The sequence below is a fragment of the Ruegeria sp. BJ6 genome (genome assembly GCF_056537885.1).
On record NZ_JBQFSG010000005.1, the window covers coordinates 56,859 to 114,529 of the forward strand.

49 protein-coding genes (2 of these 49 cut by a window edge) are annotated in these 57,671 nt (G+C 59.5%); 27 read left to right on the forward strand and 22 right to left on the reverse strand.

Annotated features, from left to right (window positions below; genetic code table 11):
• From nspC to ACR0D6_RS12385, 10 genes are all read right to left on the reverse strand, one after another.
• A protein-coding gene (gene nspC / locus ACR0D6_RS12340; protein WP_480765716.1) for a carboxynorspermidine decarboxylase crosses the window boundary here: on the reverse strand, window positions 1-865 show its 5' portion. The gene continues 305 nt to the left of window position 1, outside the view; the window shows 865 of its 1,170 coding nt (coding positions 1-865); the start codon lies at window positions 863-865; its stop codon lies beyond the left edge, outside the window.
• A gap of 81 nt (window positions 866-946) precedes the next feature.
• Window positions 947-2,170, reverse strand: coding sequence for a saccharopine dehydrogenase family protein (locus ACR0D6_RS12345; RefSeq protein ID WP_480765717.1), 1,224 nt, complete (start codon window positions 2,168-2,170; stop codon window positions 947-949).
• Between the two features lie 22 nt (window positions 2,171-2,192).
• Entirely contained in the window at window positions 2,193-4,082 is a 1,890-nt protein-coding gene (gene speA / locus ACR0D6_RS12350; RefSeq protein WP_480765718.1) for a biosynthetic arginine decarboxylase, read from the reverse strand.
• Window positions 4,083-4,185: 103 nt separating this feature from the next.
• A complete protein-coding gene (locus ACR0D6_RS12355; protein WP_480765719.1) occupies window positions 4,186-5,274 on the reverse strand; it encodes a DUF1513 domain-containing protein in 1,089 nt (362 codons plus the stop codon).
• A gap of 3 nt (window positions 5,275-5,277) precedes the next feature.
• Window positions 5,278-6,288 (reverse strand): imelysin family protein, encoded by a 1,011-nt coding sequence (locus ACR0D6_RS12360; RefSeq protein ID WP_480765720.1) that lies wholly within the window; start codon window positions 6,286-6,288, stop codon window positions 5,278-5,280.
• A gap of 3 nt (window positions 6,289-6,291) precedes the next feature.
• A complete protein-coding gene (locus ACR0D6_RS12365; RefSeq protein ID WP_480765721.1) occupies window positions 6,292-7,782 on the reverse strand; it encodes a di-heme oxidoreductase family protein in 1,491 nt (496 codons plus the stop codon).
• Between the two features lie 16 nt (window positions 7,783-7,798).
• Window positions 7,799-8,284, reverse strand: coding sequence for a bacterioferritin (gene bfr, locus ACR0D6_RS12370; protein WP_170651338.1), 486 nt, complete (start codon window positions 8,282-8,284; stop codon window positions 7,799-7,801).
• Window positions 8,232-8,525: a (2Fe-2S)-binding protein gene (locus ACR0D6_RS12375; protein ID WP_170651339.1), complete on the reverse strand. Its 294-nt coding sequence runs from the start codon at window positions 8,523-8,525 to the stop codon at window positions 8,232-8,234. Before ACR0D6_RS12375 ends, bfr begins: the two co-directional genes overlap by 53 nt.
• Before the next feature lie 197 nt (window positions 8,526-8,722).
• Window positions 8,723-9,493: a class I SAM-dependent methyltransferase gene (locus ACR0D6_RS12380; RefSeq protein ID WP_170651340.1), complete on the reverse strand. Its 771-nt coding sequence runs from the start codon at window positions 9,491-9,493 to the stop codon at window positions 8,723-8,725.
• A gap of 202 nt (window positions 9,494-9,695) precedes the next feature.
• The gene (locus tag ACR0D6_RS12385) at window positions 9,696-10,967 is read right to left on the reverse strand and encodes an imelysin family protein (protein ID WP_480765722.1); all 1,272 of its coding nucleotides are present in this window, start codon (window positions 10,965-10,967) and stop codon (window positions 9,696-9,698) included.
• Window positions 10,968-11,268: 301 nt separating this feature from the next.
• Here ACR0D6_RS12385 and tcuA point away from each other — a divergent pair, with 301 nt between their 5' ends.
• Entirely contained in the window at window positions 11,269-12,666 is a 1,398-nt protein-coding gene (gene tcuA, locus ACR0D6_RS12390; protein ID WP_480765843.1) for an FAD-dependent tricarballylate dehydrogenase TcuA, read from the forward strand.
• Window positions 12,656-13,714, forward strand: a complete 1,059-nt coding sequence (gene tcuB / locus ACR0D6_RS12395; RefSeq protein ID WP_480765723.1) for a tricarballylate utilization 4Fe-4S protein TcuB — start codon at window positions 12,656-12,658, stop codon at window positions 13,712-13,714. The genes tcuA and tcuB overlap by 11 nt, the downstream gene beginning before the upstream one ends.
• 5 nt (window positions 13,715-13,719) lie before the next feature.
• Here the strand turns inward: tcuB and ACR0D6_RS12400 are convergent, their stop codons facing one another.
• Entirely contained in the window at window positions 13,720-16,131 is a 2,412-nt protein-coding gene (locus ACR0D6_RS12400; RefSeq protein ID WP_480765724.1) for a GcvT family protein, read from the reverse strand.
• 10 nt (window positions 16,132-16,141) lie between these two features.
• Window positions 16,142-17,623 (reverse strand): trimethylamine methyltransferase family protein, encoded by a 1,482-nt coding sequence (locus ACR0D6_RS12405; RefSeq protein WP_480765725.1) that lies wholly within the window; start codon window positions 17,621-17,623, stop codon window positions 16,142-16,144.
• Window positions 17,624-17,772: 149 nt separating this feature from the next.
• On the opposite strand from ACR0D6_RS12405, the gene ACR0D6_RS12410 reads away from it, so the two are divergent.
• The 7 genes from ACR0D6_RS12410 to ACR0D6_RS12440 all read left to right on the forward strand — a co-directional run bounded on the left by ACR0D6_RS12410 (window position 17,773) and on the right by ACR0D6_RS12440 (window position 25,949).
• Window positions 17,773-18,216: an SRPBCC family protein gene (locus ACR0D6_RS12410; protein ID WP_480765726.1), complete on the forward strand. Its 444-nt coding sequence runs from the start codon at window positions 17,773-17,775 to the stop codon at window positions 18,214-18,216.
• Window positions 18,209-18,919 carry a maleate cis-trans isomerase family protein gene (locus ACR0D6_RS12415; RefSeq protein ID WP_480765727.1) on the forward strand — a complete coding sequence of 237 codons (711 nt, stop codon included), beginning with the start codon at window positions 18,209-18,211 and terminating at the stop codon, window positions 18,917-18,919. Before ACR0D6_RS12410 ends, ACR0D6_RS12415 begins: the two co-directional genes overlap by 8 nt.
• A 124-nt stretch (window positions 18,920-19,043) precedes the next feature.
• Complete coding sequence (locus ACR0D6_RS12420; protein WP_170652544.1) at window positions 19,044-19,925, forward strand: LysR family transcriptional regulator; 882 nt, start codon at window positions 19,044-19,046, stop codon at window positions 19,923-19,925.
• 86 nt (window positions 19,926-20,011) lie between these two features.
• Window positions 20,012-21,715: an NAD(P)H-dependent oxidoreductase subunit E gene (locus tag ACR0D6_RS12425; protein ID WP_480765728.1), complete on the forward strand. Its 1,704-nt coding sequence runs from the start codon at window positions 20,012-20,014 to the stop codon at window positions 21,713-21,715.
• Between the two features lie 11 nt (window positions 21,716-21,726).
• Window positions 21,727-24,510 carry a formate dehydrogenase subunit alpha gene (fdhF, locus tag ACR0D6_RS12430; protein ID WP_480765729.1) on the forward strand — a complete coding sequence of 928 codons (2,784 nt, stop codon included), beginning with the start codon at window positions 21,727-21,729 and terminating at the stop codon, window positions 24,508-24,510.
• 118 nt (window positions 24,511-24,628) lie between these two features.
• Complete coding sequence (locus tag ACR0D6_RS12435; protein WP_170651349.1) at window positions 24,629-25,405, forward strand: cyclase family protein; 777 nt, start codon at window positions 24,629-24,631, stop codon at window positions 25,403-25,405.
• Between the two features lie 16 nt (window positions 25,406-25,421).
• Window positions 25,422-25,949: a thioesterase family protein gene (locus ACR0D6_RS12440; protein WP_480765730.1), complete on the forward strand. Its 528-nt coding sequence runs from the start codon at window positions 25,422-25,424 to the stop codon at window positions 25,947-25,949.
• Here ACR0D6_RS12440 and ACR0D6_RS12445 read toward each other — a convergent pair whose 3' ends face one another.
• From ACR0D6_RS12445 to ACR0D6_RS12460, 4 genes are all read right to left on the reverse strand, one after another.
• On the reverse strand, window positions 25,950-27,734 hold the full coding sequence (locus tag ACR0D6_RS12445) for a gamma-glutamyltransferase family protein (RefSeq protein ID WP_480765731.1): 1,785 nt from the start codon (window positions 27,732-27,734) through the stop codon (window positions 25,950-25,952).
• A 74-nt stretch (window positions 27,735-27,808) separates the two neighbouring features.
• Window positions 27,809-31,897, reverse strand: coding sequence for a translocation/assembly module TamB domain-containing protein (locus ACR0D6_RS12450; RefSeq protein WP_480765732.1), 4,089 nt, complete (start codon window positions 31,895-31,897; stop codon window positions 27,809-27,811).
• A complete protein-coding gene (locus ACR0D6_RS12455; protein ID WP_480765733.1) occupies window positions 31,894-33,774 on the reverse strand; it encodes an autotransporter assembly complex protein TamA in 1,881 nt (626 codons plus the stop codon). Before ACR0D6_RS12455 ends, ACR0D6_RS12450 begins: the two co-directional genes overlap by 4 nt.
• Window positions 33,775-33,861: 87 nt before the next feature.
• Entirely contained in the window at window positions 33,862-35,085 is a 1,224-nt protein-coding gene (locus tag ACR0D6_RS12460; protein ID WP_480729033.1) for a urate hydroxylase PuuD, read from the reverse strand.
• A 96-nt stretch (window positions 35,086-35,181) separates the two neighbouring features.
• Between ACR0D6_RS12460 and ACR0D6_RS12465 the strand changes: the two genes are divergently transcribed.
• Entirely contained in the window at window positions 35,182-36,102 is a 921-nt protein-coding gene (locus tag ACR0D6_RS12465) for a LysR family transcriptional regulator (RefSeq protein WP_480451222.1), read from the forward strand.
• Between the two features lie 6 nt (window positions 36,103-36,108).
• Here the strand turns inward: ACR0D6_RS12465 and uraH are convergent, their stop codons facing one another.
• A complete protein-coding gene (uraH, locus tag ACR0D6_RS12470; protein ID WP_480451220.1) occupies window positions 36,109-36,465 on the reverse strand; it encodes a hydroxyisourate hydrolase in 357 nt (118 codons plus the stop codon).
• A 213-nt stretch (window positions 36,466-36,678) separates the two neighbouring features.
• On the opposite strand from uraH, the gene puuE reads away from it, so the two are divergent.
• The 3 genes from puuE to ACR0D6_RS12485 all read left to right on the forward strand — a co-directional run bounded on the left by puuE (window position 36,679) and on the right by ACR0D6_RS12485 (window position 40,064).
• Entirely contained in the window at window positions 36,679-38,097 is a 1,419-nt protein-coding gene (puuE, locus tag ACR0D6_RS12475; RefSeq protein WP_480765844.1) for an allantoinase PuuE, read from the forward strand.
• A complete protein-coding gene (locus ACR0D6_RS12480; protein WP_170651356.1) occupies window positions 38,094-38,579 on the forward strand; it encodes an ureidoglycolate lyase in 486 nt (161 codons plus the stop codon). Before puuE ends, ACR0D6_RS12480 begins: the two co-directional genes overlap by 4 nt.
• A gap of 63 nt (window positions 38,580-38,642) precedes the next feature.
• On the forward strand, window positions 38,643-40,064 hold the full coding sequence (locus ACR0D6_RS12485) for a nucleobase:cation symporter-2 family protein (RefSeq protein WP_170651357.1): 1,422 nt from the start codon (window positions 38,643-38,645) through the stop codon (window positions 40,062-40,064).
• Between the two features lie 58 nt (window positions 40,065-40,122).
• On the opposite strand, the gene ACR0D6_RS12490 is transcribed toward ACR0D6_RS12485, so the two are convergent.
• The 3 genes from ACR0D6_RS12490 to ACR0D6_RS12500 all read right to left on the reverse strand — a co-directional run bounded on the left by ACR0D6_RS12490 (window position 40,123) and on the right by ACR0D6_RS12500 (window position 42,428).
• Window positions 40,123-41,109, reverse strand: a complete 987-nt coding sequence (locus ACR0D6_RS12490; RefSeq protein ID WP_480765734.1) for a type I glyceraldehyde-3-phosphate dehydrogenase — start codon at window positions 41,107-41,109, stop codon at window positions 40,123-40,125.
• Window positions 41,110-41,162: 53 nt separating this feature from the next.
• A complete protein-coding gene (locus ACR0D6_RS12495; RefSeq protein ID WP_480451213.1) occupies window positions 41,163-41,486 on the reverse strand; it encodes a hypothetical protein in 324 nt (107 codons plus the stop codon).
• A gap of 108 nt (window positions 41,487-41,594) precedes the next feature.
• Complete coding sequence (locus tag ACR0D6_RS12500; protein WP_480765735.1) at window positions 41,595-42,428, reverse strand: bifunctional allantoicase/(S)-ureidoglycine aminohydrolase; 834 nt, start codon at window positions 42,426-42,428, stop codon at window positions 41,595-41,597.
• Between the two features lie 174 nt (window positions 42,429-42,602).
• Between ACR0D6_RS12500 and ACR0D6_RS12505 the strand changes: the two genes are divergently transcribed.
• On the forward strand, window positions 42,603-42,959 hold the full coding sequence (locus tag ACR0D6_RS12505) for a hypothetical protein (RefSeq protein ID WP_480729017.1): 357 nt from the start codon (window positions 42,603-42,605) through the stop codon (window positions 42,957-42,959).
• Between the two features lie 121 nt (window positions 42,960-43,080).
• A complete protein-coding gene (gcvH, locus tag ACR0D6_RS12510) occupies window positions 43,081-43,440 on the forward strand; it encodes a glycine cleavage system protein GcvH (protein WP_480765736.1) in 360 nt (119 codons plus the stop codon).
• A 38-nt stretch (window positions 43,441-43,478) separates the two neighbouring features.
• Here the strand turns inward: gcvH and ACR0D6_RS12515 are convergent, their stop codons facing one another.
• The gene (locus tag ACR0D6_RS12515; RefSeq protein ID WP_480765737.1) at window positions 43,479-44,414 is read right to left on the reverse strand and encodes a 2-hydroxyacid dehydrogenase; all 936 of its coding nucleotides are present in this window, start codon (window positions 44,412-44,414) and stop codon (window positions 43,479-43,481) included.
• A 127-nt stretch (window positions 44,415-44,541) separates the two neighbouring features.
• Between ACR0D6_RS12515 and ACR0D6_RS12520 the strand changes: the two genes are divergently transcribed.
• The 4 genes from ACR0D6_RS12520 (at window position 44,542) to ACR0D6_RS12535 (ending at window position 48,244) form a co-directional block, all read left to right on the forward strand.
• Window positions 44,542-45,777 carry an acyl-CoA dehydrogenase family protein gene (locus tag ACR0D6_RS12520; RefSeq protein ID WP_480451206.1) on the forward strand — a complete coding sequence of 412 codons (1,236 nt, stop codon included), beginning with the start codon at window positions 44,542-44,544 and terminating at the stop codon, window positions 45,775-45,777.
• Window positions 45,778-45,792: 15 nt separating this feature from the next.
• Window positions 45,793-46,596, forward strand: a complete 804-nt coding sequence (locus ACR0D6_RS12525) for a thioesterase family protein (protein WP_480765738.1) — start codon at window positions 45,793-45,795, stop codon at window positions 46,594-46,596.
• A gap of 119 nt (window positions 46,597-46,715) precedes the next feature.
• On the forward strand, window positions 46,716-47,318 hold the full coding sequence (locus ACR0D6_RS12530; RefSeq protein ID WP_480765739.1) for a DUF1007 family protein: 603 nt from the start codon (window positions 46,716-46,718) through the stop codon (window positions 47,316-47,318).
• A complete protein-coding gene (locus ACR0D6_RS12535; RefSeq protein ID WP_480765740.1) occupies window positions 47,303-48,244 on the forward strand; it encodes a nickel/cobalt transporter in 942 nt (313 codons plus the stop codon). Before ACR0D6_RS12530 ends, ACR0D6_RS12535 begins: the two co-directional genes overlap by 16 nt.
• An 18-nt stretch (window positions 48,245-48,262) precedes the next feature.
• Here the strand turns inward: ACR0D6_RS12535 and truA are convergent, their stop codons facing one another.
• Window positions 48,263-49,030 (reverse strand): tRNA pseudouridine(38-40) synthase TruA, encoded by a 768-nt coding sequence (truA, locus tag ACR0D6_RS12540; protein WP_480765741.1) that lies wholly within the window; start codon window positions 49,028-49,030, stop codon window positions 48,263-48,265.
• A gap of 115 nt (window positions 49,031-49,145) precedes the next feature.
• Between truA and ACR0D6_RS12545 the strand changes: the two genes are divergently transcribed.
• The 8 genes from ACR0D6_RS12545 to ileS all read left to right on the forward strand — a co-directional run.
• Window positions 49,146-50,561, forward strand: coding sequence for a YcjX family GTP-binding protein (locus ACR0D6_RS12545; RefSeq protein ID WP_480765845.1), 1,416 nt, complete (start codon window positions 49,146-49,148; stop codon window positions 50,559-50,561).
• Complete coding sequence (locus ACR0D6_RS12550) at window positions 50,558-51,013, forward strand: N-acetyltransferase family protein (protein ID WP_480765742.1); 456 nt, start codon at window positions 50,558-50,560, stop codon at window positions 51,011-51,013. Before ACR0D6_RS12545 ends, ACR0D6_RS12550 begins: the two co-directional genes overlap by 4 nt.
• Window positions 51,006-51,998 carry a YcjF family protein gene (locus ACR0D6_RS12555; protein WP_480765743.1) on the forward strand — a complete coding sequence of 331 codons (993 nt, stop codon included), beginning with the start codon at window positions 51,006-51,008 and terminating at the stop codon, window positions 51,996-51,998. Before ACR0D6_RS12550 ends, ACR0D6_RS12555 begins: the two co-directional genes overlap by 8 nt.
• Window positions 51,999-52,059: 61 nt before the next feature.
• Complete coding sequence (locus tag ACR0D6_RS12560; protein WP_170651370.1) at window positions 52,060-52,770, forward strand: VIT1/CCC1 transporter family protein; 711 nt, start codon at window positions 52,060-52,062, stop codon at window positions 52,768-52,770.
• Between the two features lie 81 nt (window positions 52,771-52,851).
• Complete coding sequence (locus ACR0D6_RS12565) at window positions 52,852-54,174, forward strand: SDR family oxidoreductase (RefSeq protein ID WP_480765744.1); 1,323 nt, start codon at window positions 52,852-52,854, stop codon at window positions 54,172-54,174.
• Complete coding sequence (locus ACR0D6_RS12570; RefSeq protein ID WP_480765846.1) at window positions 54,174-54,656, forward strand: DUF2269 family protein; 483 nt, start codon at window positions 54,174-54,176, stop codon at window positions 54,654-54,656. Before ACR0D6_RS12565 ends, ACR0D6_RS12570 begins: the two co-directional genes overlap by 1 nt.
• A gap of 108 nt (window positions 54,657-54,764) precedes the next feature.
• A complete protein-coding gene (locus ACR0D6_RS12575) occupies window positions 54,765-57,500 on the forward strand; it encodes a DUF2339 domain-containing protein (protein ID WP_480765745.1) in 2,736 nt (911 codons plus the stop codon).
• 164 nt (window positions 57,501-57,664) lie between these two features.
• A protein-coding gene (gene ileS / locus ACR0D6_RS12580; RefSeq protein ID WP_480765746.1) for an isoleucine--tRNA ligase crosses the window boundary here: on the forward strand, window positions 57,665-57,671 show its beginning. The gene runs 2,906 nt beyond the window's last position; only the first 7 of its 2,913 coding nucleotides appear in the window; its start codon is at window positions 57,665-57,667; the stop codon falls past the right edge of the window.

Here is a 57,671-nt window from a genome sequence, read left to right on the forward strand (position 1 = left end):
TGTGGCAGGTGGCCGAGATATCGGTGATGGCCAGGTTCATGCCATTCACCGGCAGGTCAAGGATTTCGCCGACCAGAATGCCCGCGTCCAGCGCCACCGCCTCGCCGGGTTCGAGATAGACGTCGATGCCGTATGTTTCTCGGATGTCTTCGATTAGTGCGACCAGCCCGTTGCGATCATAATCGTCGCGGGTGATGTGGTGGCCGCCACCGAAGTTCAGCCATTTGAGTTGGCTTATGAACGGTTTCAGTTTGGGTTCCACGGCGGCCCATGTACGCTGCAACGGTTCAAACCCCTGCTCGCAGAGGGTGTGCATGTGCAGGCCATCAACTCCGGTCAGGGTTTCGGCGGTCAACTGGCTGACCGGGGTACCCAGGCGCGAACAGGGTGCGCAGGGGTCGTATTTGGCCACCTCACCCTCGGAGTGTTCGGGGTTGATACGCAGGCCAACCTGTACGCCTGCTGACTGAGCCTTTGTCAGGAAGCGGTCCTTTTGCGCGGGGCTATTGAAAATTATGTGGTCCGACAGAGATAGAATTTCGTCCATGTCAGCGTCTTTGTACCCGGCGCAGAAGGTTGCGACCTCACCGCCATATTCCTCGCGTCCTAACCGGGCCTCGTAGATACCGCTGGCGCAGGTACCGCCGAGGTGCTGACGCACCAGCGGGGCGAGGGAGAACATAGAGAAAGCTTTGAGCGCGCTGAGCACATGTGCGCCCGAGCGTGCACCAATATCGGCGAGGACGCGCAGGTTACGCTCGACGGCTTTTTCGTCGACCACGAAACAGGGTGTGGGTACGCGGCTCAGGTCGAAATCGCGGAAGGCTCCGGCATCGCCCGCTTGGGTGGTCATCATGTCGGACATGTCCAGCGTCTCCGTGTGATGGAGAGGCCGGGGGCGCTGCCCCCGGACCCCCGGAGTATTTGGGAAAAGATGAAGTCCAGATCAGAACTCGACCGGGCCATCGAGTTCGTGAACCTGCCACGGGAGGCCGTGTTCGTTCAGCATGTCCATGAAGTTGTCGGGGTCGAGCTGCTCCATGTTCCAGACGCCCGGCTCGGACCAGTTGCCTTTGATCACCTGCGCGGCGCCGATCATGGCAGGGACGCCGGTGGTGTAGCTGACGGCCTGGCTGCCGACCTCGGCATAGCATTCCTCATGGTCGCAGATGTTGTAGATGTAATACGTCTTCTCACCCGAGCCGTCCTTGGCCTGACCCGTGGCGATGTCGCCGATGCAGGCCTTGCCCTTGGTTTCCGCACCCAGATCACCGGGATCGGGCAGCAGGGTTTTCAGGAACTGGATCGGGATGATTTCCTTGCCGTCATGCATCACCGGGTCGATCCGGGTCATGCCGACGTTTTCGAGCACTTTGGCATGGGTGATGTAGGCGTCACCGAAGGTCATCCAGAAGCGTGCGCGCTCGATCTCGGGGAAGTGGGTCGAGAGCGATTCCAGTTCCTCGTGATACATCAGGTACATATTCTTGGGGCCGATAGCGGGGAAGTCGAACTCCACCTTGTGGGTCATCGCCGGGCTGTGCTGCCACGCACCGTATTCCCAGTGGCGCACTTCGGCCAGCACTTCGCGCAGGTTGATCTCGGGGTTGAAGTTGGTGGCGAATTCCTGATCGTTCGAGCCGCCATTGGCGTCCAGCACGTCGATCTGGCGGATTGTGTCCAGCTTGTGCTTCTTGAGCCATTTGGCGAAGACCGAGGTCACGCCCGGATCGAAGCCCGAGCCGAGGATGGCAGTCAGACCAGCCTCTTTGAACTTGTCCTGATAAGCCCACTGCCAGTGGTATTCGAACTTGGCCTCGTCCTCGGGCTCATAGTTCGCAGTGTCGAGATAGTGGATACCGGCCTCAAGACACGCGTCCATCAGCACAAGGTCCTGATAGGGCAGGGCGAGGTTCACGAGCAGCTCGGCGCCGGTTTCCTTGATCAGCTTCACGGTGTCCGCGACTTTGTAGGCGTCCAGTTCTGCAGTCTTGATATCGACGCCTACACGTTCTTTCACGGCTGCGGCGATGGCGTCGCATTTCGACTTGGTGCGGCTGGCCAGCGTGATTTCGGTGAATATGTCCGAATTCATCGCCATCTTGTGCACGGCGGCGTGGGATACGCCGCCCGCACCGACAACCAGTGTTTTGCCACTCAAAGTTCCCATGGGGGTCATCTCCTCTCTGGGGTTATTCGTAATAGGTGTAGCCGTTGATCGAGTCGCGGTACGCGCTCATCAGGGTTTTGCGGTCCTTGGCCATCAGAGTACCGGTTGAGATCGCCTCGTCCACCATTTTGCGGAAGGCGGCGACGCAGTCGGCAGGGTCGAATTCCACATAGGACAGGACTTGGGAAATCGTGTCGCCTTCTTGTTCGTGCAGCAGGTCGAAGCCGCCGTCGGGGCGCAGGTCGATGGTGACGACATTGGTATCGCCGAACAAGTTGTGCAGATCGCCCAGCGTTTCCTGATAGGCGCCGACAAAGAAGACGCCCATGAAGTATTCGTCGTCTTCGGGCAGGGAATGCACCGGCAGACTGGGCGAAACGCCGTCGGCCAGTATGAACCGGTCGATCTTGCCGTCGCTGTCGCAGGTGATGTCGGACAACACCGCACGACGATCGGGCGCTTGGTTCAGGTTTTGCAAAGGCACGATCGGGTGCAACTGGTCGATGGCCCAGACATCGGGCAAGGATTGGAACAGTGAGAAGTTACAGTGGTAGATATCGGCCACCTTCTCCAACTGGTCGTCCACATCCGTTTCCAACTCGTCCGATGCCGCCAGCGCTTTGAGGCTGGCCATCAGCGACAAGTAGATGCGTTCGGCTCGGGCCATCTGTCGCAGATCGACATAGCCGCGTCTGAAAAGCGCACGCAGCTCGTTGCGGTAGAAGGTGGCGTCGTTCCAGCATTCCTGCAGGCGATCGCTGCTGAGATAACCGTGTACCGCAGCGAGGTCCGAGACCAGATGGTGATCGTCCGGATCCACTTCGGGGCCGTTGGGCGCGTCGTAGAGCGTGCTTTCCAGTACGTTGAAGACCAGCATCGAGGATGTCGCCACAACCGCACGGCCGCTTTCTGTGACCAGTGTGGGGTGGGCGACTTCGGCCTCATCCATCGCATAAGCAACGGTTTCGACGACATTGGCGCAGTATTCCTCGACCGTGTAGTTGATCGAGTTCTCTGCCGCTTTCTTCTCGCCGGTATAGTCCACGCCCATACCACCGCCAAGGTCGAGATGCGTCAGCGGTACGCCTTCGCGCGTGAGTTCGGTGTAGTATCGGCACGCCTCGCCCACAGCCCGGCGGACGTCGTTGACGTCCTGAACCTGAGAGCCCAGATGCGAGTGCTGCAGCTTCAGGCAATGCAGCAGCCCGGCGTCTTTCAGCTTGTCGACTGTGGCCACCAACTGATCGGTGTTCATGCCAAAGGCCGAACGGTCGCCCGAGCTTTCTTCCCACTTGCCGCTGATCTGGTTGGTAAGTTTTACCCGAACGCCGATCAGGGGCTCGATGCCCAGTTCGTTATAGACCTCGATCACCGTGTCGGCCTCTTTCGGGCTTTCCAGCACGATGACCGTGTTAAAGCCGATCTTGCGGCTGAGGATCGCCAGCTGGATGAATTCGGCATCCTTGACGCCGTTGCAGACAATCAACGCCTCGCGGGCCAGACGGTGGGCCAGAGCAATCACCAGCTCGGGCTTTGACCCGGCCTCGAGCCCGTAATTGTACTTTTGGCCAAATTCGACAATGCGGTCGATGACCTGCGCCTGCTGGTTCACCTTGATCGGGAACACACCGCGATAGCTGCCCTTGTAGCCCACCCGCGCGATGGCATCGCGGAAGCTTTCGTTGATGTGGGCGATTTCGCTTTCCAGATAGCTGCTGATGCGCAGGATCATCGGTGATTTGATGCCACGCTCGTCCAGGTCTTTCAGGATACCCGGCAGGCTGATTGCCGCGGCATCGGGCGCCATGGGGTTGCGCAATCCGATCTCGCCCTTCTCCGTCACCTCGATGAGGCCCTTGCCCCATTTCTCAACCCCGTAGATGGAATGCGGTGCGTCAGGCGTCTGTTTCAATCAAGTCAGTCCTTGCGGTTCGGGTGGCCGGGTTTAGCGCCCGCCAATAAGGCAGCCGTTTGATTCGTCCAAGTGTAATCTATGTGGCAGGGGTTTGCCGAGATTATGCGTGTCGATGTATTGGGATCAGATGGTTATCCCACTGGCATGGCGCCCGTGCAATGATCCGGGCGCGATCATTGGACAGACTGCCGATCTCACCTGTGCCGGTGGTGAAAATCAAACCTTCGGCTCCGGTGCTCAGACCGCCGACATCTTCCGCTGCAATGGTTTCGGCGAATGAGCCATCCCGGGTTCGGAAGTGATGCAGGGCATTGCCGCGCGGACAGGTAATGGCGACGGTTTCACCATCGGTCGAAAAGGCGACGCTGCCCGCGTATCCCTGCAACGTGCTTTGCTCAACTTCGGGCGCAGAGAGCAGACGGGGTGGTTCGCCTCTGCGATGCAGGCCCAGCAGGGGCGGGTGTTGTGTCTTGTCCCCTTGCCATTGCAGGGCAAAGGCCACCAGCCCGTCCGCCCGCATCGCAAGGTGGCGGATCGAGTTTTTGTGCATCGCGCGCGGCAGTTCCACCTGCTCCAGTATCCCGCCGGAAAGGTCGGTATAGGTCAGGTTTGGCTGCATGGTGGGCAGGTTCAGCTTGGTGCGGCCGGTGTCTGGATGGGTTTCGATGCCGCCATTGGCAATGGCAATGGATGTACCACCGGGCATCAGCAGCATCTCGTGCGGGCCAACGCCGCCGGACGGGAATTCGCCCAGTCGCGAGTACCCATTTTCTGCATCCCAAATGCCAATGATCCCCTCACCGGCGTCATAATCATTCTCAGTGGTGAAAAGCTGTGCGCCGTCCGTTGAAAAAACGCCATGGCCAAAGAAATGGCGGCCCTTTGGCGCATCAAGCTGTGCGATTTGCTCGCCTGTCGTGCAATCGACAACCAAAGCAAAGGTGCCGGGACGACGCGCAAAGGCCACGGCCTGTGCACGGTGCGGGTGGGCCGCGGCGGCGTGACCGCGTGCGGGCAGGGGCAGTGAGAAGGTGATCGCACCCCGGGCGTCCAGACCGGCCAGCCGGTACGAGCCGTCCGGGAACAGGGCTGCGGACAGAAAATCCGGTGCGCCGACGGCGGACCACCCTTTGACCGGGGCCAATGTGGCAGCGGCCAGACCGGCAAGGAAATGACGGCGGCTGGTCATGGTTCAGTCCCCGTCCAGCGAGTTGAAACCGGCGCTGATCCCAAGGGTCGGGCCAAGTTCGGTCGCGGCAATCGTACGGATATCGTTGATGGATTGCTGCAGCGCCTCGATCCGGAAACGCCCTTGCGGGTCTGCAACCCCGGCAAATGCAGGATCGTCCAGCGTTTGGGCGTTGTCGATGCTGCGGTCAAAGGCGGCGTTCAGATCGGCGGCGATGTCGGGGTGATCGGCTGACAACAGTGCCGCCAGTTCACGCAGGGCGATCAGCGACAGTTCCACGTGGCGCTGCGAGCGTTCGGAGCGGCGCGCCTCAGCCCGTTTTGGGCGCGGGCGGTCGAACGAGCCCATGGGTCGGCCAAGGCGGGTGTCGGCAGTGAACTCAAGTCCCGCCATCAGGGCCTTGTACAACTCCTGTATCGCCTCATCGCCTGAACGATAGGGGCTGCCATCGCCGGGCTGCGTCAGTTTAAGCGAATATCCCTGCCAGTCCTGTTGAATGGCGTCCGCGTTCCGGTCGATATCCGTCGCGATGGCGCGGATCAGGGCGCAGTGATACTCCGCGTCCTCCTGTTCCGCAAACACGGGGTCGTAAAGCAGCAGCTCCAGCGCATAAAATCCGCGCCCGGCAATCGATGTTTCGGCAAAGGTGGCGGGTTCTTGCACCACCGGGTCCTTGCTGGCGATCAGGCGAGACAGCGCCTTGGGTGTGAACCCCTTGGTATCCGGCCAAAAGGCCAGCGCAAAGGCACGGTCGTCTGTCTCGGTCGGACCAAACCGCAGATGGCTGGCGGAAATCCAGGCATCAAAGGCGTCACCATAGGCGCTGCGCAGGGCATTCGAATCCGGTGCACAGTCAGCCAAGGCGGTTGCGTTCAGCGCTTCTGCCGTTTCAGCGAGCCGTGCGAAGTGAGGCAGGATGTGGGTTTCGGTTGTTTCGGACAGGATTGGCCCTCGCTCATCGGCGAGGGCCATCAAGGGAAGCAGCAGCGCCGCGGCAATGGCAGGTATACGCATCGGTCAGAGGCTTTCGAGGAATTGTATCAGCGCATCCCGGTCGGCCTTGGGCATGGACACAACAGTGTCGCGGGCGGATTGTGCCTCGCCTCCATGCCACAGGATCGCTTCGAGCAACGAGCGGGCCCGCCCGTCATGCAGGAATTGCGTGTGTCCCGAGACACGCTCGGTCAGGCCGATGCCCCACAGCGGTGGTGTGCGCCATTCGCGGCCTGTCGCGCGGGCCTCGGGGCGGTTGTCGGCCAGCCCTTCGCCCATGTCGTGCAGCAACAGGTCGGAATAGGGCCAGATCAGCTGGAAACTGTGTTCCGGACGGTCGGGCATACGGTGAGTGACAAATGACGGGGTGTGGCACGAGGCGCATCCCGCGTCGTGAAATACCTGTTTGCCGCGCAGCACCTGCGGGTCGTCCACGTCGCGCCGGGCGGGTACGCCAAGATTGCGGCTGTAGAAGGCGACGAGGTCCATGCCTTCGGCGTCGATCTCGTACCCGCGCACATCGTCATCGCCATGCGGAGCGTCGACACAGTTCACCTGCGCGCTCGTGCAGTCGCCGTGGGGCGCAGGATAAAGCGGGCTTGAGATGCCAATATCTCCGGCAAAGGCAGCGGCCGATTGTTCCATGATAGTGGGCATGCCTGCCTTGTGGCCGAACCGCCCCATCATCGGTTTGTCGAACTCGGTCGACCAGACGATATTCGCGCGGCCTGAGATACCATCGCCATCCGCATCATCCGGGTCCGCGTTCGCCAGCAGGTCGTCAACCGGAATGGCCTCGAGCAACCCGAGGCCGATCATCTGCGGTGCAACGCGCGGGCTGAGCATGGCTTCAGGGTGCAGTGGACCATAACCCAGATCGGCGGCCTTGTAGGTCGGGCGGCGCAGCGAGGCGTTTTCGCCATCGGAAAGTTCGACCGGGACCTCCTCGTAGGTGATGTTCAGCCGGTATTCAGCGGGGTGTCCGGCCAGCGCGAAATCCTGCATCTGGCCGCCATATGTCGGTTCGGGCAGGGTGGCGATGTAATCTGCGATATCGCCATAGCCATCCTCGGGAGTGCCGGGGATCGAGACGCGCAGGAACATCGACACTGCGCTGTCCTCAGGACCAGCTGGAGGATGTCCACGGCCATCCTTTACATGGCAGCGCTGGCAGGAGCGGGCGTTATAAAGCGGGCCGAGTCCGTCCGAGGCAAGAGTGGAAGAGGGGGATGAAACCCAGATCTTCTTGAACAATCCGTTACCAACCCTGAAATCCAGCTCCTGTTCGAACTCAAGATTGCCAGACGGTTGCGAAAACGCGTCGGCATTCGTCCGTGCCCGCACGGTGGCGGCACCTGCGCTGAGTTCCTCGAACGGTTGCGGCGCGCTGAAATCGGTTGGCAAAGCTGTCGCTGCCGTAATTCGGGCCTGTTCGTCCGGCGTTCTGGGAAGGGTGTTGAGATGGTCGTCCTGCAGCGGAGCTGACAGGGATTGGGTGGCCGCGAACGCGGCCACCGGCAATAGAATGAGGCTATTCGCCTTCGTCCATTTTTGACGCGTTGAGTTGCGCATAGTTGGCTTCGCCGATCCTTTCAAAGAGGTCGAGCTGCGTTTCGAGGAAGTCGATATGGCTTTCTTCATCGGCCATCAATCGCTCGAACAGAGACATCGACACATAGTCGCCGGCTTCCCGGCAGTATTCGCGCGCTTCCTTGTACAGAGCTCTGGCGTCGATTTCGGCGGCCAGATCACATTCGAGTGTTTCCTTCGGAGTTTGGCCGATCCGAAGCGGATCGAGCTTTTGAAGATTCGGGTGGCCTTCGAGAAACAGGATTCGTTCGATCAGCTTGTCCGCATGTTCCATTTCTTCGATGGATTCCTCGCGGCTTTTCTTGGCCATGCTGCCAAGACCCCAGTCCTCCTGCATGCGGTAGTGCAGCCAATACTGGCTGACCGCCGTCAGTTCATGCCGCAGAGATTTGTTTAGATATTCTATGACCTTGGGGTCGCCCTTCATCTGCACTCTCCTGTGTTACTCCGGCGCGCAAGGCGCGGAGTTGCATTGGGACTTCCAGACTATCGCTTGAGCGCATCGTGTCTAGAAAAAGCGGCATGCAACCGCCACAATCTGCTGATTTTCCAAGGGCATGGTAGATTTTTCCCGGCGTTATCACCGTCTGGGGATCAGCGGTCCTCATCCAGTCAATCGCAGCGCGGATTTCGTGGTCGGAAATGTTTGTGCAATGACAGACGATCATGGCGACTCGCGGGAGTGAATATTTCTTACTTAATTAGTCAGAATATATTCTGAGGTCCAGAGAAAACTGCCCTCTGCCGAAAGGCCAATAAGAAATGGCTCCGGGTAGGCTTCAAATGAGATCGGCCTTTCCCACGAGGATGGAAAAGGCCGATCAGGGGCGAGTTTCTCAAGTAGTGGTCGCAGGGTATTGACGGGTCATTCCTGCCCGGGAGATTTCGTAATCTCGAACCATTTCCTTGCCGCTGTCTTTTCCCGGATGATTGATAGATTGCTGTATCTTGTTTTCTGCCCTGTCTTTCCTTTGCGCAGCACGGAATAACAGTCGATGAACCAATTCTCGTTTCCCCAGTCGACATTTTCCTGCAGGAGCAATTCAAGCGTTTCCGACTGGTCAATCTGTTGCTTTACCCATTCTCCGGAAACTTCAGGATCGCGTGCATGAGAGGTCACTTTCTGACCTGCCAGTTCCTCGGGCTTGCGTGCATTTGCAAGGTTGCTGTGATGAAAGAACGCAAATCCGTCAGGGCGCAAGACGCGTTCAAATTCGGAAAGATAGGACTCCAGCACGGTCTTGTCGCAATGGACAAGAGAATCGTAGGAAAATATGAAATCTACCGACTGATCAGGGACATCCGTCAGCGTCATGCCATCATTGACGAAGTATTCGATGTTGTCGCAGCCAAGATCGATCGTCTTCAGGTGCTCGATGCAATTCTCGTTCAGATCGACCGTGGTCAGGCGGTCAGCATAAGGGGCGATAAATCTGGTCCACCGGCCATAGCCCGGCGCCACTTCCAGAACCGAGCCGGATTTCGCCAGAATGGGTTGCAGCCGCGGCAGCAGGTGAAACTTCCAATGGACTTCACTTGTGCCCCAACCCTTTGACCACGATTCGCCGTGGCTGACCTTTTGGTCCCAATGATCCCGGTTGCCCCAGGTTTCTTTATTCCAGTCCAATGTGGGCATATTCGCCTCCGCCACAAAAAACGCCGTTGTTTCAAACTTTTGGGCGGCAGGTCGTTCAACCAGTATCCACCCGGTCCCTTAGATAAGCCCGGGCACTTTGCACTAAATCAGGGCCGTTGCCTACGGCCCTGATTGCTTGGCTGATTTCTAGTGCGAACAGCCTGACTAACCAGTGTGATGCTGGCTGAACTGAAAGAAGGAACTACTGGAAAACGGCGTTGGGGTTGTCCAGGCTGTCCGAACCTTCGAATTCGATCTGGTCGAGTTCGAGTGTGGTCACGATGCGTTCGATGGTTTTGGTCTGATCGACCAAACCGTCCACACCACCCATGATCAGGGCCTCGCCGCCTTCATTGCCCTGTTCGAGCATCTGGTCATAGGCAAAGCCCGCTTCGGCAGTGGTTTTGATCCGGCCAAGCGCCTGCATGGTATTGGACAGTTTGGTTTTCATCTCGGCGTCCAGTTCCGCATCGGTGGCCGCAACCAAGTCTGACAGCGAGGGGCCGGAAACCAATGTGCCGTCCGCGCGGGCGTATTCGCCCAGATATACGTTCTGGATACCCAGCCCGTCATAGTAGTGGCTGTTATGGGTGTTGTCCGAGAAGCAGTCATGTTCTTCTTCGGGGTCGTTCAACATCAGACCAAGGCGCATCCGCTCGCCCGCCTGCTCGCCATAAGACAACGATCCCATGCCGGTCAGGATGGCGCTGACGCCTGCGGTTTCGTTTTCAAACAGCGCTGCGCGGGCGGCGCCATCGGAATTCCATTGCGCCGCCATCCATTCAAGGTCGCTGACCAGAAGATCGGTCGCGGCTTTCAGGTATTGGCCGCGCCGGTCGCAATTGCCGCCGGTGCAGTCGGCGCCACGGGCATAATCGGTCCAGGGTCGGTTGCCCGCACCTGTGCCGTGGCCGTTCATGTCCTGACCCCACAGCAGGAATTCGATGGCGTGATAGCCGGTGGCGACGTTGGCCTCGATCCCATCTGCTTCGTGAAGCGTTTCGGCCAGCAGTTCCGGGGTGATTTTAACGGCATCGATGGTTTCGCCCGACAGTTCGAAACTGGGGTTGGCGATCACGTTTAGAACGGCGAATTCGTTCTCGTCGGTTGCACCGCCATATGCCGGGTCAACATAGTCGATCAGGCCTTCGTCCAACGGCCATGCGTTCACCTTGCCTTCCCAGTCGTCGACGATGGCGTTGCCGAAACGGTAAACTTCGGTCTGTTGATAGGGAACACGTGCCGCAATCCAGGCGCTGCGCGCTGCGTTGAGGTTTTCGGCGGACGGGTCGGTAATCAGCGCGTCAATTGCGGCTTGCAGGGTCTTCGCAGTGGCAATGCTGTCTTCATACTTGGCTTCCGCAATGTTGGCGTATGTATTCAGTACGTCGGTTTTGGCCGGTGCTGTCGAAGTTGCCGCGGCAGAGGTGGCCAGGATTGCCAGCGCGCCGGTTGTGTAAAGCAGTTTTGACATGGTTTCCCTTTGTTTAATGTTTGGCGCCAGCACGTTATCCGGAGCACAGGGCGTTTCCGGTGATGTAACTGAGAGAATTTGTCGGATATGTCAACCTGAGTATTTTAGTCACTTAATGTTTTTAATGGCGCATAAGTCTGAAACAGGTTCTGGCCGGAACGCCGTTTACTGTGCCAAAGTCGGCCGGCGTTTTACTGCCACGAGAGGGTGATCACGGGATTTGCGAAAAACACGCAATTCGAAATGAAAATTGAGAAATTCCCCAATGGTCAAACCGCCCCAGGCGACCTATTCAAAGCATATGTGTGCACTACGTCCGGGCCAGTACGATATCGCCGTGATCGGGGGAGGGAACGCCGCGCTTTGTGCGGCGATGACGGCTGCCCGAACCGGAGCTAAGGTTCTGATTCTGGAGGCGGCGCCCAAGGATTATCGTGGGGGCAACTCACGTCACACACGCAATTTCCGCTGTATGCACCACCAGCCAATGGGTCCGCTTGTGGACGCATATGACGAAGAGGAATATCTGGCCGATCTGCTGACCGTCACCGGGGGCAAGACCAACGAAGATCTGGCCCGGATGGTAATCCGCGAGTCCGAAGGCTGCCTTCCGTGGATGGAGGAACACGGCGTGCGCTTTCAGCCATCGTTGTCGGGCACATTGTCCTTGGCGCGGACAAATGCGTTTTTCATGGGGGGCGGAAAATCTCTGGTGAACGCCTATTACCGTAAGGCCGAAGCGCTGGGCGTGGACGTTCTATATGATGCGGCCGTGACGCATCTTGCGCTGGAAGGCGACCGGATTGCCCGCGTTGAGTATTCTTACGGGGGCGAGGCGTACAGTATTTCACCGAAATCCGTAGTTGTTGCCTCGGGCGGGTTTCAGGCCGATATCGACTGGCTGACCCGGGCGTGGGGGCCGCCGGCACGCAACTTTCTGATCCGGGGTACGCCCTATAATCGCGGTGTTGTTCTAGCCGACTTGCTGGAACAGGGCGCTGAAAGCGTCGGTGACGCGGATCAGTGCCATGCGGTTGCGATTGACGGGCGGGCTCCGAAATATGACGGCGGTATTGTCACGCGGCTGGACTGCGTGCCGTTTTCGGTTGTCGTGAACCGGAATGCCGAGCGGTTCTATGATGAGGGCGAAGACCTCTGGCCCAAACGTTATGCGATCTGGGGTCGATTGGTCGCGGCGCAGCCGGATCAGGTGGGGTATGCGATTATCGACTCGAAGGCGCTGGACTTGTTCATGCCTTCTGTCTTTCCGCCACTCAAGGCGGACACGCTGGAAGAGCTGGCTGTGATGATGGAATTGCCGCCGGATAGGCTGCGGCAGACGGTGGACGGGTTCAATGCGGCCTGCGGCGACACATCCGCGTTTCACCCGACGCAACTGGACAGCGTGGCCACAAGTGGACTGACACCACCCAAAACCAACTGGGCACGCCCAATCACAGAGCCGCCGTTTTATGGGTATTCCCTGCGGACCGGGGTGACGTTCACCTATCTGGGGCTGAAGGTTGACGAAAACGCGCAGTGTTCGACAGCTAACGGGCCGATCAGCAATCTCTGGGCGGCGGGGGAAACCATGGCAGGGTCGATTTTGGGGCAGGGGTATCTGGCAGGGTTTGGCATGGCCATCGGAACGGTGTTTGGCCGGATTGCAGGGCGTGAGGCAGCCAGACATGCAAACTGATTTGATCCACGAAGCGCGCCGACAGGCCGAAATCTGCAATGCCTGTCGGTATTGTGAGGGCTATTGCTCGGTCTTTCCGGCCCTGCACGCTAAACGCAGCTTTGCCGACAGCGATATCGTGCAACTGGCAAACCTGTGCCACAACTGTCGTGGATGTTACTACGCCTGCCAGTACACCGCGCCGCATGAGTTCGATCTGAATCTGCCCGGCGTACTGGCCGAAATTCGCCGTGAAAGCTGGGAAGATTACGTCTGGCCACAGCCCTTGGCGCGACGTTTTCATAGTCACGGCGGTGCGATTGCCTTGGCGCTGGTTGCCGGGATTGCCCTGCTGTTCTGGGCAATGCAGGCCCTTGGTCCTGCGGACGGTCAGAGTTTTTATGCCGTTCTCTCTCACGCGGCGATGGTCGGCATTTTTGCCCCGGCGTTCCTGTTGCCCTTGGGCAGCCTTGCGGTTGGGTTAAGGCGCTTCTGGCGGGACATCGGCGGCGAGCCAATTCACTTTCGGGACTTTGCCCGCGCTGTTGCTCGCGCGGCCACAATCAGGGATCTGGCTGCGGGTCATGGCGAGGGTTGCAACTTCGAAGACGAAGACAGGTTCTCGCAAGCGCGCCGATACGCGCATCAGGCGGTGATGTATGGGTTTCTGCTGTGCTTTGCGTCAACCAGCGCGGCCACCGTATTGCACTATGGGTTCGATATGTCCGCGCCCTACGGGTTGTTTTCGATCCCGAAACTTTTGGGTCTGCCCGGCGGTGTGCTGATGGTGCTGGGATGCGTTTGGATGATTGCGTTGAAACTGCGCTCGGATCCGGAACTTGGTGACCAAGGCGCGTGGTCTGGCGAGTACGGGTTCATCCTGTTGCTGGGGTTCGTGGGGCTCAGCGGGATCGCGTTATACGTTCTGGGGGCGACCGCCCTGATGCCCGCCTTGCTGGCGCTGCATCTTGGGTCGGTCCTGACGTTTTTCGTGCTGACCCCATACACCAAGATGGCGCATGGGTTCTTTCGACTAGCTGCTTTGCTCAGGGACGCGCAGCGGCGGTAGCCTCATCAACCGCCGTTTCGGGGCGCATACTGATGCGGGTCGTGGCGACGTGCCTCATACGCCTCGCCCAGAATGATGACCTGACACGTTTCGTCCATCCCCAGGGTGCCGCGCTGGATATATCCAAGAACAAGTGTCTTGCCGGTTCTGTAACCACTGCTTCCTGACGTCACATATCCAACCGGTTGGCCATCGATCAGGATCGGTTCAGACGCCAGAGGATCGGGTGAGTCTTGTGTAATTTCCAGCCCGACCCATTCCCATTCGGCGGCGGTCTGGGATTGGCTTACAACCGCTTCACGCCCCACAAACGCCGGCTTCTTAAGATTGGCGAAATTTTGCAGCCCGGCATCATACAAAGTGTATTCGGTTCCGAAATCCGCGCCCCATGCGTGGTACCCCTTTTCGATCCGCATCGCGTTGAGCGCGTAGGAACCGAACTGACAGATGCTGTGCGCCGCGCCCTCGGCCATGATGGCATCGTAGAGAGGGGTCAGGTTTTCGCTGGCGACGTGCAGTTCCCAGCCAAGCTCTCCGACATAGGACACTCGCAGCGCGGTGACGTCCACTCCGGCGACCTTGAATTGAGCAGCCGAAAGCCATGGCGCGGCTGTTGCGGAGACATCGGCATCTGTGAGCGCGGCCAGAATCTCGCGTGATTTCGGGCCCATCAGCATCAGCGCGCTGTCGTGCCGGAAGCCTCGGGTCAATGTAACGTCATAGTCATGCAGGTGGCTTTTCAGCCAGTCGTAATCGCGCAGGTCGGCAAGGGTTGGTTCGCATAGCAGGAACTGATCCTCGGCCAGTCTGGCGATTGTGGCCTCGGACCAGATGCGGCCCTTGGGGGTTAGCATGTAGGACAGTTTTGTGCGGCCCACTTTGGGCATCGTGCCGCAAAAGACGTGGTTCAGGAAGGCTTCGGCATCAGGGCCCTGAACCGTGTATTTCGTGAACCCGCCATGATCCATCAGCCCTGCCGCGTCCCGTACGGTTTCGCATTCGCGGCGAACCGCAGCGTGCCAGGGTTCGTCGTGATAGCTGAGATGCCCGGTGTCTTTGGCCACGTCGGTTTCGAACCAGAACGCGCGTTCCCATCCGGCGATCTGGCCCATCACGGCACCGCTGGCCCTGAGAGTGTCGTAAAGCGGGGTTTGCTGAACGGGGCGACCCGACTGCATGTTTCGGTGCGGAAACGGAATGGCGTATTGCAGGTCGTAGTGCTGTGACGCGCGGGCATGGGCGTAATCCGGTGTGGCCCAATCGCCGAAGCGGCGTGGGTCCCAGGCGGAAAGGTCCCATTCGGTTTCGCCTTCGGTTATCCATTCGGCCATGGCCTTGCCGATGGCCGCCGAATGAGTGATGCCGATCTGAACCCCCGTTGCCTGATAGAAATTCGGCGCGCCCGCCGCCGGGCCCACCAGCGGTAGCGCATCCGGGGCGTAGGCGATAGGGCCGTTCACGAACCGCTGCGCACCCGCTTTGCCCAGCAGTGGAACATGCGCCATCGTGTCTTCGAGCACGTCGAGGATGTCCTCGACGCTGTCAGGGAAAAGCTGGTGCGCAAAATCGTCGGGCGGGCCACTGTCGGCCCATGCCGGACGACCCGCATGGGCGTAAGATCCCAGCAGGAACGCATTGCGTTCGCGGCGCAGGTAGAAGCGGATATCCGGATCGCGAACCAGTGGGAACAAGTCTGGGTGCTGTTCCAGCTCGGTCAGGGGTTCGGTTACCAGATACTGGTGTTCCAAGGTGATGACAGGTGCGTAGATGCCTGCCATTTCCGAAATCTTGCGCCCATAAAAACCGCCTGCGTTAATCACGATCTCGGCGGTGATATCTCCTTTGGCGGTCGAGACGCGCCATTCCCCGTTGGGAAGGCGATCGATGGCCGTGACTGGCGAGAACCGCCGAATTTCGGCCCCAAGGTCGCGGGCGCCCTTGGCCAACGCCTGTGTCAGCTGACTGGGGTCGATGTCACCCTCGTAAGGGTCCATGATGCCGCCCAGAACCGTGTCATCGGGGGACCAGAACGGGTGCATGGCATCCATTTCAGCGGGGCTGAGACGATGCAGGTCGAATCCGGCGCTGCGCGCGATGCCTTCGAGGTGGCCGAAAAGCTCCATCCGTTCCGGCGTATGTGCTGGCCAGAACGCGCCGGTATGGCGATAGGTGATCGGGCTGTCCACCACATGTTCCAGATCCTTGTAGAGAGACCATGCATAATTTCCCGCGCGCATCCCAAGCCATGAATTTGCATAGGTCGGAATATTGCCCGCCGCGTGCCAGGTTGAGCCGCTTGTCAACTCGTCCCGCTCCAGCAAGACGGTGTCTGTGACGCCTGCGCAGGCAAGATGATAGAGGATCGAACAGCCGACGGCACCGCCGCCGATGACCACTACGCGTGCATGGGGTTTCATCGGATGCTCCTTAAAGCCTGATATCAAATGCGGCCCGAATGGCTGCTTCGCGGTCCGGGGGCAGGTGATCCGGGGGCTCAGCTGTCATTTGCCGAACAAGTTCACCAGCCTGTTCGAGGATGTCGGGGCTGCCGGCGTCAAGCCAGTCTTGTGTACTTTGACGATTGGCCAGCGTGGGATAGACGTATTCGCTTTTCATGCGGGCCAGCGTCTGCGCCTCGCCAAGATAGTGACCGGGCCCGGTGGCGACCGCCTCGATCAGGTCCAGGTCAACCGCATCCCCTGTCATTTCAACGCCGCGAACCGAACGCAGGATGGCGCCGCACATGTCGTTGTCGATGATAAGCGCCTGTGGCGAGGCCACCATAAGCGATGCCAGCATGCCGACGCTGAGGTTGATCATGTCCGCCCCCGCCTGCGCGGCCAATGCAACCGTATAGCCCTTTTCGTAGCCTGATTGGGCGTCCGGCATCTTGGCATCGGTCATGCCTGCGGACACGGTCGAAGGAAGGCCAAGATGCAGCAGCAACTGGGCCGCTGCCGCGTTGGCAACGGCGGCCTCGCCACTGCCACCCGTCATGGCCCCTGTCCGCAAATCGCTGATGAAGGGCATGAAGGCCAGAATGGTCGGGAAGCCGGGGCTAAGGGTATCGACGATCATCAGCCCGGCCAAAGCCTCGGCCAGACCCTGCGCCAAAGCGCCGGCGAGCGTCACCGGGCTGGTGGCCCCGGCCTGTGCCGCCGTGCAAATTTGCAGAGGCATTCCGGCGGCGATTGCGGCACGCATGATGTCCACCCCTTCGGGCGCATAGCGCAGCGGTGAGACGGCGTGCACGATGACGCCGAAACAGAACGGGTGATGGCGAAACCGGTCTTCGCCACCCAGCGACAGGTCGAACATTTGCGTGACCGGCCCGACATGGGCCGCCGTGTCGAAACTGACACCGATCGGCTTTGGGCAGGCCTTGAGGCAGGCAAAGGCGGTGTTCACATCCAATGCCAGCGGCGTATCAAGATCGCGGGCCACAAGCGGCCGAACGCCATAGTGTATATTCTCGCACCGACCGACGAGCGTCATCATCTGAGTGAGATCGCGCAATTGCGCCTCGCGGAAGCCGCCCGTTGGATCAGGGACTTCAACAGCGGCACCGCCCGTGCCGATGTGCACGTGACCGCCACCGATGGTCAGGCCGTGATCATTGGAAAATCCGGGCAGGTTCACAGATTTCGTGGCACGGCCAATCGCCTTTTCGATCATTCCACGCGGGAAGCAAAGGCGTCCGTCAGATCGCAGTCCTGCTCCGTTTTCGATGGCCGCGGCAGCAATATTCGGGGGGCAATCCCCCATACCGGTCCGGGCAAGAATGGCGAAGGCCGCATCAACGATTGCCGAAACTCTGGCTGGGCCGAGGGGCTGGAACCTGCCTCCCACAGGCGGGGCTACGGTCCGGTGCGCGGGCGATTCAGCCGGTTTTCGTGTTCGTCGCGCCATCAGTTTCCGCCATCCTTTTGCAACAGGGGACGCGCGTTCGGGATCGTTATCTACTTCAAATGCGACAGGAATTACGTCGCCTTTGAGACTGGACGTACTATGCCGGTTCGCTAGCATGGTGCTGGTCACCATCACGAACGAGGTCGCAAATGCACGTATTCCGCAGCATGGTTTTGGACGCCCCGATAGATCAGGTCTGGTCCCTTGTGCGGTCCTTTGACGGGGTGGCTGGATGGAACCCAGCTGTGTCGGCGGCACGGATGGAAAGCGGTTCCGCAATCACGCCTGGCAGTATCCGGCATCTGGATATCGTTGACGGATCCGTCTTTCGCGAAACTCTGCTGGCCCTGTCGGACCGTGATTACTACTACAGTTACGATATCATCGAGTGTCCGCTGCCGGTTCGGAACTATGTGTCGACCCATCGGTTTGTTCCAATCACGCATGGCAGCAGGACGCTGGGCATCTGGGAAAGCCACTTTGACTGCGAAGCAGATATCGCGGCGCAGATGAACGAAGTGGTGGGCGACCAGATTTATATCGGCGGCATGACCGGGCTGAACGCTACTCTTGCGGGGGTTGGCAATGACTGACACGCTTGCTCCTCGCGCCCTGATTGGGGTGATGACCCCGGCCATGAACACCGTCGTGCAGCCCGAACTGGAATTGCTGCGCCCCGCAGGAGTGACCAACCAGATGCAAAGGTTCCGGCTGGGCGGAGAAAATGTATCCGACGACCTGATTGAAGAGGCGCAAAAGCTGATGGATTGCAACCCAGTTGCGATTGCCATCGGGCTGACGACGGATGCCGCCCCGGGCGGTGTCGACAAGCTGGCACGACGTTGCGCCGAGGTGGAAGAGGCCGTCGGCGTTCCGGTCGTGAATGCATCGACTGCCAACCACGCGGCCTTGCGCCAGCTCGGTGCCAGCCGGGTCGCTGTCGTCACCCCCTTCGCGCCTGAGGTGGATCAGGTCGTGAAAGCCAATGTCGAGGCTGCGGGGTTCACGGTTGTTTCGATCAAGGGTACCTGTGCTCCGTCACTGCCGGAGATTTGCGAGACCCCGATTGATCAGATCAGGGCGGTTTTCAGGGAAGTAGCGGCAGCCGACTGCGACGCGATTTTGCAGGTTGGAACAGCCCTGCCTGTCGTCGGGATCATCAGCGAGATAGAGGCTGAAACGGGAAAGCCGGTTGTTGCCTGCAATGCTGCGGTTTATTGGCAGGTCCTGCGCAAGGCTGGCGTGTCGGAGGCCCTTACAGGTTTTGGAACGTTGCTGGCCGATCACTGCGCCTGACTTGGCCACCCCTGTCGGGGTAATGAGCGAAACCTGAGTGATCTGGGCCCGGGCGCCGGGCCTTTCACTTTGCGGGCGCTGCGTTAAGTTGGTGATCTGTCACTCAAAACCGGGGCTGACCGCCGTGATCGAACTTCGAGACCTGCAATTGCTGAACGCGCTGGCGCGGCATCGTCATTTTGCCAAGGCGGCCGAAGAATGCGGTATCTCTCAGCCGGCGTTCTCCATGCGGATCAAGAACCTCGAGGATCGGCTGGGTGTGTCCATCGTGCGCCGGGCCAACCGGTTTCAGGGGCTGACGGAAGAGGGCGAGATGATCGTGCGCCGGGCGCGGCGCATACTGGACGACACCAAGGCGTTGGAACAACAGGTTCTGGCCGCGCGTGGCGAGATTACCGGAACACTGATTCTGGGTGTTATTCCGACGGCCATCGCGTTTACGGGACGGTTGATCAAACGTTTGCAACAAGCGCATCCACGCATTCTGACCCGAATCGAAACGATGTCTGCCTCGTCGATCCAGCACCGGCTGGATGAGGGCAGCATCGATGCGGGCGTAACCTATGGCGACAGTATCGGCGCGGACCTGAGGCAGGTGCAGCCTTTGTATGAGGAAACCTATGTTCTGCTGGTCCCCGCACACATGACGGACGAAACAGGTCCGATCCCCTGGGCGCGGGTTGCGGAGTTTCCGATCAGCCTGCTTGAGCCGCAGATGCAAAACCGACGGATTTTGGACAGGATTTTTGCCGAGCAGGGGCTACATCCGCATGTAGTAGCAGAAACCAGCGGATTTACGGCTTCGATGGTGATGGCGCGCGAAGGGTTGGCGGCAACGGTGGTTCCGCGTGTGCTGGTGCGTGCACTGGGGGATCTGAAGGGGACAAGAGTGCTGCCTTTGATCGACCCCGTTGTCAGCAAACCGATTTGCCTCGCGACCCTAACTCGCGACCCGGAATTGCCGACCGTGGATGCGTTGCGGGCCGTCGTGACGTCTTTGCGGTGATAAGGTGTCGTTATCGTGCGATTGTATTTTGAGATTTGACGATATGATCTGCTGATGAGAGACGGGGGCCTCAATCGGAGGGCATCATGGCACCATTGGATACCAAGCCATCGGGCGCGCAAAAAGGCGTCTGGAAGTCAGGTAAAGGCAAGGGGCGGCACACGCCCAAGGGCCGGCAGTTCACGGATGAAGCACAGGCCGAAATTGCGCGCCTGCTGGGCGACCGCCCGCGCCGCCGCGATCTGCTGATCGAATTCCTGCATTTGATTCAGGACGAACACGGCCACATCAGCGCCGACCATATTGCCGCCCTGGCAGTTGAGATGCGGATCGGTCAGGCGGAGATTTATGAAACCGCGACGTTCTATGCCCATTTCGATGTGGTGAAAGAAGGCGAGACCCCTCCGCCCGCGCTGACGATCCGTGTCTGTGATTCCCTGTCCTGCGAAATGGCTGGTGCCCAACAATTGCAGAAGGCGCTGGAGGACGGTCTTGATGCTTCTGAGGTGCGTGTGGTGCGTGCGCCCTGCATGGGCCGCTGCGACACCGCGCCGGTGCTGGAGATCGGTCATAACCATATCGATCATGCCACTCCTGAAAAAGTGAACGCGGCCATCGCGGCTGGCGATACTCACGCCCATCTGCCCGACTATGAGACATTTTCGACCTATGTCGAGGACGGCGGCTACGCCAAACTGAAAGAGCTGCGCGAGGGTGGTAACTGGGAACAGGTGCAGGAAGACATTCTGTCCTCGGGTCTGCGCGGCCTGGGTGGTGCGGGCTTCCCGTCCGGCAAGAAGTGGGGCTTTGTTCGAATGAACGAGGGCACACGCTATCTGGCCGTGAACGGCGACGAAGGTGAGCCCGGCACGTTCAAGGACCGCTACTATCTTGAGCGCACGCCGCATGTCTTCCTTGAAGGCATGCTGATCGCCGCGTGGGCGGTTGAGGCCGAGACCTGCTTTATCTACATGCGCGACGAGTATCCGGCGGTTCTGGAAATTCTGGCAACCGAGATTGCCGCGCTGGAAGAGGCCGAGATTGTCGAAAAAGGCTATATCGACCTGCGTCGGGGTGCGGGTGCCTACATCTGCGGTGAAGAATCCGCGATGATCGAGTCGATCGAAGGCAAAAAGGGCCTGCCGCGCCACCGTCCTCCGTTTGTGGCGCAGGTTGGGGTCTTTAACCGCCCGACGCTCGTGCACAATGTCGAGACGCTGTATTGGGTCTCAAAAATCTGCCGCGAAGGGCCGCAGATTCTGAATTCAGTTGAAAAGAATGGTCGCAAGGGTCTGCGCAGCTATTCGGTCTCGGGCCGGGTTGCGAAGCCAGGTGTTTACCTGCTGCCTGCAGGCTCGACCATTCTTGACGTGATTGATGCCGCCGGGGGTATGGCCGATGGTCATGTCTTCAAGGCGTATCAACCGGGCGGGCCGTCGTCAGGTCTTCTCCCCTCTAGTATCGACGACGTCCCGCTCGACTTTGACACCCTGCAGCCGCTGGGCACATTCATCGGGTCCGCCGCCGTGGTGGTTCTGTCCGATCAGGATACCGCCCGCGATGCGGCCCTGAACATGCTGCGGTTCTTCGAGGATGAAAGCTGCGGTCAGTGTACGCCCTGCCGGGCGGGCTGTGAAAAGGCGGTGAAGCTGATGCAGGCCGACAAGTGGGATCAGGACCTGCTGGAAGACCTGTGTCAGGTCATGGGCGACGCCTCGATCTGCGGTCTGGGGCAAGCGGCCCCGAACCCGATCCGCCTGGTCATGAAACATTTCGCTGACGAAATCTGAGGGAGACAGACATGCTTGATGCAAGCCCAACCAAGACCGTCACCTTCAACCTGAACGGCGAAGATGTCTCCGTCCCCGAAGGTTGGACCATCTGGGAAGCCGCCAAGGGGCAGGGATTTACCATTCCGCACCTGTGCCACAAGCCGCAGCCGGGCTATCGCCCCGACGGCAACTGCCGCGCCTGTATGGTCGAGGTGGAAGGCGAGCGTACTCTGGTCGCCTCGTGCATCCGCCCTGCCGCTGACGGTATGGTGGTGAAAACGGACTCGGATCGTGCCGAGAAGTCGCGCGCCATGGTCATGGAACTTCTGGTGGCCGATCAGCCCGAGGAACCGCACGACGTCTCGAGTCATTTCTGGGACATGGCCAAGCTGAACGACGTCAGCGACAGCCGTTTCCCGGCGAAAGAGGCCGAGAAAATCCCACTGCTGGATGACAGCCACGTTGCGATGCGCGTCAATCTGGACGCCTGCATCAACTGCAACCTCTGCGTCCGCGCCTGCCGCGAAGTGCAGGTGAATGACGTGATCGGCATGGCCGGTCGCGGGCACACGGCGCAGGTTGTGTTTGACCAGAACGACCCGATGGGCACATCGACCTGTGTGGCCTGTGGTGAATGTGTTCAGGCCTGCCCGACGGGTGCCCTGATGCCTGCCACCGTGCTGGATGACAAACAGCAGGGCGACAGCAAGGATTATGATTCCGAGACCGAAAGCGTCTGCCCGTTCTGCGGCGTGGGCTGCAAAGTCTCGCTGAAGGTCAAGGACGGTAAGGTCAAGTATGTCGAGGGCATCAACGGCCCCGCGAACGAAGGCCGTCTGTGTGTCAAAGGCCGCTTTGGCTTTGACTATATCCACCACCCACACCGCCTGACCAAGCCGCTGATCCGGCGCGAAGATGCACCTGAGAAGGGGCTGAATGTCGATCCGGGCAACCTGTCGACCCATTTCCGCGAAGCGACATGGGAAGAGGCGATGGATCTGGCCGCGACCAAGCTGAAGGCGCTGCGCGACGAAGATCCGCGCAATGTCGCGGGCTTTGGTTCGGCCAAGTGCACCAACGAAGAAGCCTATCTGTTCCAGAAGTTCATCCGTCAGGGTTTCAAGCACAACAACGTCGACCACTGCACCCGCCTGTGCCATGCGTCGTCGGTTGCTGCGCTGATCGAGAACGTGGGCTCGGGCGCGGTGACCGCGACCTTCAACGAGATCGTAAACGCGGATGTGGCGATCATCATCGGCTCGAACCCGATCGAGAACCATCCGGTTGCGGCAACCTATTTCAAGCAGTTCGCCAAGCGCGGCGGCAAGCTGATCGTGATGGACCCGCGTGGCGTTGGCATGCGCAAGTTTGCCGATGAAATGCTGCAGTTCCGTCCGGGTGCCGACGTCTCGATGCTGAACGCGATCATGAACGTGATCGTCGAAGAAGAGCTGTACGACAGCCAGTACATCCACCGCTGGACCGAGAACTGGGAAGCCGAGAAAGAGCATCTGCGCCAGTTCACGCCCGAGGCGATGTCGCCGATCTGTGGCATTGAACCGGATCAGCTGCGCCGCGTAGCCCGCACCTTTGCGCAGGCCAAGGCCGGTTTGATCTTCTGGGGTATGGGCGTCAGCCAGCATATCCATGGCACCGACAACTCGCGCTGCCTGATCTCGCTGGCGTTGATGACCGGCAACGTTGGCAAACCGGGTGCGGGTCTGCACCCGCTGCGTGGTCAGAACAACGTACAGGGTGCCTCGGACGCGGGCCTGATCCCGATGTTCCTGCCGGATTACCAGTCGGTGACGGATGACGGTATTCGCGCCAAGTTCAACAACGTGTGGGAGTCCGAGGATTTCTCGAACGAGAAGGGCCTGACTGTTACCGAGATCATCGACCAGATTTATGCCGGCAATATCAAGGGTATGTACATTCAGGGTGAAAATCCGGCTATGTCCGACCCGGATGCCGGTCACGCCCGCGAGGCGCTGGCCAAGCTGGAGCTGATGATCGTACAGGATATCTTCCTGACGGAAACGGCGAACTATGCCGACATCATTCTGCCCGCCTCGGCGCTGTACGAAAAGAACGGCACCGTGTCGAACACCAACCGTCAGGTGCAGCGGGTACGCCCCGCCGTGTCACCTCCGGGTGAGGCGCGCGAGGATTGGGCGATCACCGTTGAACTGGCGCAGCGGATCGGGCTGAACTGGGACTACACGGACGTGTCTCAGGTCTTTGACGAGATGAAGTTGACGATGAACTCGCTCAACAACATCACGTGGGAGCGTCTGAAGACCGAAACCATCACCTATCCGTCGCTCAGCGAAACCGATCCCGGGCAGGCGATTGTGTTTGGCGATGGCTTCCCGCGTCCCGATGGCCGCGCGCGGTTCACGCCGGCCAGCGTGATCCCGCCGGATGAGGCGCCGGATGACGAATACCCGATGATTGCCACGACGGGTCGTCAGCTGGAGCACTGGCATACCGGTTCGATGACGCGCCGGTCGTTGGTTCTGGATGCGGTCGAACCGGAAGCGAACTGTTCTATGAACCCCCGGACGCTTAAGCTGATGGGGATCGAGCCGGGCGAAATGATCCGTCTGACCACGCGTCGCGGTTCCATCGAAATCATGGTTCGCGCCGACCGGGCGATTGCCGAGGACATGGTGTTCATTCCCTTCGCCTATGTTGAGGCGGCCGCGAACATCCTGACCAACCCTGCAATCGACCCCTATGGCAAAATCCCCGAGTTCAAGTTCTCGGCGATCCGGGTCGAAAAGATCGAAGACGCCATCGCAGCGGAATAATTCCACCACCACTCACGAACCTGAAACAGGCGGCCCCAAAAGGTCGCCTTTTTCGTTGCTTGACACCGGCTTGCGCGCGGCCAACCCTTTGGGGGTCTTGCAATCAATGGAGTTTTCCATGCCCCGCCGCTTTGTCGACCTGTCTGTGCCGCTGGAAACCGGCATCATATCGGACCCGCCGATTATGTTGCCTCAGATCGATTACATGACGCATGACCAGACCGCCGAGCAGGTCATGGCCTTTTTTCCGGGATTGAAGAAAGAGGATTTGCCGGGCGGAGAAGGCTGGGCCATCGAGCGGTTGCAGATTGCCACCCATAACGGCACACATCTGGACGCGCCGTATCACCACCATTCCACGATGAACAAAGGCGAACGTGCGATTACCATTGATGAGGTACCGCTGGAATGGTGCATGAATTCGGGTGTCAAACTGGACTTCCGACATTTCGAGGATGGGTATGTCGTCTCTGCGGAAGATGTCGAGGCAGAGTTGAAGCGTATCGGCCACGACCTGCAGCCGTTGGATATCGTGGTGGTGAATACATCGGCCGGGACACGGTATGGCCAGCCGGATTATCTGATGAAAGGCTGCGGGATGGGGCGCGAGGCGACTCTGTACCTGACCGAGCGGGGCGTGCGCGTGACCGGTACCGACGCCTGGAGCTGGGATGCGCCGTTTCCTCTGACCGCGCAGGAATACGCGAAATCGGGCGATCCCGGTATCATTTGGGAAGGGCACCGGGCATCGATGGAGGTCGGGTATTGCCACATCGAAAAGCTGACCAATCTTGAAGATCTGCCGCCTACAGGGTTCGAAATTTCGTGCTTTCCGTTCAAGATCAAAGGCGCGTCTGCCGGGTTTGTCAGGGCGGTGGCAATTTTCGAAGATTGAGATGAGGAGAAAACACGTGTCCACGGATAACACTGCGGCCGAAGGTCATGATGGCCCTTATCCCGCTCCGGTCGAGGTCCGGGGATTTGAAGTTCGCCCGGAATGGATCGATTATAATGGCCATATGAACGTGGGCTTCTATGGCGTTGCCTTTGATCTGGCGCTTGAAGAAGTGATGGTGCGCCAGCTTGGGCTGGGTGAAGTACAGGTGAAGGCGGCGGGGCAGGGGCCGTATATGTTGCAATCCCACCTGCATTTTCTGCGGGAGATACGTGAAGGCGAGCGTTTCTATTTTCAATTCGTCCTATTGGATTCGGATGAAAAACGAGGCCACTATTTTGCCCGGATGTTGTCGGAAGCCGATGACCAGGTCTGCGCGACGCAAGAGGGGCTGTTCATGAATGTCAGCCATGAGACAGGCCGCTCGGCCCCTTACCCGGATTGGGCCGTCGCACGGTTGGCGCGGATGGTAGCCGATCACGAGGGGCTGCAGGCAGATCCGCAGATTGGGCGGCCCATCGGTATTCGCCGTAAACAGGCTTGATCAGCGCCCGATAGCATAGGCCTGCATCAGCCTTGGCGTGGCCGCAGCACGCAGCAGCCCGTCTGGTGAACGGCTGGCTGCTGTCAGGCGCCCTACTGTCCAGTGCTCGGCCACCTCAACGTCGTGGCCACGTGCCCTCAGGCCGTCGATCACATCCCTGCCGAAACTCTGTTCGATCATCAGATGCCCGGGGCGCACCTCGCGCGGGTAAAAGGAGCTTTGGAAATGGGCCGTGTGAAACAGCGGCGCATCGATGGCTTCCTGCAGGTTCATGCCGCCGTGAATAAGGCGCAGCAGGTAGATGAGTTGCCACTGATCCTGCTGATCGCCGCCGGGTGTGCCAAAGGCCAGTTCGGTACCAATTGGGTCGCGCGCCATCGAAGGGGAAAGCGTTGTGCGTGGGCGACGCCCCGGGGCCAGCGAATTTGGCAGCCCTTCTTGCAGCCAAAACATCTGTGCCCGCGTGTTGAGGGGCATCCCCAGCCCCGGAACAACGGGTGATGATTGCAGCCATCCGCCCGACGGTGTGGCCGACACCATGTTACCCCACCGATCGATGACATCCAGATGCACGGTATCCCCACGCTTTTCCGACAGGTGTGCCATCGTGGGTTCCCCGGCGCCGATCTGCCCATCCGTCCTGAACGTTTCGGCGGCATGGGCGACAGAAGCGTCGGCCCAGCGTTCGAGGCCGGGCAGGTGCCCCGGGCGTTGTTCGGTGGAAGCGGCTTGACGGATCAGGTTGCGTCGTTCCTCGGCGTAAGATTGGGACAACAGTGTATCGACCGGGATTTCTGTATGGTCGGGATCACCGTAATATGCCTCGCGATCTGCGAAACTCAACTTCATCGCCTCGGTGACAAGATGCAGAAAATCCTCGTGGTTCTGCGGGGCAAGATCGAAACCAGCCAGAATGTTCAGCGACTGCAACAGAACCGGCCCTTGCGTCCAGGGTCCGCCTTTCCAAACAGTCCATCCCTTATAATCGGTGGAAAGCGCCGGTTCGTAGTGGGCTTGCCAACCTGCCATGTCCTTCGCGGTCAGAACGCCGCGATGGGGGGTGCCGGAGGCATCCATGACGCAGGCGTTGCGCAGGTAGCTGTCGATTTCCTCGGCCACGAAGCCCCGGTAGAAAGCACTCCGCGCGGCTTCGATCTGGTTTTCCCGCCCGGTCGCCGCCTCGGCCTCAAGCAGCAGCCGCTGCCAGGTGTTGGCCAGTTGCGGGTTTCTGAACAACTGTCCCGGTTGCGGGGCCGTACCGTTGGGCAGCCAGGTTTTATAGGACGTCGGCCACTCGTCACGAAAGAAATCGCCAAGCCCTGCGATGGTATGCGCCACACGGGGCAAGACAGGGTGGCCCTTATCGGCGTAGTGGATCGCCGGTTCCAGCACCGTCCGCAACGGCAATGAGCCATGGTCGCGCAACGTGATCATCCAAGAGTCGAATGCGCCGGGAATGACGGTTGCCAGCAAACCGGTCCCGGGAATACGGCTCAGCCCTTCGTCGCGATAGTGTTCTATTGTCGCTGCTGCCGGTGCAGTTCCCTGACCGCAGACCATGGTGGGCGTTTCTTCCCCGGCGCGTTTGATCAGCATGGGCATATCGCCCAATGGGCCGTTCAAATGCGGCTCGACAACGTTCAGCACGAACCCCATTGCAGCAGCTGCGTCAAAAGCATTGCCGCCCTGTTCGAGCATTTTCATGCCGACAGCCGAGGCGATCCAGTGCGTGCATGTGGCGACCCCGAAGGTCCCCGTGATTTCCGGACGGGTGGTAAAGGTCATGACGGCTCGTTTTGTTGTTCGTGCAGATGGTGCATGGGCCACCGCGTGGGTCAAGTCACCAGAGCGAGAGCCGTTTAATAGTCACGTTCAAAAAACACGCCGATGCCGGTTTCACCGCGGCCGTCCACGGTGCCCCTGACCGTGAAATTGTCAGTGACGTCCAGATTCAAATTCACCTCGGTATCGCCCTCGGTGTTGACGGTGAAATCGGTATACAGGTTATCGCTGAGATAGGCCCCGGCCCCCAACCGCCCCGCGCCGCTTTCGGATGTGCCGACATCGACATTGTCCAGACCCGTAGCATCGCGAATTCCCTTGGTCGCGTCGCCTCCGGCCCCGCTGAGTTGCGCAAGGGATGCCGCCATCTGGGCAATGACAAAGGGTGACAGTTCAGAAAAGCGATTGCCGAACAGCAGCATGGCCAGCGCCTCTTCGGCGGGGCGCTCCGGGTCCGAGTAGACATCGACCTCGGGCGAATCGAGCGGTCCGGATATTTCGATGGTTGCGGTGCCGTCAGAGGTGCTGGTTGAAGAAGCAAACTCGATATAAGGCGTCAGATCGCCCTGCAGGGTCACGAGCCCCTTGGTCAGCGCGAGCCTGCGGCCCAAAATGTCGATATTACCTCGGATCAGTTCGATCTGTCCGGACGGTACGACCGAAGTTGTGGTTCCGCCTATCTGGATGCTGCCGCCCAGCTCCGCATTGACGCCCCGCCCGCGTACGAACACCGCTTTGGGCGCAAGCAACCCCACATCCAGTGCGATCCGGGACTGATTGGCGGATTTGTCTTCTTTTGCGACCAGATTGGCGCGTTCACGGGTGACGAACCCAGCTTGGGACTCGTTGACATGGGTCATGGGCGGGATTGGAGCTGCGCCAACTGCCCCCGCTGCGGCTGCCAGATTGATGTTGGTCTCGCCGAAAACGATCTGACCGGCGATAGAACTGTTGCCCGCAAGCGCGCCCGACATGGCGATCTGCCCGTTCAGAACCGTTTCATAGAGCAGCTTGTCAGTCAGGACGAGTTCGTTCAGCGCGGTGGTGATCTGTGCATTGAATGGCGGTGTCAGGTCCAGCGGTCCGTTCACCGTAAAGTTGCCGCCCGCGCGCAGGCCTCCGCGCAGGTCGATGGTGGCCCGGCTTTGCGCCAACCTGACCGTTCCGCCGATGTCGGTGAGTGTCTGCCCGACAGACGGGATCGCCATCGAGGTGCCCGAGGTTGTCACGGTTCCGCTGAGTGCATCCAAACCGGGTTTGCCCTTCAGCGAGATATCGAACCTTGCGGCTCCGTCGATCTTGTTGGGCGTGATGAACCTGTTGGCGATACCGACGTTGACGTTGCCCTTTGCGTTCAGATCGGCGGTTGTGTCGGTTTCGTTAAAGGTTCCCGTCACTGTCGCGTCAATCTGGGCAGGTCCCTGCGCGCGGCCATCTACTGTCCAGATTCCGTCGCTGCGCTTTGCGTTTCCAGTGGCCGAAACTGTTCCGGGGAAATCGGGAACAAAACGTTCAAGCTGATTCAACTTGGCGTCGAAATCCAGATCGGCGGCGCCTGAGCTTTCGACTGTACCCACCAGATTGGCATAAGAGCTGTCAGGTCCGTTCAGCCTAACATTGCCCTGAAGCCCAGTGTCGGTCGGGGAAACGTCGCCACTGGCGGTAAGTGGGCCCGTCAGGGTTTTGGATACACGCGCCAGATCGTCGAGTTCGGCCGAGAAATTCAACCCACTCGTCTCGTCGTTCAGTACACCGCGGGCTTGCGCCGAGAGAGCCGTGCCGGACAGGCGGAAGTTGCGGATGTTCAGACCATCGGAATTGTTTGCAGCGTCGACTGTAAGGGTCGTTCTGCCCTGGATAAGATTATCAAGCTGATCGATTCCGGTCTGGATGTCGTCCGCGTCCAGATTGCCCTGAACATCGAATTCCAGTGTTTTCCGGTTGCCTTTACCCTTCGCCTTTGCCTGCACCGATCCGGCAAGATCGCGTTTGGCCAACCCTGAAAAGACCGAAAGATCAGGCGCATTAAGGCTGGCTTCGCCGTCGACGGCGAGTGCACCTGTCGGGTCGTCAATTGTGGCTACGACCTCGGCGGTCAGGGCTGATCCGTTTATGTTTGCCTTGCGGATCGTAACCTGATCACCCGTCCGCGCCGCGTCCAATTCGATCAGCGTCCGGCCGGTTATGATCGGGTCGATCTCGGTCAGGCCGGTCCGGAGGTTGCGTCCTGTCAGGTTGGCCGTTGCGTCGAACTCCAGTGTTTCGGGAGTGCCTTTGCCTTGGACGGACGCCTGAACAGAGCCACCCAGATCTTGTTGCACTAATCCCGAAAAGACCGACAAATCCGGTGCGTTGACGTCCGCTTTGCCGTCGATTGTAAGTAGCCCGTTGGGGGTGGTGACGACACCGCTGGCCTGCGCTGTCAAAGCGTCTCCGGTGATCGAAAAATCCCGGATCGTCAGGCCGTCACCGCCACGCGCGGCATTCACCGAAATCTGTGTGTCGCCGGAGATAAGGGAGTCTACTTCGTCACGACCGGCCGACAGGTTTTGCGCCGTCACATCCAGCTTGCCGTCAAAACTCCCCTCCAGTGGTGAGCCGCTGCCCTGAACCTGTGCTGACACGAAGCCGCCCAGATCCATCTTCGCCAGCCCAGAGAATCGCGACAGGTCCGAGGCCACAAGCGAGGCCGATCCGTCGACCTTCAGACCGCTGTCCAACCCGCTGATCACGGCATCCGCGCCAAAGGTATAGTCTGTTCCCAGCAGTTCGAGGTCCGAGATTTCCAATGCGTTGTCGTCACGCAGATTGAACAGGCCGTCCAGAGTGACGCGTTCGCCCAAGGCTGTGCTCAGCGCAGGGTCGGACATGCTCAGACCGTCCAGAGCCGCCTGAACATCACCGTCAAGCAGTAGGGTGTCACCCTGTTCGAACGTTCCCTGTGCGGTCAGTCTGGCGTGGTCCAGATTCAGTTGCGGTGTGGCGACGTCGTTTGCCGTCAGGCTTAGGTCCCACAGGTTGCCATTGGTCTGATCGAAAAGGCCCGAAAGTTGTGCGGCACCGATTGATGTATCGCCTCCGGCGACGGGCAGAACAACGGTTTCACCCTGTGGCGGAGTAATTCGGGCCTGCAAGGCGGCTTTTTCCAGTTGGCCGCCGGCAAGGTTCATCTCACCTTCCAGCTTCAGAGCCTCAGAGGTGATATCAAGATCAGACAGGGCGACCTGACCATCAGGGCCGGTATTACCGTCCAAATAAAGCCGCGTGTCGGTCCCAAAGAACGGATCAAGGTCATCGGTCAGGAACGGGGTCAGATCGCCGGACAGATCGGTCGTGAATGCGATGCCCGGTGCTGAGTCACCGTCATCGGTAGAGGCTTCGCGAAGGCGGACCTGCCCTGCAATTCGCTGTGTGCTATCGCTGCTGACGGAAATATCCGCAGTGAAATCGGTGATCGGCCCGTTGCCTTTTGCAGACAGGCTGAGCTGTGGCTCATTCGGGATTTTCAGAACCGTGGAAATCAGCCCGCCTGCATCTTCGTCAACCTGCAGATCAAGATTGATCTCGCTGCCTTCGTTCTGGAACTGCGCCGTCAGACTGATCGAGTCGCCGGGGCGATCCAGCCGGGTGACGCCCAGTGACGTGTCCAGCGCGCCATCGGCAAGGTTCAACTTGCCATTGACTGAAAGCTCGGCCGCAAGACCGATCAGCGGCTCGCCAAGCTCCAGTTTGTCGACACGCAACTGGCCGACCTCAATTGCCACGGGCAGCTCAGGCAGTTGGAACGGCTGCGTTTCCGCGCTTGGGGGCGGGGTCTGTGTCGCAGCAGGCTCTGGCGCACGGGCGACATCGATTTCCCCTGCTGTCAGGGCATTGACCGAGAACCGCCCCCGCAGAAGGGCGAGCCGGTTCCAGTCAAGCTCGGCATTCTTGATGGTCAGCCAGACACCTTCGTCATCCGATACGGTGATCTCATCGATCGTAGCGCGGGAACTCAATGCGCCGGTCAGTCCCCGGACCCTGATGTTCCGGCCATCGGTCGAAAGCGTGTTCTGAAGGAAATCGACCAGCATCCCGCCTTCATCTTCGGACTGGTCCTGCGCGAACACAGGGGACCCGATCGTCAGGCTGACGATCAATACAGGATATGAAGCGCGGCGGATCAAAATGCCTGTCCGATCCCGATGTAGAATTGCAAACCGTCCCCGGTGGGACCCGAGACGGGATAGGCAAGATCAAAGCGCAGCGGGCCGAACCCGCCCAGGTCGTACCGTATCCCCAATCCGGCACCTGCATGATAAACGGCGTTGCTGGTAATATATGACGCCGTATCCACTGTGCCGTAGTCGTAAAACCCGACTAGAGAGAGTTTTTCGGACACCTTGCCCCGAACCTCGCCGGAAAGACCAAGGAAGGATTTGCCCCCCGCGATTCCTGTACCAACCGGAATTCCGAGGCTTTCATAAGGTTGACCACGCACCGTTCCCGCGCCGCCGGAGAAGAACAGGAAGTCAGGCGTTACGCCATCCGCCGGCGGGCCGATGACCGATCCCAGTTGGACGCGCCCGGCCACGACGACCCGTCCTGAGCTGCCGAAATCCCAGTATCCGCGCCCGTCAAAAAACAGGCGCAGGCCGGATTTTGTGCCCGAGACGCCGACAAATGGCATGGCGTTGGAATCCAGATAGAATCCGCGCGTGGCGCTGACCTTGCTGTCGCGTTGATCCCATTCAGACCGGAACGGGATGATGAAATATCTGAACCTGCGGCCGCTTCCATAGGCATCATCGGCATTCGAGAACGAGAAACCCGCAGAAGCCTCGGCATAGAGGCGATCGGAGAAGGTCCGGCGCGCACCATAGGCCAGCGAAGCGACCGACACGTTGTAATTCTCGGTGTTTCTCCGTTCCAGCAATGCGCTCCAGAAGGTGTTGTCATCCGGGCCCAGCCTGTCCGGCTGATCTAGGCGCATCCCGATCCGGCCATCGATGTCTTCGGCCCCGCCGATATTTCGGATTGCGGCCTCGAACCGGAAGCGCTCGGCGCGGCGAAAGACATTGCGGTGGGTCCAAGTCGCCGTGACATCGACGCCGTCACGCGAAGCAACTTCGACCCCGAAGGTCAGCCGGCGTCTTGGCATGTCTTCGAAGGTCGCGTCAAAATCCAGTGTGCCGTCCGGATTGGGCTCGTCGCGTTCTTTGATTGAGACCACGTTGAAGGTGCCGGTGCGGCGCAACCGGGTGCCGACCCTTTGCACCTGCTGAGGCGAAAAAACCTCGCCAGTGGGAAAACCGGCGATCTTTTCGATCGAGCGATGACGAACACTCGTGTCGCCGTGAATGAACATCTTGCCGAAGGTCAGCCGCGGGCCGGGGGCCAGGTCAATCTCGGCATCCAGCTTGGACTGAGCGTGACGCGCGATAATCTTTTGATCCGCCACATCCGCCTTGGCGTGGCCCGCGTCTCTCCAGGATTGAACGCCAACGGTGGTGGCTTGTTGAATGATAGCGGTCGTCGCCAGTTTGCCCGGCGCGAACCCTTCTGGCATTTCCGTTTCTGGGGCCAACGGTTGGACAATAGCAGTGCCAAAGGTAAAGGTCGGCCCGGCCTCAACAGAAATCACGGCACGGTTGATCTGTTTCGGAACGCCCAGCGGGTCGATGCTTGCGGCTTCCTGGCCATCCAGTTTGATGCTGACGACCGGGCTGAAATACCCCTCATCATACAAAATTTGCACCACGGTCCGATAATCGGAAAGCGCAGCTGACAGAATTTCCAGAGGCGTGTCCAGGCCACGGGAATTGGCCGTCAGGACCGAGGAGGTCTCTTCGATCCTCTCCTGCAACTGTTCGGAGGTGCCGGGGGCGGACAGCGTTGTCTCAAGAGCCGCGGCCGCACTGGGAAGGGACAAAGAAATCAGTGTGAACAGCCAGCATTTTACCATGCCCGATGGCCTGTTCAGCTTCATTACCCGGCTCCAACTGCCCCAAGTCGAAATCATTATTGCCGCGAAATGCTCAACATCACGGCTGCTCTCGTTCATGTTAGAACATTTGGGCAGGTCGATGGAAAGGAAATTTAGGGTTTTCAGGTAATTTCCGGCAGCCTGAGCCTTGAATGTACGCCCGCGTTACGATCCGACGCTTTTGAACCAGCGGATGATGGCCTCACGGTCTTCGGGCTCCATGAAGGTCACGTTGGCAGGCGGCATGGCGTGACTGACACCTGCCTGCAGATAGATCTGCTGTGCGTTGCGCGCTATATCGGCCTCGGTTTCCAGCAGAACGCCCTTGGGTGCCCATAGGATGCCTTCCCACACGGGTTCGCGTGCGTGGCACATGGAACAACGTCCAAGCACCACGTCGTGCGCCTCTTCAAAACCGGGGGCCGCAGCGAAGCGTTGTTCGTAGGGGGTCAGCGGTTGGGCCTCGGCCTCTTCCAATGGCTTGTACATCGGGGCAGTCGACAGCCACATGATTGCGATGAACAGCAGGGCGGTAACCAGCCAGGTCCAGGTTGGATTGCCCGCACGGGCATGTCGTGTGTTGAAATAGTGCCGGATCGTTACGCCCATCAGGAAAACAAGGCTGGCGATGATCCAGTTGTATTCGGTGGCAAAGGCCAGCGGATAGTGGTTCGACAGCATCAGGAACACGACCGGCAACGTCAGATAGTTGTTGTGGGTCGAGCGCAGCTTGGCGATCTTGCCGTATTTGGGGTCGGGCGTGCGCCCGTTTTTCAGATCGTCCACCACGATGCGCTGGTTGGGCATGATGATGAAAAACACGTTTGCCGTCATGATCGTAGCGGTAAAGGCGCCCAGATGCAGCATCATCGCACGGCCGGTGAAGATCTGGTTATATCCCCAGCCCATCGCAACCAGCAGAACAAACAGCAGCACCATAAGCAGGGTGGGGCGCTCGCCCAGCCCCGATTTGCAAAGAAAGTCGTAGATCAGCCACCCAACGGTCAGTGAGGCTGCCGAGATCAGAATGCCCTGCCACAGCGCCAGATCGGCCTTTTGCGCGTCGATCAGATACAGCTCTCCGCCGACCCAGTAGACGATCATCAACAACGCCGCGCCGCTGAGCCATGTCGCGTAACTTTCCCATTTGAACCAGGTCAGGTGGTCGGGCATCCGTTCGGGTGCGACCAGATATTTCTGGATATGATAGAAGCCGCCGCCATGGACCTGCCATTCTTCGCCATCTGCGGGACCGGGGATATCCCGGTTCAGGCCAAGGTCCAGCGCAATGAAATAAAAGGATGATCCGATCCAGGCGATAGCCGTGATGACGTGCAGCCAGCGCACGGCAAATGCCATCCAGTCCCAGAACACGGCGAAGTCGTACATGCGTGAGGTCTCCGATTGCTTGCTGCCACACTAGGCAAGCGGGCTTTTCTTCGGTATTCCCGTATATTGTCAAACTGTATCAAAAAAAACGAGAAGATGTCCTATCTCGACAACATCCGAACCTTCGTCAGGGTCTATGATCTGGGCAGCATGTCAGCTGCGGGGCGCGACCTGCGTATATCTCCGGCGGTGACATCGGCGCGTATCTCTCAGCTTGAGGATCATCTGGGTGTGCGTCTGTTTCAGCGCACGACACGAAACCTGACCCCGACCGAACAGGGGCGGGCGTTTTATCCCGGTGCCGTGGCGGTTCTGGATGCTGTGGATGAGGCCGAAGCGCAGGTCATGCACCTGACCGAAGCCCCGCGCGGATCTCTGTTTGTGGCGGCTCCGTTGGGGGTGGGGCGCAGATTGCTTGCGCCACATGTCCCTGATTTTCTGTCACAATATCCGGAAATTGATGTGCGGCTGCGGCTGACGGACAGGTCGGTGGACCTGACGACCGAGGGGTTGGATCTGGCCTTTTTCATCGGTCAGCCCGAGGATAGCACGCTGCGGATTCGCAAGATCTCGGATTGCCAGCGCGTATTATGCGCCGCACCAGGCTATGTGAAACAAAGGGGCATGCCGCAATCCGGTGCAGATCTGATCTCGGGCGGGCATGAGTGTCTGAACCTGCGGTTCCCGGGGGCGACTGAATTCCAGTGGGTGCTGACAACGCCCGAAGGACCGAAAAAGTTCGCGGTATCAGGACGGTTCGAATGTGATGACGGGGACGTCCTGACCGACTGGGCGCTGTCAGGTCAGGGGATTGCGATGAAACCGGTGTTCGAGGTGGCGGAGCACCTGAAAGCAGGCCGTCTGGTTACGGTTGCCAACGAAACCCCGCCGGTCCCCGTTCAGATGGCCTGTCTTTATACGCATCGACGTCATCAGGATCCCAAGGCGCGTTTATTCATGGACTACATGGTCCCGCACATCAGCTCGGTGATCAAAAGTGCGGAAAGCCAGAGCTGATCGCAATCAGCTGCCGCGATAGGTCGAAAAGCCGTAAGGCGATAGCAGCAGCGGCACGTGATAATGGGCATCCGGATCGGACAAACCGAAGCGGATCGGGATCTGGTCGAGGAAAAGGGGTTCATCACCACTCATTCCGATTGCACGCAGATAGTCGCCGGCATGAAACATCAGCTCGTACTGACCGGTGGCAAACCTGTCCTGCGGTAATATCGGGCTGTCAGTGCGGCCATCCGAGTTGGTTTCGCATTCGGCCAACCGGGTGCGCGTGTCACCATCAATCTGGTAAAGCACGATCTTCATTCCCGCAGCGGGCAGGCCCCGCGCCGTATCCAGAACATGGGTTGTCAGGTAACCTGCCACAGTCGTCTCCTCTGTCTCATTCTGCCATGTCCGGAAGCGCCGTTTGGCACCTCAACCGGTGGACAAGATTCATCTGACACCGATTTGTAAGGGTTTTGAACCTGTGAGACGCATCAAAAGAAATGGAAACAGCGTTCGGTTTGATTTGATAATCAGATACATTTTTCTGAGATATAGAATTCTTGAGTGATGACTTTGACAACGGATGACGTAATGCAGCCACCCCGCTATTCCCGTGACATGATCGGTTACGGAGCCAATCCGCCCGATGCGAGCTGGCCGGATGGCGCCAAAATAGCAGTGCAGATTGTACTGAACTACGAGGAAGGCGGTGAGAACTGCGTGCTGCACGGGGATGCCGCGTCCGAGGCGTTCCTGTCCGAGATCGTGGGGGCCGCGCAATGGCCGGGGCAGCGGCACTGGAACATGGAATCGATCTATGAATACGGCGCGCGGGCCGGTTTCTGGCGGTTGCATCGTCTGCTCAAGGATTTTCCGATCACCGTGTATGGTGTGGCCTCGGCCCTTGCACGTTCGCCGGATCACGTGGCGGCGATGAAATCTGCGGGTTGGGAAATTGCCAGCCACGGGCTGAAGTGGATTGAACACAAGGACATGACCGAGGAGGACGAGCGCGCCCAGATGAATGAGGCCGTTCGCCTGCATACAGAGGTGGTGGGTGAGCGTCCCCGCGGCTGGTACACGGGCCGCTGTTCGGTCAACACGGTTCGGCTGGCGGCAGAAGAGGGCGGATTTGATTATGTGGCCGATACCTATGCCGACGATCTGCCTTACTGGATGAACGTGAGCGATCGGGATCAGCTGATTGTACCCTATACGCTGGACTGCAACGACATGCGCTTTGCGACGCCGCAGGGGTTCAATTCCGGCGACCAATTCCTGTCCTACCTCAAGGACAGTTTCGATGCGCTTTATGCCGAAGGTGAAGCGGGATCGCCCAAAATGCTGTCCATTGGGCTGCATTGCCGTCTGATCGGACGCCCCGGCCGGGTCATGGCTCTGCGGCGTTTTCTGGATTACGTCAGCAGCTTTCAGGATGTCTGGTTCGCGACCCGTCTGCAGGTTGCCGAACACTGGGCGGCAACGCATCCCCCCGTCGCGCGACCGCGCCCGTCACAGATGACGCGCGAGGAGTTTGTTGCGGCCTATGGCGGCGTCTTTGAACATTCCGCCTGGATCGCCGAGCGGGCGTTTGATCTGGAACTCGGCCCCGCGCACGACACCGCCGGAGGGGTGCACAACGCACTGGCGCGCATGTTCCGGTCTGCATCCGAGGCAGAGCGTCTGGGCGTTTTGACGGCCCACCCCGATCTGGCGGGCAAACTGGCGCAGGCGAAACGGTTGACGCAGGAAAGCACGTCCGAGCAGGCCTCGGCTGGGTTGGACGCACTGACCGATGAGGAACGGGTGACATTCACCGATCTGAACCAGCGGTATGTCGACACGTTCGGGTTTCCCTTCATCATCGCGGTGCGTGACCACGACAAGGCGTCCATTCTGGACGCTTTCAAACGCCGGATTGATCAGGACAGGGATACTGAATTCTCAGAAGCCTGCCGACAGGTGGAACGGATTGCCGAATTCCGGCTGCGGGACCTGCTGCCCTCATGAGCGCGCGGATAACAATCGAGCCGATCTCGGCAGAAGCGTTCGCGCCCTTCGGTGATCTGATTGATGTGGCGGGTGAGCCGGACAAGATCATCAATCAGGGTCAGTGCGGCAGGTATCACGACCGCGCGCAGCTGGATTTTGCAGACGGCCGTGCAGGGATCAGCCTGTTTGACGCAAACCCGCGCACCTTACCCTATCAATTGAATATGGTTGAGCGTCATCCGGAGGGAAGTCAGGCGTTCATTCCCATGACGCACCAACCGTTTCTGGTCATTGTTGCTGCGGACAAGGACGGAACGCCCGCCCGCCCGCGCGCTTTCGTGACGCAACCGGGCCAGGCCGTGAATTATCACAGGGGTACATGGCACGGTGTGCTGACGCCTCTGTCCGGGCCCGGTCTGTTTGCTGTCGTCGACCGGATCGGTGCGGGAAGCAATCTTCAAGAATACTGGTTCGACGCACCGTATCTGGTGGAGGAGTGACCAGCGAAGCCGCGGAATAAGCGGCAAGACCCCCATGAAAACTGACAGGGAGGACAGTAACTCATGGCCGAAACTTCGATAGGAACGCCGGAACAGCTCCGGGATCCGAACTATACACCGGCATTGCACAAGGCGATACCGCTGGGCATTCAACACGTTCTGGCGATGTTCGTATCCAACGTCACGCCCGCGATCATCGTCGCAGGGGCGGCCGGGTTCGGGTTTGGATCGAACTCACCCGATTTTCCGCAATTGCTGTACCTGATCCAGATGTCGATGCTGTTTGCAGGGGTCGCGACCTTGCTGCAGACCATCACGATTGGCCCCGTTGGTGCGGCCCTGCCCATCGTGCAGGGAACCAGTTTTGCCTTTCTGCCGATCATGATTCCGCTGGTTGCCGGGAAAGGCGTCGATGCCCTGGGGGCGCTGTTTGGCGGTGTCATCATCGGTGGTTTGTTCCACGCCTGTCTGGGCCTCGTTATCGGTAAGATTCGCTTTGCCCTGCCGCCGCTTGTCACCGGCCTTGTCGTGACCATGATCGGTCTGGCGCTGGTCAAAGTGGGCATTCAATACGCGGCGGGTGGTGTCCCGGCCATTGGCACGCCTGAATATGGCTCGCTTCTGAACTGGTCGGCGGCTTTGGTTGTGGTTGTTGTCACGCTGGCGCTGAAGTTTTTCACGCGGGGCATGCTGTCGATTTCTGCAGTGCTGATCGGGCTTGCGGTCGGGTACGTCTATGCGCTGATGGCCGGAATGGTCACATTCGAGGCAATCGGCAACAGCTGGAGCCGCGCGTCCACTTTCGCCTTGCCCGTGCCGTTCAAATACGGGTTTGAGTTCTCGGCCGCTGCGATCATCGGCTTTTGCCTGATGGGACTCGTCTCGGCGGTTGAAACCGTCGGCGACGTATCGGGCATCACCAAGGGTGGTGCAGGGCGCGAAGCGACTGACGACGAGATCGCCGGGGCCACTTACGCGGACGGTCTGGGCTCGGCCGTTGCCGGTATCTTTGGTGGTTTTCCCAACACGTCGTTCAGTCAGAATGTCGGCCTGATCGCAATGACCGGCGTCATGAGCCGCCATGTTGTGACTTGCGGCGCCTTGTTCCTGATCCTGTGCGGCCTTGTGCCCAAGGTGGGTGCGATCATCCGAACCGTTCCGATTGAAGTGCTGGGCGGCGGTGTGATTGTCATGTTCGGTATGGTCGTCGCGGCAGGTATCTCGATGCTGTCAGATGTAAACTGGAACCGGCGCAACATGGTGATCTTTGCGATTTCACTGTCCATAGGTCTTGGCCTGCAGCTAGAGCCCGGAGCAGTCCAGCATCTGCCGGATACGGCGCGTATTCTGATGACAAGCGGCCTGTTACCGGCAGCCCTGATTGCTATTCTGCTGAACCTTCTTCTGCCGGAAGAACTGGCGGACGAAGCAACCGAAGAAGTCTCGGGCGGTATGGCGGGCCATGGTTCCGGCAGCCTGCACTGACCTGTGATCCTGAACAGGCAGCGCGCGGGGTCGACCTGCGCGCTGCGAACGGGCCGGATCAGCCTTCGGCCATGATCCGGGCGACGTCCAGCATTCGGGCGGAAAATCCCCACTCGTTGTCGTACCAGCCAAAAACCCGCGCCTGATTTCCTCCGATCATTCGTGTTTCGGGGCCAGCGATGATCAGGGATTCGGACCGCGTGCGCAGATCGGAAGATACCAGCGGCAAGTCGGTCCAGCCCAGCACTGGCGAGGATGCAACGGCACCACGCAGGGCCTTTTCAAAATCCTCAGCCTCAAATCCACGCTCCAGTTGCACCACAAGGTCCACGGCAGACACGCTGGCAGTCGGTACGCGGACGGCTGCACCAGAGATGCGCCCCGCAAGGTTCGGCAGCACCACATCGATCAGATGCGTGGCGCTTGACGTTGTTGGAACCATTGAAAGCGCACCAGCGCGCGAGCGGGCCAGATCGCCGCGCGGGGCGTCGACCATTGGTTGGCTGTTGGTGTAGCAGTGGATGGTGGTCATATGGGCCGAGGCTATGCCGCCAATCTCGTCCAGAACTCTGGCCAGTGGGGCCAGTCCGTTGGTTGTGCAGGACGCGTTCGAGACGATCCTTGCATTGCCGAGCTGATCCTCGTTGGCGTCCAGAACCACAGTCACCTCTGCCGCAGGCGAAGGACCTGAGATCAGAACCTTGCCCGCGCCAGCCGTCAGGCCACGGCTGGCAACGTCCGAGGTGCGTGCGATGCCGGTGCAGTCCAGCAGGACATCGACACCCGACAGATCGACCCGCGCCAGATCGGCGCTGTGGGTCATCGGAACGCTGTGCCCATCCACGATCAGTGCTTCCTCTCCCTCAAGCACGGTACCGGGATAGGGGCCAAAGGTGCTGTCGTATTTGAATAGGTAGGCGCAGGTTTCCAGCGGCGCGATGTCATTGATCAGCACCAGCTCGATTCCCGATCCCTGCGGCAGGGCGAGGACCTGCCGCAGGATCGTGCGGCCAATGCGGCCGAATCCGTTGATCGCGAGTTTCATGCGCAAGCTATGTCAGGGCAAAGGGGCGACCTCAATGCCCGTTCTGATCATCGTCAGTTGCAGCTGACCTGCGAAAAGAACTGGCCCGAGATGTTCTGATACATGCTGGCCACGATCGGTTTGCACCCGGTTGCCTGCTGAATCGCGGCAATGGCCTGAATGGTGCGCAGGCGTGGCGGCGGCCCAAAGGGGTTAAGGTTGTTGTTGTCGCGTGTGGCCCGATAGATCACAGGCTCATCCGATACCTGTGTTATCGCCCAGGTCCGGCTCATAACGAAGACGGATTTGGTTTCTTCCTTTGCCGCAACCGGAGCCGTGTCGATCGCTGCAAAGGAAAGCAGGGCGGCCAGCGCCACCATCGTGTTGCGCAGTTTCATCGAACAATCTCCAAAGCTTATCAATACCCTTGTCCGATTTGAGCAAATTTCCCCGCCTCTGTGAAGCCCTGCCGGGAAAAAACCCTTGGGATGTGGGGCATTTACAAGTCAGCGACGCGACAGCGACAGCGGCATGTGACGGTTCACATCCTTGTAGAGCAGATAACGGAACCGCTCCGGGCCACCTGCATAACAGGCCTGCGGGCAAAAGGCGCGCAGCCACATGTAATCGCCTGCCTCGACCTCAACCCAATCCTGGTTAAGCCGGTAGACCGCCTTGCCTTCCAGCACGTAAAGGCCGTGTTCCATCACATGTGTTTCGGCAAACGGGATCACGCCGCCCGGTTCGAAGGTGACGATATTGACGTGCATGTCGTGACGCAGGTCCTGTGGGTCGGCAAAACGGGTTGTGGCCCAGCGCCCTTCGGTCCCCGGCATCGGGATGGGCGCAATGTCATTTTCGTTGGTGATGATCGGGTCGGGGGTGGGCAGGCCGGAAACAGCCTCATAGGCTTTACGGACCCAATGGAACCGGGCAACGGTCCCGGCACGGTTATGCAGCGTCCAATCTCTGCCCGGCGGGATATAGGCATAGCCGCCGGTTTCCAATTCATGAGTTTCGCCATCCAGCGTCAGCACCACAGTGCCCTCAACGACGAAAATCACCCCTTGTGCCTGCGGATCGGTTTCGGGTTTATCGCTGCCGCCTCCGGGCTGCACCTCCATTATGTATTGCGAGAACGTCTCGGCAAATCCGCTCAGGGGGCGAGACAGAACCCAAAGACGCGTGCCCTCCCAGAAGGGCAGAAAGCTGGTGACGATGTCGCGCATGGTGCCCTTGGGGATCACGGCATAGGCATCCGTGAACATGGCACGGTCGGTCAAAAGTTGTTCCTGTCCGGGATGTCCGCCCATGGACGCGTAATAGGTCGGTTTTGCCATCGTAAGCCCCTGTTCGTTTCGCCTGCAATATGGGCAGAACGCGGCGCCGGTCCTAGCTGCGCCATCGCGATAGGTTTGTTCGGAATTATTTGAAGATTCAAAGCCGGGTCTTGGCCCGACTCTGTCAGGCGTATATCCTTGAGGCCAAATGGAATTCATTTTCGTGAGGCAAACATGAAAGCCCGGATTACTACAGTTTTGGTCGCGCTGGCATTGTTGGCAGCGGCGCCAATGGCACAAGCCAAGTCAATCTCTCGCATCATCGCCGAGATGGGGCTGAGCCCTGCGGATTTCGAGGTGCTGAATGCCACCTCGAATGCGCTGCTAAAGAGCGGCACACCCAGTGTCGGCAAGGAAAGATCGTGGGTGAATGAGGATACGGGATCAAAAGGGACCGTCCGCGTTCGGGACGTGCGCGACAATTGCGTTCACCTGCAGAACTTCGTTCAGCCTGCTGGAGAGGATACAGCGCGCGAGATTCGCACCCGCAGATGCCGTGATGCGAACGGGAATTGGATTTTGACGCCCTGACCCTGTTTCAGAGCGGTTGTTGCCGGGTCGGCAGAGAATCTCTGGCCTGTCGTGGAAAATGTTGAATTCACACGGTGCGCGGGTATGAAATATCGAAAACGCACTTAAGGGAAACAGGGATATGAAGTTTACCGAAGAACATGAATGGCTGATGGCTGACGGGGATGTGGTGACGGTTGGCATTACCGCCCATGCCGCCGAACAGCTGGGTGAGATCGTTTTTGTCGAATTGCCCGAAACGGGCACCGAAGTCGGCAAGGATGACGAGATCGTCGTGATCGAGTCGGTCAAGGCCGCGTCGGACATTCTGGCACCGCTGGACGGTGAGGTCATCGAGGTGAACGAGGTGCTGGCCGACAATCCCGGGCTGGTCAACGAAGACCCGACCGGCGACGGGTGGTTCTTCAAGGTTAAGGCCACGGACCTGTCGCAGATGGACGACTATATGGATGAGGCCGGGTACAACGACTTTATCGGCTGACCTCCAAAGCATGTGGCGGGACCGGCCCGCCACTGCAATCAGTACCCGCGCTGCCTGTCGACTTCGTGCAGCAGGGATTCGCCCGCGCTCAGCCGCCGAAAGTTCTCGGCCACATCCCTGATCGCATCACCCAGATGCCAGCCTGACACGTGCGGCGTGATGGTTACGCCGGGATGCTGCCAGAGCGGGCTGTCCGCAGGTAGCGGTTCCTGATGGACTACATCCAGAACGGCATGTCCCGGTGTGCCCCGATCCAGCGCCGCCAATAGCGCCGTTTCGTCAACCAGATCACCACGCCCGGCATTCAACAACTGGCTGCCCGGTTTCATGGCCGCCAGAAGATCCGCATTGAACAGGCCGATTGTATCCGGAGTGGAAGGCAGGATCGCACAAACATGATCGCAATCGCCCAGCAGTTCCGGCAGCGCTTCAGCACCGTGGCGGCAATCGACGCCTGAAAATTCCTTGGGAGAGCGGCTCCAACCTTTGACCTGAAACCCGACATCGCGCATCATTCCTGCCGTGCGGCTGCCGATATGTCCAAGGCCCAGAACACCGACGACTGTGTCCGATGCGGATTTTGGGGCCAGAGGCGTCCATGCACTTTTGTCCTGTTCGGCATCATGAAAAACCATGTTGCGCTGGGTGCGCAGGATATAGGCCAGAAACCACTCGGCGATGCCCTGTGCAGGTGCGTCCGGTTTCAGCCGCGTGATACGGACATGTTCGGGCAAAGCCGGGTGGCCAACAATGGTTTCCACACCCGCGCCCAGCTTTTGCACCAGTTGCAGATTGGGCAGGCGTGCCGGGTGGTCGTCCTGCAGGCCCACGACGGCGATCATTGTGATCTCTGCCGAATTTCCAACCGTTTGCGGCGTGCGGATATCCGCCCCCGGTAGCAGATCAGCGATTTCCCCGGCGATTTGCGCATCGCTCATCCATCCGGACAGACCTGTTTCGACCAGTAGTGCCATCAGCGTGCTCTCTCCCCTGAATATCTTTGGTGTTACGTCCCGTCACGCAACTGGACTTTGCCACCGCAGCTAAGTCATCTTCGGGGCAAAGGTAAAGACCGGTCTGCCGGTCAGAGGAGTTGATTTGATGAATATGACTTTTGGAATGCGGGACGAAAACCGAGAGCTTCTGCAACGTGTCACGGATATGATACGGGACGAGGTCATGCCGCTGGAGGAAGAGTACCAGGCCGAGATCGGCAATGGCGACCGCTGGCAATACACCGAACGGCAGGCCGAGATACTGGAAGGGCTCAAGGCCAAGGCCAAAGCTGCCGGGCTGTGGAATTTCTGGCTGACCGACAGCGACAAGGGCTTTGGTCTGACAACCGTCGAATATGCCTATTTTGCCGAGGAAATGGGAAAGACCCCACTTGGGGCCGAAGTTTTTAATTGTTCGGCTCCGGACACCGGGAATATGGAAGTGTTCGAGCGCTACGGTTCGGACAAGATGAAGGCCGACTGGCTGAAGCCGCTGCTCGAAGGTGAAATTCGTTCGGCCTATCTGATGACCGAACCGGATGTCGCCTCTTCGGACGCGACGAATATTTCGATGTCCTGCGTCCGCGATGGCGACGACTATGTTCTGAACGGCGAGAAATGGTGGGCGTCAGGGGCAGGGGACCCGCGCTGCAAGGTCTATATCGTCATGGTTCGGACCGGTGGTGAGGAATTGCCGGTGCACAAGCGCCAGTCGATGATCGTGGTTCCCGCCGGCACGCCGGGTATCGAGATTCTGCGCCCGATGCAGGTCTATGGCCACGACGACGCGCCGCACGGCCATATGCACATCCGGTTTACGGATGTACGGGTTCCGGCGGAAAACATCCTGCTGGGCGAAGGACGCGGGTTCGAGATTGCCCAGGGCCGCCTAGGGCCGGGGCGCATCCATCATTGTATGCGTGCAATCGGTCAGGCTGAGATCGCGCTGGAGCGTATGTGCAAACGCTCGATGCAGCGTGAGGCATTTGGAAAGCGGCTTGCCCAGCTTGGCGCAAATTACGACATCATCGCTGAATGCCGGATGGAGATAGAGATGGCGCGCCTGCTGTGTCTCAAGGCGGCGTGGTACATGGATCAGGGTGACGCCCGGGCCGCAGCGCCGTGGATCAGCCAAATCAAAGTTGTCGCTCCGCGGGTGGCGCTGAAAGTGATCGACGAGGCGGTGCAGATGTATGGCGGGCAGGGGATCAGTCAGGATACGCCGCTGGCGACCGCGTGGACGCATGTGCGTACCCTGCGGCTGGCCGATGGTCCGGACGCGGTGCATCGCCGTCAGGTCGCACGCACCGAGTTGCGGAAATACACGCAGGAAAAGGTCTGAACCGGAGAGCGCGGCATGATGCAACCTGAGCCGGCCGTCCAATCCTATTTCCATATCGGCCCAGATGGGGCGTTCATAGGAAACGACCCGGTTCGGGGGCCGTGGTCGGGTGATCACTGCCATGCGGGCCCCGTCACGGGACTGATTGCGCGCGCGGCTGAAATTGAGGTCGGCGAAGGCAAGATGCTGACGCGCCTGACCGTCGATCTGTTGCGCCCGCTGCCTCTGGCGGGTTTAAGAGTGGCCGCTGAAACCGTGCGCCATACCAAGACGCTGGCGATGACGCGGGTCACCGTGCATGACCTTGACGACACACTGTGCGCGACGGCAACAACGATGCATCTGATCCGCAAGGAGCTGGGTCAGGTCCCTACGCCGGATACCCAAGGCCCCGATTTCGGCAATGCGGGCGTCGGGCCATTTCCAATTCGTCAGATGCGGCACGATCTGCCCGGCTTTGCGCATTTCGTGGATGTGGCCTATCCCGAAGGTGAAAATCAGGGCCCCGGGCCAAAGACAATCTGGATGCGTGCACCGCCGCTGCTTGATGGTGAGGATCAGTCGCCAATCCAGTCTCTTTGCCCGCTTGCCGATTGCGGGAATGGAATCTCGTGGAATGCACCGCCAACGGAAATGGGGTTCATGAACACGGATCTGACGGTTCATATCCACAGAGAACCCGTTTCGGACTGGCTTGCTTCGGAGTCGGTATCCCATTGGCATTCAACAGGGATCGGTATGTCGCAATCGGTTCTCTATGATACCGAAGGTCCGGTTGGCACGGCATTGCAAACGCTGGTTCTGTTTCCGCCGAAGTAGTCGCCTTTGGCCGGATTTCGCGCCTGCCTGCCAATCGGATTGCCCAGCGGGGTGACCTGCACTAACTTGCGCCTATGCGATGGCTGGCCACATGTCTGACGTGTTTGTTGCCTGTAACGGTGACTGCGCACCCCCATGTTTTCATCGACACCGGACTGGAGTTCGTTGTCGACGAGGCAGGGCAATTGACACATGTCCGCGTTACATGGGCCTATGATGCGTTTTATTCGCTGTTGGTGCTCGAAGATATGGGGCTGGACCCGGATGCCGACGGCGTTCTGACAGCCGAGGAAACGGACATGCTTGCCGGTTTCGATGCGCAATGGGTCGAAGGATATAACGGCGATCTAGTGATCATGAACGGTGACGCAACCGTTCCTTTGTCAGGCCCGAACGAGCCAACGGCGGTAATGGAAGATGGGCGCATCGTCACGTCCCATCTGCGGAGGATTGAGGGCAGCCCGGTTGCAGCCAACGCGCTGTCGATCAAAGCCTATGACGAGACCTATTACACCGCATACGAGATCACGCGCCCGGTCATCGTGACCGGACATGACACTTGTAAGATCGAGAAAAAAGATCCGGACATTGATGGGCAACTGGCGCAGATGCAGGCATTCCTGAAAACGCTCGACGCGAATTACGATCTTGAGGAAAATGATATCCCCCTAATTGGGGCCGAATTTGCAGCTGAAATTCGTCTGTCATGTCCCGCTACCTGATCGTTCCTGTTGCTGTCGCCTGCGGATTGTTGCTCTGGTTCTGGGGCAGCGGCGGGTTTGACCATCTGGCCGCCTGGGCTGCGGGTGAACAGCGCGCGTTTCAAAACCAGATCGCACTGGCCCTGAGAGCCACGCGCGCGCAACAACCCGAAGCGGTTGCAACCTTGCTGACCGTCTGTTTTGCCTACGGGTTCTTTCACGCTGTCGGACCCGGTCATGGCAAGGTGCTGATCGGCGGATACGGGCTGGGGCGGCAGGTCGCGTTCCTGCGTTTGTCGGCGATCAGCGTGCTGTCCAGCCTTGGTCAGGCAGTGACTGCCATCGTGCTGGTCTATGCCGGTGTTCTGGTGTTCCAGATGTCCCGTGAAAGCCTTGTCGGGACGACGGAACAGATCATGGCGCCGGTCAGTTATGCTGCGATTGCAGTCATCGGTTTATGGTTGGTTGTACGCGCCACCAGAACCTTTTTTCGGCGTCATCGCAGCCAGCGGCAAAATGAGCCGTCTCAGCACGTGCATCATCATCATCACGGTGAACACCATCATCACGGTGAAGGCACGTGCTCTGACTGCGGTCACAAGCATGGGCCAAGCCCGGAAGAAGTCGCACAGGTGGGTACCGTGCGTGAGGCGCTGGTTCTGATCGCCGGGATTGCCGCGCGCCCATGTACGGGCGCATTATTCCTGCTGATCCTTACCTGGCAAATGGGTATCGCAATGCTTGGAATTGCCGGGGCGTTTGCGATGGCGCTGGGGACCGCAACTGTCACGACATTGGTCGGCTGGGCTTCTTTCGGGTTGCGCGGGGGGCTGCTGACCTCGGCCGCGACGACACGTTTTGCGGCGGTGCTGGCCCCGACGATTGAACTTGTGGCCGGGTTGTTAATTGTTGTCGTCGCGACGGGTTTGCTGTTGCGCGCAATCTGAATTGCAGAACGCTGCAGGTCAGTCGAATACCGGTTCCGGATATCCTACGCGCGCCAGATACAGCCCCTGCGGTGGGCAGACCGGCCCGCAGGCGGCGCGGTCAGCAGCTTCAAGCGCGTCGCGGACATCTTCGGGTGACCACGCGCCCGCGCCGACACGCTCCAGCGTACCGACGAAACTGCGCACCTGATTGTGCAGGAACGACCGGGCACGCACGTGAAAATGCACCTCGGGGCCGGAGAACCCGTTGACCTGCTCGACCCGCAATTCGTCCAGAGTCTTTACCGGGCTGGCCGCCTGACAGATTGATGACCGGAAGGTCGTGAAATCGTGACGTCCGATCAGCATATCGGCCCCGGCCTGCATCGCGTCAGCGTCCAGTGGGTGGCTGACCTGCCAGACCTGCCCCTTGTCATGCGTCGCGGGTGCGCGGCGGATCAGGATCCGGAACAGATATTGCCGCTCAAGTGCTGAAAACCGCGCGTGCCAGTCGTCATCGACCCGCGCCGCCTTGAGGATCGCCACCGGCTGCGGTTTGAGGTGATAGTTCAGCGCCTCTGACAAACGAAACGGGTCCCAGTCCTTGGTCAGGTCGCAATGCGCCACCTGTCCCAACGCGTGAACACCGGCGTCCGTGCGCCCCGCCGCCGCTATGGTGTGTGACCCCGGTTCGATCCGGGACAGTGCCTGTTCGATTGCACCCTGCACCGACGGCAGTTCCTTTTGCCGCTGCCACCCGGCGAACGGTTCCCCCTGATATTCGACTTTCAAAGCAAATCTTGGCATGGCGTGCTGGTATCCTGCGCCGCGCCAACGGGCAAGGCCGGGTTGCGCCAAAAGCTCTGGCAACGCGGGCTCGTGCTACCTATCTTGGTTGAAACGAAAAAAGCGGGGCGGCAGTTTGGTCATCTCTTCACTGGCAGACAGTCTTGTGCGCGGCGTCGAAACCGTGGGCGACCGGGTGTCCGAGACGTTTTTCGAGCCGGTGATCCGGTTGGGCGTCACTGGTTTGGCGCGATCCGGCAAGACAGTATTCATCACATCGCTGGTGGCCAATCTGCTGGATCGCGGACGCATGCCCGGCCTTGTCGCGCAACAGGAGGGGCGGATCGTAGCCGCCTATCTGCAGCCTCAGCCTGACGATACTGTGCCACGTTTTGACTATGAGGCTCATCTTGGCGCGTTAACGGGGCCGTCGCCGCACTGGCCTGACAGTACGCGCGCGGTATCAGAGTTGCGCCTGTCGCTCAGGGTGCAGCCGGCGGGTTTGCTCTCGGGCCTGCAGGGACCACGTACGGTTCATCTGGATATCGTGGATTACCCCGGTGAATGGCTGCTGGATCTGGCCCTGCTGGACAAATCCTACGCGGAATGGGCTCAGGAAACGCTGTCCCGCATCAGGCCACGCGCTGAGGCCAGCGAATATCTGGCTGAGGCGGGCAAAGCCGATCCGGCAGGGTCGCACGACGAAACCACCGCGCAAGGGCTGGCGCGGACATTCACCGCCTATCTGAATTCTGCACGCGAAGCTGGATTTTACGATTGTACTCCCGGCCGGTTCTTGCTGCCGGGTGATCTGGCAGGTTCACCGGTTCTGACATTCGCGCCGCTGCCGGTTAGTGGTCCCGCGCGGCGCCGGACCCTGCACCGGGAAATGGAGCGCCGTTACGAGGCCTACAAGGCGCAGGTCGTCAAGCCCTTCTTCCGTGATCATTTCGCCCGTATTGACCGGCAGGTTGTTCTGGTGGATGCGCTGGGTGCGATCCACAAGGGGCCGCAGGCGGTCGAGGATATGCGACGCGCGATGGCCGATATCTTGTCTGCCTTTCGCCCCGGGCGCAACGCATGGCTCAGCCAACTTTTGCTGGGGAAAAGGGTTGAACGCATCCTGTTCGCCGCCACCAAGGCCGATCATCTGCACCATCTGCAACATGCGCGCCTGACCGCGATCATGGAGGCATTGACGCGCGAGGCACGAGACCGGGCGAATTTTGCAGGGGCCGAAACATCCGCCCTGTCATTGGCGTCGCTGCGGGCGACGACCGAAGAGATGCGCGCCCATAACGGCGCCGAGTTACCTTGTGTGCGGGGAACCCTGCTGGAAACCGGCAAACAGGCCGCCTTTTATCCCGGAGACCTGCCCGAAGATCCCGCGCATTTGCTGTCCCCCGCACGCGACGGAGCCGAGACATGGCTGGGTGAGGATTATGGGTTCATGGATTTTGCACCTGCGCCGCTGACTCTGCGACCCGGAGACGGACCGCCCCATATCCGTCTGGACCGTTCGGCCCAGTTTCTGATCGGAGACCGCTTATGACCGTCACCCTTCGCCCTGCGCGCAGTCTGGATGCGGGTCAGACCGGAGACATCCTGCATGGCTTCGCCCGCGAGAATGCGTGGATGCCCGAACTCCATTCGCTGGCCGAGACGATTTCCTTTTGCGGTACGATGATTGACCGGGGCTGGGTCACGGTGGCTGAAACAGGTGGGGGAATTGCGGGATTTCTGGCGATGGACAGGGACGAAATTCACTCGCTCTACCTTAGGCCCTCTGCGCGGGGGAAGGGGATAGGACAGCAGTTGCTGGAGCGGGCGAAATCGCAAAGCCCAAACCTTTCTCTCTTTGCATTTGAGGCCAATCTTGGCGCGCGCCGGTTTTACGAGCGCAATGGATTTGTCGAGGCTGCGCGCAGAGATGGTTCGGACAACGATGAATGCCTGCCTGACATAAAATATGTCTGGCGGCTTGAGAGGATCGCAAATGGCTAAGGGCCCCGTTCTGATCGATCTTGAAGACGACGCAACGCCTGTTCAGGACGTGTCCGAAGCACCCCCGGTGCCTGATGTCGCGCCACCAAGAGGTGAGGCGATGCAGGCCGCGGCCCGGTTTGCAGCCCGCAAGCCATCGGCACTGTCCAGATGGTTCTGGGGGCTGGCCTTGGCGGTGGTTGGAGCGGTGGTTTCCGTTGCCGCATGGGATTTTGCGACATCATTGTTGTTGCGCGCACCGATATTGGGTTGGGCCGTTACCGGGTTAATCGCGGCTTTTGTCCTGGTTGCCCTGATTGTCGCCATCCGGGAACTGGCGGCCATTGGTCGGCTGTCGCGTGTGGATGGCCTGCGCCGGGCGGCGGACGCAGCGCTGGCCGAAGAAGATCTGGCGCAGGCGCGGGATGTAACCAGCCGCCTGATCGCTTTCTACAAGGGACGTGAGGAAACACGTTGGGGCCGGGAGCGGCTGGCTGAGCGTGCGTCGGAGCAGTTTGACGCTACTTCGCTGTTGTCTCTGGCCGAGGACGAACTGCTCGCCCCCCTTGATGCCGCCGCCAGCCGCGAGGTTGAGGCTGCGGCACGGCAGGTTGCAACGGTGACGGCGTTAGTTCCATTGGCTCTGGCGGATGTGGTCACCGCGCTGGCCGCGTCGCTCAGGATGATACGGCGGATCGCTGAAATTTATGGCGGGCGTGCCGGGTTCCTAGGCAGCTGGCGTCTGACCCGTGCGGTCTTTGTTCATCTTGTGGCAACCGGCGCCGTGGCGGTGGGAGATGATCTGCTTGAGCCTGTGTTGGGGGGATCCATCCTCAGCAAGTTGTCACGCAGGTTTGGTGAAGGTCTGGTGAACGGCGCCCTCAGTGCCCGCGTTGGTGTTGCTGCGATGGAAGTATGCCGTCCGATGCCATTCTCGGCACGACACAAGCCATCGACGCGGGGTATGGTAAAACGTGCGCTAAGCGGGCTTTTCAGCAAGGATTGATCTGACGCAACGCCAAAGGCCCGCCCATACCCGATATTGACGGGAACAGGGGGAGCCAGCCATGACCGACCACGGGCACAGCCAGCAGGAGATTTCAGACAGGATCAACGCTCCGCCGGGGCGAGGGGTACTGCGAGACGTGGTTTATGGTGGCATTGACGGATCGGTGACCACCTTTGCCATTGTCGCAGGGGTTGCGGGGGCAGGGCTATCGCCGTTTGTCATTGTCGCGCTTGGTCTGGCAAATGTTCTGGCCGACGGGTTTTCCATGGCGGCGGGAAACTATTCGGGCACCAAGGCCGAACTGGACAATATTCGCCGTATCCGGGCGATTGAAGAACGCCACATCTCACTCTACCCCGAAGGCGAGCGTAATGAGGTACGCGAGATTCTGGCCCAAAAGGGTCTTTCAGGACCGGTGCTGGAGGATGCGACAACCGCGATAACCAGGGATCGCGAGAACTGGATCAGCCTCATGATCGAAGGGGAATACGGGCTGGGCAGTGTGGATCCGCATCCTATCAAGGCTGCGCTGGCCACATTTCTGGCATTCCTAGTCGCAGGGATGATCCCATTGCTGCCGTTTCTTCTTGGTATGGAGCAGGCCTTTGCGCTGTCGGCATGGACGACGATGGGCGTTTTCTTTGCCATCGGCGCCTTCAAAAGCCGCTGGTCGCTAGCGCCGTGGTGGCGATCGGGGTTTGAAACGTTCCTGATCGGCGGGTTTGCGGCATCCATCGCCTATCTGGTTGGAACGCTGTTTCATCCCTGACAAGGTATTGATGTCGCAGGGGTAAGCTATGCTCTGGTAAGTATCGGTTCGAGGTCTAATGATGCGCGAGCAGGAAAATGGATGCGCATCTTGGACGATACATTGATCAAAAGGCATGTACTGGTTCTGGGGGCTTACGGGTTCATCGGAAGCGCGGTCGTTCGAACTCTGCAGGGGAATGGCCATGCCGTCAGGGGCATGGTGCGAAATGTGCGGACAGGTGCAAGGGTCCTGCCGGGGGTAGATGTAGTTCAGGGGGATTTGAGGTCTCTTACCCGTCCACAGGATTGGGAAGAGGCGCTTGAAGGTATCGACGTCGTCGTGAACTGCGCGGGAGCTTTGCAGGACGGTCCCGAGGACAATCTTGAGGCCGTGCATCACCTGTCGATTGCCGCGATGGGGCAGGCTTGTACGGATAGGGGAATTGCGGTGGTGCAGGTATCGGCCATTGGTGCCGTACCTGATGCTGACACGGCATTCATGCAAACAAAAGCCGCCGGAGACGCGGCGCTGACCAGATGCGGCGCTTCCCTATGGGTTCTGAGACCCGGGCTTGTCATCGGTCAGAGCGATTATGGCGGCACGGCGATGCTGCGAATGATCGCGGCGGTCCCGCTGTTTCAACCACTCGCCTTTGCCGATACTCCTATTCAGTCTGTCGGTATGAACGATCTTTGCAACGTCATCTCTGCTGCTGTGTTCGATAATCTCCCGCAAGGATCTTATGATCTGGTCGAAGACAAGGCGCACTCGTTGGCAGAGGTCGTCGCGCAAACCCGGAACTGGCTTGGATTCTCACCGGCGCGTATCACGTTCAGCATGCCACATTGGATCGTTCGGCTGATTGCAGCCGCGGCTGATTTTCTGGGGAAGCTTGGTTGGCGATCCCCGTTGCGCAGCACGTCCCAGAAGGTGATGAAAAAAGGCATTCTGGGTGACCCCGAACCATACCGTTCGGTTGCTGGTCACGGACTGTCTGCACTGCCCGAAATCTATGCCGGTTTCGCATGTGGTCGCGAGTACAGGCTTGCGGCACGGATGTCTCTGTTCATGCCTTTCGTTGTCGGAGTACTCAGCCTTTTCTGGGTGCTGTCCGGTGTCGTGGGCCTTATCAGCCTCTCGGCGGCCAAAGAGGTATTGACCGCATCGGGCTGGCCGGCCGCTGCGGCGGCTGCAAGTGTCGCCTTCTGGTCGCTGGTCGACGTGGCCTTGGGGTTAGCTATTTTGTGGCGACCCTGGGCTGCACGTGTCTGTCTTTTTCAGGCAATGGTCGCCGGGTTCTATCTGATCGCCGCGACTTGTATTGCCCCTGAACTGTGGGCCGATCCGTTGGGGCCGCTGGTCAAGGTTCTGCCAGCCATGGTCCTGTCCTTGTTGGCCCGTCAAATGCTGGAGAGCCGATGATCGATCCTGACCTTCTGTTGCGCTGGTTGCATGTGATTGGTGCTTGCGTGCTTTTGGGCACCGGAGCGGGAATAGCCTTTTTCATGCTGATGGCACATCGAAGCAACGATGCGAGGGTTATCGCCCATACTGCCGGAACAGTGGTCGTGGCCGACCTGGTGTTTACAACGGCCGCAGTCGTTCTGCAGCCTGTTACCGGTGCTCTTTTGGCCTGGCGATTGGGCTGGAACCTGACCGAAGGCTGGCTCGCGCTCTCGCTGGTTCTGTATGTCGTTACTGGTGCTTTCTGGCTGCCCGTGGTCTGGATACAGCTGAGAATGCGCGATCTGGCGAAGCGCGCCGTAGAGGGGGTGACGGAACTGCCGGGCGCATATTATCGCCTGTTCCGTATCTGGTTTGCCTGCGGGTTTCCGGCATTCTTTTCCGTTCTGGCGATCATTTGGCTAATGCTCGCGCGCCCGGAAATACCTTTCCTGGATTAGGATCGAATACCCTGCAGGATAGCAACATATTGATATCATCAGGATATCCGGATTGTCACACGGCTGCAGGCCAGAGTACCTTGTGCCGATACCACCCGGAGGTTTGTTTTGGAGTCACTGCTTGTCCTTGTCGGCCTGATTGTTCTGGCCATTCCGGTAACCATAGTTGTTCTCCTGATCGGACAGGCACGCCTTCGCAAGCGGGTGGAGGAGCTGGAGCGCCAGATCGCTGCGTCGCGGGCTGCCGCAATTGTCGGCCCGCCAGAGAAAGAGAAACGCCCAACGGCGCCATTGCCGGAACCCGAAAAAGAAAAATCCTCTTCCGGGCCATGGGCACCTCAAAAGGCGTCAAAGCCGAGACCACCTGCTGAGGTTGAAACGCTGGGTCCGGAGATCGAACCATCAGACGAGGCAACACCCAAGGCGGTGGTTTTTCGGCATGACCGGTTCGAGGCATTTGGTGCTTGGTTGCGCGAAAACTGGTTCTACGCGGTCTCTGCGCTGTCATTGGCGTTGGCGGGTATTTTCCTTGTCCAGTACGGCGTTGAAAACGGTCTTTTGCCCCCAACTGCCAGAGTTGCCGCCGCCCTGATCTTTGGCGCTGCTTTGATTTGTGCAGGCGAGTTTGTGCGGCGCAGATATGGTGACGACGAAAAATCGGCCACGGCCTATTTGCCATCGGTTTTTTCGGGTGCGGGCCTTGTCACGTTGTTTGGCGGCGTTCTGGCGGCGCGGCAGCTTTATGGCCTGATCGGACCCGAAACGGCCCTGATTGGTTTGACCCTAATCGCCCTTGCCGGTCTGGTGCTGGGCTGGTTTCATGGTCCGCTTTTGGCTGCTGTGGGGCTGATCGGCGCCTTTTCCGCGCCGTTTCTGGTGGGCGGCGCGTCAGACGATCCGTCGTGGCTTTATGGTTATTTCTTTGTCATCTCCGTTTTGGGTTTGGGCATAGACACCGTGCGGCGCTGGGCGTGGATATCGGTTCTGGCGCTGCTTGGGGCTTATGCGTCCGCATTGTTGCTTGTTCTTGCCTCGCCGCTGACCGAATGGGCGTATCTGCTGTTTGCCACAGCACTTGCGCTGGCCGCTATCGTGATCCCCGTACGCCGTCTTTGGCCCGATCATTCCGGCCCGATGATCAGTGAAATTCTGGTTCGAAAAAAAGGCGATGTCTGGCCCGAGTTTCCAACGCGGTTGGCCTTTGGTGCCGTTGCAACATCCTCGGCCATATTGACGTTGCACTGGGCCGACAAGAACAGCGAATTCTGGCTTGCGATTATTCTGCTGTCCGGCCTGACATTGGCGCTGATGACATGGGCACGGGATGCGCGTGCTCTGCAGGACGCGACCTTATTTCCGGCGGCAGGTCTGATCTGGTTCGTTCTGGTGCATGGATTGGACGGCGGCGCAGTAAGCCGGGCATTTGCCGCCACCTATCTGGAAACCGCCGAGGCCGATTTTCCCATGTCAGTAACAATTCTGGTTGTACTGGCAGGGCTGATATCGATCGTTTCGGCGTGGCGATCATTCCGGGCCGGGCGCACAGCCGTTATCTGGGCCGGAGCAGCGGCGCTTTTCGCGCCGGTGATGGCTGTCGCGCTTGAGATTGGGTGGCGCCCCGCAGACGTGATCGGCGCCTACCCTTGGGCACTGCACGCCGTGGCATTGGGTGCGTTGATGGTGGTGATAGCCGAGCGGTTTGCGCGCGTGGACGGCGATAATCGGATGCGACCGGCGCTGGCGACATTGTCGACCCTGTCCTGCCTGACCTTTGCCTGCGTCATCGTGTTGAGTTCAGCTGCGTTGACCATCGCCTTTGTGACGGCCATCGTCGCTGCTGCTGCGCTGGACCGCAGGTTTAACCTGCCGCCGATGAGTTGGTTTATCTGGGCTGGCGTCGTGACGGTCGGCGTTCGTCTGGTTCTGGACCCCGGTCTCGACTGGGCCAATACGGTTCCGGTGCATGAGATGACGTTGGTGTATGGGGCCGCTCTGATCGGGTTCCTGATTGCCTATTGGTTGCTGAAACCTTTGACCCGCCCTGTCGCGGCGCTGATGCTGGAAAGTGCCGCGTGGTCAACAGCAGGTATCCTGCTGACCCTGCTGTTGCTGCGCTGGCTGGAAAGCTTCGGGGAAGGTGGCGCAAGGGACAGCCATTGGGGGCTGGGATTGCTAGCAGTTATCTGGTTGTTGCTTGCGTTTACGCAGCTTCAGCGTTTGGAAATCGAAGGCAAGCTGCGGATTTTCCGGGCGCTGTTGGGCGGGGTTTTCGCACTCCATGGCATCGCATTGCTGGGGGAGGCGCTGGTTGACGCCAACCCATTGACGCGCCCGGGTGCCGAACCGGTGCTTGGCCTGCCAATTCTGAACACGCTGGCAGTGGCCTATCTTTTGCCCGCTCTGGTCATCGGTTTTTCCGCGTGGCGGATTTCGTTCACGCCCGATTGGCTGAGAAAGCTCTGCTACGTTACTGGCGCTGGACTGGCGGCGTTCTGGCTTGGCCTTGCGATCCGCCATGTCTGGCAGGGTGCAGAAGGAATGTACGAAGGTAACGGCGTCACCCAGCCCGAACTTTATACATACACGCTGGCACTACTGATAATTGGCGCGGTTCTGTTTTATCAGTCGCTTGCCCGCCAGTCGGACCTGATGCGTAAGGCCGGGCTGGCTGTGATCGGTCTGGCCGTGGCCAAGGTGTTTCTGATCGATATCGCTGGCTTGGGCGGTTTGATCCGCGTCTTTTCTCTGCTTGCGCTGGGCCTCGCACTGGCGGGTCTGGCGTGGCTGAACCGGTGGGCCAAATTGCGCCAATCACCGCAGGGGGCGGAACCTCTGGACCATTGAGGGCGGTCGTCCTATAAGCGCGGCCATGCATGACCGTCTGGCCATCATTATTCGAATTATATCCCCGGCGCTCTGACTACGCGAGACGCCGGGCAAAGGTGCTTGAGATTTCGCACTGACCGCTTCGATCCATACACGACCAGATCATCCAAGGGACGCCCCCCATGTGCG

Excerpts from the sequence above, each read along its gene's own strand:
- ACR0D6_RS12345 (WP_480765717.1), bottom strand. The coding sequence starts at position 2,170 with ATGGGAACTTTGAGTGGCAAAACACTGGTTGTCGGTGCGGGCGGCGTA.
- ACR0D6_RS12355 (WP_480765719.1), bottom strand. The coding sequence starts at position 5,274 with ATGACCAGCCGCCGTCATTTCCTTGCCGGTCTGGCCGCTGCCACATTG.
- ACR0D6_RS12360 (WP_480765720.1), bottom strand. The coding sequence starts at position 6,288 with ATGCGTATACCTGCCATTGCCGCGGCGCTGCTGCTTCCCTTGATGGCC.
- bfr (WP_170651338.1), bottom strand. The coding sequence starts at position 8,284 with ATGAAGGGCGACCCCAAGGTCATAGAATATCTAAACAAATCTCTGCGG.
- ACR0D6_RS12375 (WP_170651339.1), bottom strand. The coding sequence starts at position 8,525 with ATGATCGTCTGTCATTGCACAAACATTTCCGACCACGAAATCCGCGCT.
- ACR0D6_RS12380 (WP_170651340.1), bottom strand. The coding sequence starts at position 9,493 with ATGCCCACATTGGACTGGAATAAAGAAACCTGGGGCAACCGGGATCAT.
- ACR0D6_RS12385 (WP_480765722.1), bottom strand. The coding sequence starts at position 10,967 with ATGTCAAAACTGCTTTACACAACCGGCGCGCTGGCAATCCTGGCCACC.
- tcuA (WP_480765843.1), top strand. The coding sequence starts at position 11,269 with ATGTGTGCACTACGTCCGGGCCAGTACGATATCGCCGTGATCGGGGGA.
- tcuB (WP_480765723.1), top strand. The coding sequence starts at position 12,656 with ATGCAAACTGATTTGATCCACGAAGCGCGCCGACAGGCCGAAATCTGC.
- ACR0D6_RS12400 (WP_480765724.1), bottom strand. The coding sequence starts at position 16,131 with ATGAAACCCCATGCACGCGTAGTGGTCATCGGCGGCGGTGCCGTCGGC.
- ACR0D6_RS12405 (WP_480765725.1), bottom strand. The coding sequence starts at position 17,623 with ATGGCGCGACGAACACGAAAACCGGCTGAATCGCCCGCGCACCGGACC.
- ACR0D6_RS12410 (WP_480765726.1), top strand. The coding sequence starts at position 17,773 with ATGCACGTATTCCGCAGCATGGTTTTGGACGCCCCGATAGATCAGGTC.
- ACR0D6_RS12415 (WP_480765727.1), top strand. The coding sequence starts at position 18,209 with ATGACTGACACGCTTGCTCCTCGCGCCCTGATTGGGGTGATGACCCCG.
- ACR0D6_RS12425 (WP_480765728.1), top strand. The coding sequence starts at position 20,012 with ATGGCACCATTGGATACCAAGCCATCGGGCGCGCAAAAAGGCGTCTGG.
- fdhF (WP_480765729.1), top strand. The coding sequence starts at position 21,727 with ATGCTTGATGCAAGCCCAACCAAGACCGTCACCTTCAACCTGAACGGC.
- ACR0D6_RS12435 (WP_170651349.1), top strand. The coding sequence starts at position 24,629 with ATGCCCCGCCGCTTTGTCGACCTGTCTGTGCCGCTGGAAACCGGCATC.
- ACR0D6_RS12445 (WP_480765731.1), bottom strand. The coding sequence starts at position 27,734 with ATGACCTTTACCACCCGTCCGGAAATCACGGGGACCTTCGGGGTCGCC.
- ACR0D6_RS12455 (WP_480765733.1), bottom strand. The coding sequence starts at position 33,774 with ATGAACGAGAGCAGCCGTGATGTTGAGCATTTCGCGGCAATAATGATT.
- ACR0D6_RS12460 (WP_480729033.1), bottom strand. The coding sequence starts at position 35,085 with ATGTACGACTTCGCCGTGTTCTGGGACTGGATGGCATTTGCCGTGCGC.
- ACR0D6_RS12465 (WP_480451222.1), top strand. The coding sequence starts at position 35,182 with ATGTCCTATCTCGACAACATCCGAACCTTCGTCAGGGTCTATGATCTG.
- puuE (WP_480765844.1), top strand. The coding sequence starts at position 36,679 with ATGCAGCCACCCCGCTATTCCCGTGACATGATCGGTTACGGAGCCAAT.
- ACR0D6_RS12480 (WP_170651356.1), top strand. The coding sequence starts at position 38,094 with ATGAGCGCGCGGATAACAATCGAGCCGATCTCGGCAGAAGCGTTCGCG.
- ACR0D6_RS12485 (WP_170651357.1), top strand. The coding sequence starts at position 38,643 with ATGGCCGAAACTTCGATAGGAACGCCGGAACAGCTCCGGGATCCGAAC.
- ACR0D6_RS12490 (WP_480765734.1), bottom strand. The coding sequence starts at position 41,109 with ATGAAACTCGCGATCAACGGATTCGGCCGCATTGGCCGCACGATCCTG.
- ACR0D6_RS12495 (WP_480451213.1), bottom strand. The coding sequence starts at position 41,486 with ATGAAACTGCGCAACACGATGGTGGCGCTGGCCGCCCTGCTTTCCTTT.
- ACR0D6_RS12500 (WP_480765735.1), bottom strand. The coding sequence starts at position 42,428 with ATGGCAAAACCGACCTATTACGCGTCCATGGGCGGACATCCCGGACAG.
- ACR0D6_RS12505 (WP_480729017.1), top strand. The coding sequence starts at position 42,603 with ATGAAAGCCCGGATTACTACAGTTTTGGTCGCGCTGGCATTGTTGGCA.
- gcvH (WP_480765736.1), top strand. The coding sequence starts at position 43,081 with ATGAAGTTTACCGAAGAACATGAATGGCTGATGGCTGACGGGGATGTG.
- ACR0D6_RS12515 (WP_480765737.1), bottom strand. The coding sequence starts at position 44,414 with ATGGCACTACTGGTCGAAACAGGTCTGTCCGGATGGATGAGCGATGCG.
- ACR0D6_RS12520 (WP_480451206.1), top strand. The coding sequence starts at position 44,542 with ATGAATATGACTTTTGGAATGCGGGACGAAAACCGAGAGCTTCTGCAA.
- ACR0D6_RS12525 (WP_480765738.1), top strand. The coding sequence starts at position 45,793 with ATGATGCAACCTGAGCCGGCCGTCCAATCCTATTTCCATATCGGCCCA.
- ACR0D6_RS12535 (WP_480765740.1), top strand. The coding sequence starts at position 47,303 with ATGTCCCGCTACCTGATCGTTCCTGTTGCTGTCGCCTGCGGATTGTTG.
- truA (WP_480765741.1), bottom strand. The coding sequence starts at position 49,030 with ATGCCAAGATTTGCTTTGAAAGTCGAATATCAGGGGGAACCGTTCGCC.
- ACR0D6_RS12550 (WP_480765742.1), top strand. The coding sequence starts at position 50,558 with ATGACCGTCACCCTTCGCCCTGCGCGCAGTCTGGATGCGGGTCAGACC.
- ACR0D6_RS12555 (WP_480765743.1), top strand. The coding sequence starts at position 51,006 with ATGGCTAAGGGCCCCGTTCTGATCGATCTTGAAGACGACGCAACGCCT.
- ACR0D6_RS12560 (WP_170651370.1), top strand. The coding sequence starts at position 52,060 with ATGACCGACCACGGGCACAGCCAGCAGGAGATTTCAGACAGGATCAAC.
- ACR0D6_RS12565 (WP_480765744.1), top strand. The coding sequence starts at position 52,852 with ATGCGCATCTTGGACGATACATTGATCAAAAGGCATGTACTGGTTCTG.